This window comes from Williamsia herbipolensis (assembly GCF_036153515.1).
Taxonomy (GTDB): Bacteria; Actinomycetota; Actinomycetes; order Mycobacteriales; family Mycobacteriaceae; genus Williamsia_A; species Williamsia_A herbipolensis.
Genome location: NZ_CP108021.1, coordinates 3215732 through 3271818 on the forward strand (window position 1 = coordinate 3215732; position 56087 = coordinate 3271818).

Sequence of the window (56087 nt, forward strand, 5' to 3'; positions counted from 1 at the left end):
ACCTGCTCATCCAGGTCGTCGCACGCCACGTCGAGGACCTGTACCGGATCGCGGGGGAGATCCTCGCGATCGACGGGGTGGAGCGCACCACGACAGGACTGGTGATGCGGGAGATGGTGGACTTCCGGGTCTCGCCCCTGCTGGAGGAGTTGGCCGGCGAGACGTCATAGTGGCGGCCCCGGGAGGAGTGCGACAGGGACGCGACAGAGCGCGACAGTCCCACGACAGCGGCGGTTCATAACGTCTGGTCTCGACACCGACCTCGCACGTCAGGAGACCCGCGTGACCACTTCCCCTGCCCCGACCGCCGCACCGCCGGTCTCGTCGGCGCGCACCTACACCTCGCTCGCCGCGGCCTGGATCCCCCTCGCCGCGCTGTGCCTCGCGTTCTTCGTCGAGATGGTCGACAACACGCTGTTGTCGATCGCGCTGCCGACGATCGGACGCGACCTGGGCAGCAGCACCACCGCCCTGCAATGGATCACCGGCGCCTACTCGTTGACCTTCGGCGGGCTGCTGCTGACCGCCGGATCGATCGCCGACCGGTTCGGCCGACGCCGGGTCCTGATGATCGGCCTCGCGGCCTTCGGCACCCTGAGCCTGCTGGTGGTCGCGGTCACCAGCACGGGCGAACTCGTGGCCTTGCGTGCCGCGCTCGGCGTCGCGGCCGCCGCGATGGCACCGATCACCAACTCGCTGGTGTTCCGGTTGTTCGACGACAAGGCGCTGCGCATGCGCGCCATGACCGTGATGATCGTCGTCGGCATGGCCGGCTTCGTTCTCGGACCGGTGCTGGGTGGCACCGCGCTCGCGCACGTCCGGTGGGAATGGCTGCTGCTCGTCAACGCCCCCATCGCGCTGATCGCAGGCATCGGCGTGTGGCGCGGAGTGGCCCCCGATCGTCGTGACGGCCTCACCCACGACCGGCTCGACCTCCCGGGCGCGGTCCTGAGCATCGCCACCATCGGGTTGGCCTGCTGGTCGTTGACCAGCGGGGTCCAGCACGGCTGGTCGTCGCTGCCCACCCTCGCCGCCATCGCCGGTGCCGTCGCCGCGGGCGCGGCGTTCATCGTCCACGAACGTCGCACCGCCGCACCGATGCTCGACCTCGGACTGTTCGCGAACGGCACCGTCCGAGGCGCCGCGATCGCGCAGATCGGTACCGCGATCGCGATGGCCGCGGTCATGTTCGGCCTGATCCTGCACTTCCAGTACGCCTATGGGTGGAGCCCGGTCCGCGCCGGCCTGGCGAACCTGCCGATCATCATCACCATGGTCGCAGCGACACCGCTGTCGGAATGGCTCGCAACGCGTTTCGGGCACAGGATGGCGTGCCTCATCGGCGCTGCGTGTCTCGGTGGGTCACTCGCCGGGCTGGCGTGGGGCGTCGACCACGGTTACGTCGCGATCGCGGCCTGCATGGTCCTCATGACCATCGGCCTGCGGACGGTCATGACGATCTGCGCGGTCGCCCTGGTCGACGCCATGCCGGCCAACCGCACGTCCATCGGCACCGCCCTCAACGACACCGCGCAGGAGGTGGGCACCAGCGTCGGTACCGCCGTGGTGGGCACCCTCATCGCCGTCCTGGTGACGACGCGACTCCCCGCGGGCACGTGGAGCAGCGACCTGGTCGCCTCGTTTTTCCACGGCGAGCGCATCACCTACGGCATCCTCGCCGTCGTCGTCGGGCTCGTCGCGGCGATCGGAGCGCTCACGCTCAACGACTCGCGCGCGGTCGAGGACCAGTAGCGTCACCGCCGCCTACGCGATCGCCGCCGTCGCGATCCGGTCAGCGGCCCCACGCAGGGCTCGGGAGACCGCATACATCGCCGGTGTGTACTGCCGACGGGCCAGCGACGCAACGTAGATGACACGGGTGGGCACACTGTCGGCCGGGGCGAACCGGGCCGTCCGCACGTCGGACCGATGGTGCACGACGGCCAGACGCGGGACCATGGCGATGCCGACGCCCGCGGCCACCATGGCCTCGATCTCCTGGTAGTCGTGAGCCTCGTACACCACCTCGGGTTCGAAACCTGCTGCACGACAACTTCGATAGAGAACTTCGGCCGCAGGATGGTCGTCGTTGCGGATGATCCACCGCCCGCTGGAGAGGTCCGATACCCGAACCTCTCCGCCGGCGCGCTCATCGTCGATCGGTATGAGCAGAAGTGTCTCGTCCTCCATCAGGGGCTCGAGAGACAGCGAGCGCTCAGCCTCGTCGGTCCAGGAGTAGCTCCACAGCAGCGCCAGATCGACTTCACTCGAGTTCAGCATCTCGAGCAACCGCGGACGTACCGCCGATTGCACGCGCACGTCGACCCCCGGCCATCGGGCGTGGTACTCCTTCAAGGCGTCTGACAACAGCGACGCACTGACCGTCGGAAACGAACCCAGCCGCACCGTCCCTCTTTCCAGCCCGCGGATGGCCTCGAGATCGCCGCTGGCGGCGCGCATCTCCCGTCGAAACAGTCGGGCACGGCTGGTGAGGATCTCGCCGGCCTCGGTGAGCTGGACGCCGCGAGGGAGCCGGGTCAACACCGGCTGCTTGATCGCATGCTCGAGCTTGGAAATCCGTTGCGATGCAGCCGACGGCGTCATGCTCGCACGCTCGGCGCCGGCGGTGAGCGATCCCGCTTCGGCGATGTCGAGCAGCAGGAACAGGGTCACGACGTCGAACGGTTGCTGCACGCACCTCTCCGTTCAGTTGAGCTAAAGGAAATCGTAGTAGAACGATATTGTCCTGAATAAGGCTGGTCAATAATGTGATGCGCACAACGTTGTAGCGGTGATTGTGATCCGCGCCCCAACCGCCGTCCTGCGACACGAAAGACAGATCATGACCGCCACGGAAATACTCCCGCTGCTCGCCCTTGTGGTGATGTTCGTCATCGCCACCCGCTTCCCGATCAACATCGGGATCCTGGGTTTCATCGGCGCGTTCGCCGTCGGCTACTTCGCCCTCGGCTTCGACGACAAAGAGATCCTCGGCGAGTTCCCCACCTCGATTGTCCTGACCATCGTGGGTGTCACCTACTTCTTCGGAATGGCCAAGCGCAACGGCACCATCGACCTGATGGTCAACTCCTGCATCCGGGCCGTGCACGGGAGAGTGACCGTGGTTCCCTGGGTGTTCTTCTTCTCCGCGTCGGTCCTCACCGCGCTGGGCACGTTCAGTCCGGCAGCGGTCGCGCTGATCGCGCCCGCCGCCATGGCGTTCGCCGCGCGCACCAAGATGAGCCCGCTGGTGATGGGCATCATGACCATCAACGGCGCTCACGCCGGCGCGTTCTCTCCCATCTCGGTCTCGGGTGTGTTGGTCCGCGAGATCGTCGAGAAGAACGGGCTCTCGATTGCGCCCTGGACACTGTTCTTCGCCAGCTACGGCATCAACCTGCTGCTGTCCGTGCTCACGGTGGTGGCGTGGGCGGCCCTCGCAAAGACCCGCGGGTTCGAGTTCTCGGCGACCGGTGGCGGTCAGAAGTCCGTGATCGACGGTCCGGTCGGAACACCGGCCGACTCCGGACCGACCGGCGGTGTCGGTGGTGGCGGTACGTCCACCGGGCTCCTCACCCGCCCCGCACCGACACCTCTCGTCGATGTCGCGGTCCCGGTGACACTGGTTCAGAAGCTCACGTTGCTGCTCATCGGGACACTGCTGGTCCTCGTCCTCGTACTGCACCTGCCGATCAGCTTCGTCGCCATCGCCGCCGGCGCGATCCTCGCGTTCACAGATCTCAAGGGACAGAACCAGGCCATCGCCGACATCAGCTGGTCGACAGTTCTGCTCGTGGCGGGAATGGTGACCTACATCTCGATCCTGCAAGAGGCCGGCACCATCGATGACCTCGCCGGTATGGCCGTCACCATCGGCGCACCTCTGATCGTGGCCATCGTGCTCTGCTACGTCATCGGCGTGACGTCGGCGTTCGCGTCCTCCACCGCTCTGCTCGCCGCGATCATCCCGCTGGCGATGCCCCTGCTGGAGATGGGCACCCTGCCGGTCGTCGGAGTGGTGGCCGCGCTGGCCATCTCGGCAACCGTGGTCGACGTGTCGCCGTTCTCGACGAACGGGGCACTGGTCCTGGCCAGCGCCCAAGGCATCGACCGCCCTCGCTTCTATCGGCAGATGATGGTCAACGCGGGCATCGTGGTCGCCATCGCGCCGGCCATCTGCTGGTTGGTGCTGGTCATGCTGCCCACATCGCTGTGACTTAAGAACTGCTACAGCACATCGTCGAACTCCAACATTGTGCTTGACCCCCTTGGGTCGCACGCTGGACTCAACGGACTTCAACCGAAAGGCCACCACAGTGTTCACACTTCGTGGGACATGGATGCGAGGCGGTACCAGTAAGTGCTGGCTCTTCAACGCCGTCGACATCGACCCGTACATCGACGACGCCGGCGGCCTCGACGCCATCCTCACGGCGGCCTTCGGTTCTGGTGATCCGCGTCAGCTCGATGGCGTGGGCGGGGGCACCTCGACGACGTCGAAGGCGGCCATCGTGCGCCGCTCTGCTCGACCCGACATCGACGTGGAGTACCTGTTCGCGCAGGTGGCGATCGACAACCGGTCGGTCGAGTGGGGTAGCAACTGCGGGAACTGTGCGACGGCGATCGGACTCTTCGCCCTGCAGACCGGTCTGGTGCCCATCGACCCTGCCGTCACCACCGTACGCATGCGCAACGAGAACACCGGTGCGGTTCTCACCGCCGAAATCCTCACCCCCGGTGGGCGTGTACCCGCCGAGGGGGATGCCGCGGTGCCGGGGACGACAGCGCTGGGGGTGCCGGTCGCCCTCACCTTCGGTGGTCTCGCAGCCGACCGCACCTCTGTGCTGCCCACCGGGAACGCGACCGACGTGGTCTCGCTCGGCTCACGTGCGTTCCACGCGACGATGGTGACCGCCGGGGCGCCGGCAGCGCTGTTCGACGTCGCCGACTTCACCTCGAACGCGCGCGGCGACACCGCGATCGACGCCGACCGCCTGGACACCCTCGTCGCGTTGCGGCGGGAGGCCGCTCTGCGGATGGGACTGTGCCACCCGGGCGATCCGATCACCCACGCGATCCCCAAGGTCGGGATCGTGGGGTCGCCGGTCGACTATCGCACCACCAGTGGTCGCGCGGTCACCGCCGACGAGTACGACATCGCAGTGCGCATGGTGTCGATGATGGCGCCGCACCCGGCGATCGGCCTGACATCGGCGGTCGCCGTGGCAGCGGCCGCCTCCATCGTGGGCGGGGTGGTGGCCCGGCGGTCCGCGGTGGGCGGTCCAGGGTCGCTCAGGATCGGGACGGCCGCGGGCGTCATCGGCATCGACACCTCGTCAACCGATGACGGGATCCTGGAGTCGGTCACCCTTCATCGCGCCGTCCGGCGGATTGCGACCGCCGACCTTTTCGTGGCTGTACCCGCGCCGGTTCTGCTGAGCGTCGCGTCCTGACCGTTCGCGACACCATCCGGCACCCGCGAGGAGGTGATCAGGCCGCGTCGACTCGTCCGGACAGGGCATGACGCAGGAGGCCCACGATCTCCTGACGGATGGACGTGTCGACGCGGGCACTGGTGGCGACGAAGAGGCTGATGTCGGGGATCGGCGGGAGTCCGCGGACGACCCGTAGCCCGTCGTGTGCCGGCCCGATGCGCGGCAGGGGGGTCATCCCGACACCGGCGCGCGCCGCGCCGACAACCGATGTGAGGTCGACACATTCGGCCGCCACCCGGTGCGGACGCCGTCCCAGGGAGGCCAGCGCCTCGTGGCGCACCGCGCAGGGGTTGGCGAACAGCACGAGGTCCTCGCTGGGGCGGGCGTCGTGGGCGAACCACTGCAGCGGGACCGGCGCCACGCGAACGCTTCCTCTCGCGGGGCGGGTCAACATCAGGGCGACGTCGGCGCGATCGTCGTCGACGAGGTCGCGGACGTGGGCGCTGCGCGTGAGGCGCAGCCGCACCGGCCGCTCCGGATGCCGGGCGTGGACGAGCGACATCACGGTGGGGACGAGGAACTCGGCGGCGTGTTCGGTGGCGGCGACCAGGATCCCGTTGTCGTCGTGCGGGGTCAGCGTCCGCACGGCGTCGTCGTGGTGGGCGATGATGTCGCGGGCTCGGACCGCGAGTTCGTCGCCGTCGCTGGTGAGTGCGATCCCGCGCCCGTCGGGGATCACCAGGCGACATCCGAGTTCGCGCTCGAGCTTCCGGATATGTCCGGTCACCGCAGCCGGCGACAGGTGCAACGCGTCGGCGGCGCGACGCACGCCGGAGAACGCGACCACCGCGGCGAAACTCCGCAGCGGCGTGATGTCGAGGGTGGCCATGACCGACAGTATGCGCCGATCGTTCACGATCTGCGAACGGTCTTGAAGCCACCCGGCTGACCGGCGCACCGTGGACGCATGCCCAACCGCCCGCTCTCACCTCGTCTGGCCGCCCCCACCGTGCTGCTCTACGCGGCCGGTTACCCGATCGGCGCCGCCACCGTCGCCGTGATGTCCCCGTTCCTCGTGATCGCGCTCCGGTTCACCCTGTCGGCGGCGCTGCTGTGGGTCATCGTCGCGATCCGGCGACCGGCGCGACCGACGCGACGCCAGATGGGACACGCCATGGTGGCGGGCCTCATGACCCAGGGCGTCCAGTTCATCGGGCTGTACTGGGCACTCGATCACGGTGTCCCGTCGGGGCTCGCGGCCCTCGTGATCGCCCTGAACCCGGTGGTGACGGCCGGGCTGATGATCGTCTTTCTCGGACAACGCGAGTCGCGGCGCGGCGCGCTCGCACTCGGTCTCGCGGCGGCGGCGGTCGTACTGGCCTGCGCCCCGAAGATCGTCGCCGACCACGGGATCGGGCTCGGGATCGTCGCGGTGATCGTGGCCATGGTCGGTCTGTCGGCCGGTGGGATCTACCAGGGACGGTTCTGTGCCGACATGGACGTGTGGATGGTGAGCGCCCTGGGCCTCACGGCGTCGACGCCCGTCGCCGCGGTGTTCGCCGTCACCTCGCCCGAACACACGACCGACCTGCCGAGGGCGCTGATCCTGTTGGCCACCATGATCGTGTTCAGTTCGGTGGGTGCCACCACGCTCTACTCCGCGTGCATCAAGTCCGCGGGCGCGCGGTCGGCGTCGATCGTGTTCGCGGTGATCCCCGCCGCCGCCTCGGTCATGGCCTGGATCGCGTTGGGGGAGAGCCTGTCCCCGCTCACGATCGGCGGTCTGGCCCTTGGCGCAGCGGCCTGCGTGGTGCAGGCACGCAGTGCGCCCGCCGACGCGACACCGCCGTCCGAGGACACCGCCGTCACCGCGCCACCCGAGCACGCCGTCGAGAAACCATGTCTGCGCTGAGGATCTCTGACGGAATCGTGGCGGGGCCGCTACGGTACTGGCCATGGCACCCAGCGCGTACACCGTCACCCGGTCGATCGACGTCGCCGCTCCCGCCGATGTGGTCTACGCGCTCATCGCCGATTTCCACCACTGGACCGCGTGGTCACCGTGGGAGCAGACCGATCCGAACGTCGAACGGTCATACTCGGGACCCGATTCCGGCGTCGGCGCGACCTATGCCTGGAAGGGTAACCGGAAGGCCGGCGCCGGGAGCATGGCCATCACCGACGTCGAACCCCGCCGTCACATCACCATCGCGCTCGAGTTCCTGAAGCCGTTCAAGTCGACCAGCACGGTCGTGTTCACGATCGTCGAGCAGATCAACGGCACCACCGGCGTCGAGTGGACGATGACCGGCGACCGCTCCGGTGTCGCGAAGCTGATGACGAAGGTCGTGCCCATGGACAAGCTCATCGGCGGCGACTTCGCCCGGGGCCTCGAACAACTCAAGGCGCGCGCCGAATCCGCTGTGTGACACCGTGCGGTGCAGCGCGCGACCTGAGCGATCCGCGAGCCCCGGGCGGGGCGTCACCTAGAATCGGTGAGCGCGTTCGATGACGGCGCGAAGCCCGAGCGACGAGAGGCGGTGGCTGCCGGTGCCGCCTCCGCATCCTCGGGGTCCCGGCGCGGCGCGCATCCGCGACAAGACCACGATCGAACTCCTGCGGTGGTGGTGGGAGCAGCCGTTCGAGTACGAGTGGGTCTACGCGTTCGCGGAGTCGCGTGCGTGGTTGCGCGTGGACCGGATCCTGGTCGCCTCCGGGTACGCGATGCTCGCCGCGATGGGGATCGCTCTCATCGCCTCCGGTCGTCCGGGACCAGCCGTCACCGTCTGCGCCGGGATCGCGGTGGCGGCGTTCAGCTTCTGCGCGTGGTGGTGGTGGTCTGACCGTCCGTGGCCCTCCGAGAGGGTGTCGCTGGCATTCCTGGCCGTCACCGAGCTGTCCGTTCTCGCCCTCGCCGGGGCGGCGCCGTCGTCCACGGCGGCACTCGCGTTGCTGTCGCTGTACGTGCTCCTGGGCATCTATGTCATCTTCATCCACAGCCCTGCCGTTCTCGTCGCGCACTGCGTGTGGGTGACGGCGGTGATCGTCGGGACCGGCGCCTACGCACTGGTCGTCGCCGACCTCGACATCGTGACCGGTGTCGTCATCGTGGTGGCGCAACTGGCGGCCTGCAACGCCGGACTGATCGCCGGTCAGATCGCGCTGACCTTCCTGCGCAACGACGCCCGCAACTCGTTCACCGATCCGCTGACCGGTCTGCTGAACCGGCGCGGATTCGAGGAGGCGCTGTCGCACTCGAACACGCGGGTCCCGGCCGGGGGTCCCGTGAGCGTTCTCATGGCCGACATCGACAAGTTCAAGACGATCAACGACGCGAATGGTCACGGCCACGGTGACGCACTCCTCGTGGCCGTCGCGACGGCCCTCACATCGGTCTGCGACGGTCATGCCGATGCGATCGCCCGGATCGGTGGTGACGAGTTCGTCGCGGTCCTGCACGTCGATTCGGAGTCCGCGTCGATGCTGGCGCACCGGGTCCGGGCGTCGATGGCCGATCGGTCACGGTCGGCGCCGGTCACGATGAGCATCGGCATCCACACGACGCGGCCCATGACCTGGCCACCACCCGACCGCGAAGTCGGTGCGATGCTGGCCCGAGCGGACGCGGTTCTGTACTCGACCAAGCGCAGTGGTGGCGATGCGGTGACCGCGGTGCACGACTCCGAGCGTTGACCCCGCGCTAGCTGTCGTAGGAGATGCCGACGATGTCGGTGACCGGTGTCGACTGGCACGCCAGACGGGCACCACGGCGTAGGTCGAAGTCGTCGAGGGTGTCGTTGACCCTCATCTCCACTTCACCCTCGGTGAGGATGAACTCGCACCCACCGCAGTTCCCCTCGCGGCACACGTACGGCGCCTCGATCCCGTTGTCCAGCAGGACGTCGAGAAGGATCGCGTCGCGCGGCCACGCCACCTCGTGGGTCTCGCCCTCGATCTCGACGGTGACCCGCGTTCCGGTCTCCGCGGGCTGTCCCGGCGACACCGGCGCCGCGGGCGTGGTCGTCGCAGCGGCCGAGAACGGGTTCGTGGTCAACGAATAGAACAGTTCGCGATGGATGCGTGCCACGGGCAGGCCGGCGGCCTCGAGCGCCTCGTGCGCGACGTCCATGAACGGCGTCGGGCCGCACAGGTACGCCGCCGCTCCGTCGTCGATCCCGGCGATCAACGATCCGATCCCCACTGCGGTCGGCAGCCCGCGTTCGGACTCCAGCCAGTGCTGCACCACGAGTCTGTCGGGGTAGGTCTCCTGCAGGGCCGCGATGGTGTCGGCGAAGATCACCGACTCCTGATCGCGGTTGGCGTAGATCAACGTGACGGCGTTGTGGTGTGTCATCAACGCGGTCTTGATGATCGACATCGCCGGCGTGATGCCACTGCCCGCGGCGACGACCACGAAGTCGTGGGTCCACTCGCGCGGGGTGAATCCTCCGGTCGGAGAGATGATGTCGACACTCATGCCCGGGGCGACGTTGTCGATCAACCAGTTCGACACCTGCCCGCCGACGACCCGCTTCACGGTGATGGCCGGGTGGGGATCATGATCGGGTGCGGTCGACAGGGAGTAGCACCGCGGTGCCAGACCCTCCGGGAGTTGCGCACCGACGGTGATGAACTGACCTGGGCGGTAGGTGAATCCGTCGTGTGGCGACTCGAACACCACCGACGCGGCATCGGCGGTCTCACGGATCACCTCTCGGACCCGGAGCTGCAGCCGCCCGGACGTGTACGAGGGCGCGTCGTCGGGAGAACCCACCGTCAGGCGGTCGGCTCGTAGGTGAGTTCCTTCGACCAGGTGGGGCTCGAGTTGAGCGTGCGCGTCGGATAGTGCTTGGTGATCTTCACCAGGCGGTCGGCGAGAAGATGGTAGGGGTGGCTGCGGTCGATCACCATGTCGCCGTGCCACTGGATGAAGCGGTACATGGGAACCCGCAGTGCCGCGGGATTACGCTGCCCGACCTTCTTGAAACGCTTCATCGCGCTGTAGAGCCGTTCCTCGTCGACACCCATGGTGACGATGTTGTCGCGCATCTTGTTCAGCAGCGGGATGTAACGCAGGGTCCCGATGATGAGTGACGGGTTCATCCACGCGCCCACGGTGTCGACGAGCAGTTTGCGCATGGTCGAGTTGCCGAGCAGTTCGATGACCGCGAAATCGACGGCGAGATGGCGCGATTCGTCGGCGTTGATGTGCTTGAACGCCTCCTGGCAGATGGGGTCATGGATTTCGTCCATGATGAATTTGACCAGCGCGCCGTCGAGGGCGACCTCGAGCATCGGTATGACGGTGCCCAACACGCTCAGGCTCAGTCCGTCGGCATGCTTGTCGAGCCAGTCGATGATCAGCTTGACGTTGACGTTGGGCTCCGGCATCTCGTCACCGTCGAGCATCCCCCACCGACGCATGAGCGCGAGTTCGGCGTTGGCGTGCTTCTGTTCCTCGGCGTGGAAGTACGTGTAGATCTCGCGCAGCGTGTCGGTCGGGGCCTTCTTCGCCATCGCGGCGAACCCGCGAGCACCGACGTTCTCGATCCACATGAGGTCCGACATGAACGGCTTGAGCCGTGCGTGCAGTTCGGGGTCGATCAACTCGGCGCCGGGCGCTTCCCAGTCGATGTCGGCCAGCGACCACTGCTTGTCCTTGATCTTGGCCAGCATCGCGTCGAAGTCGAACGTGGTCGTCGGTGCAGTCATCTGAGGTCTCCTGTTCGAAACGCGCGGAGCGCGAAGCAGTGCGGCCGTCGAACGTGGGGTGGCCGCGAGCGAGTGTTCCTCGATAGTGTCACCAGAGATTGTCACAGTTGTCAATGGCGCACCTGGCGATCGGACGGGGCGAGGCACCGCCTGTGCAGGACCGCGCACCCGGCGGTGACGACCAGAGCCTCGAACCCGCCCGAGGTCCCGGTGGCCAGGAGGTAGAGGGCCACGAGTGATGTGGTGACGACGCACGCAACCACAACTCCGACGGCCACGGATCCGTCGCGGAGGACCGCGACCGCGGCCTGGAACTGCAGGCCGAGGTGCGCGATCGTGAGTATCCCTGCCGAGCAGATGAGAGCCACCATCGCGCCCGGGCCGGCCCCGTGGGCACTGACCGCGGTGAGGATGGTCGCCACCACCGTGGCACTGCCCAGCGCTGCGCCGCAGAGGCGTGACGTGATGCGTCCGAAGTCGTCAAGGGGTTCATCGCCGCGTCGAGCGCACTGCTCGACGAGGTCGTGTCTGTTCGTTGCGGTCATGGGTTCTGTCTAGAGCAGTACCGCTCTGACGCGGTAGTACGCACAATTTCGTCCATATGGACGGCATTGTCCCCGTGAGGGCAATGCCTCGGGAGCCGCGACATGACAGACCAGAACCATCCGACGCTGCGTGAGACGGTGCGGCGCGCGTACGAGGTGTGCCCGGTGGAGGTCAGCGTGGCGGTGCTCGGCGGGGCCTGGAAGATGACCATCGTCAAGCACCTGCTCGACGCCCCGATGCGATACGGGGCGCTCGGGCGTGCGGTGGGTCCCGTGACCCCGAGGGTCCTCACCCGGCAGCTGCGGGAACTGGAATCCGACGGGATCGTCGAACGCGCCGTGTTCCCCGAGGTGCCACCGAAGGTGGTCTATTCGCTCACCGAGCAGGGAAAAGCGCTGGTGCCCTTCGTCGAAGCTCTCAACGACTGGGGTAAGAACTATGCCGAACAGATGATCGTGCCGCGGTTGCCGCGCAGTGCCGGCGACTCCGAACCGGTGGACGAGCCCGCCGATGCCGGGTCGCGCCGATGACGTCGTCGCCGTGCTGACGGTTCGCGCGGTGGTGATGACGGTGGCGACGGCCGCGGTGGTGACATCCGTTGCCGGATGCGAACTGTTCTCGGACGGGACCGAGTCGTATCGGCCTCCCGCTGCACCGATCTTGTCCGAGGCGTCCTGCACTGCACCCGACATCGTCGGGGGGTTCGGCGTGGAGGGCGGCGCGACCGGTGAGAACGTGGGTGAGGGGTCGGTGCCCGACGTTTCCGGGCGAGGACGGTGGTCAGCTGCCGGACCTCGGATGGTCCCGGCGGCACCACGGTGATCGATGCGGTGGAACTCGGCGGCGACGTCGATGCGTTCGTGCGTGCCATCGACCGCCCGTCGGAACGCACCGATCGCAACACGTCGGTGAGCTGTGCCGTCAACGTCGTGGCGCCCGTCGCCACCTGGCTGGTGTCGGAAGCCGGTGCGATCCGGGTGGCGTGGCCCCGCGTCGTATGTGGCTACCGGGACGAGCCACTCGCCGCACTGCAAACGATGAGGGAGATCGGACGTACCCCGGTCCGCGATCTCGGAGTTCTCCCCGCGGCGATCTGCCGCGGCGGCTCGGCGGGGTTCGCGCGGACGAACGGTGACCGCGACTCGGACACGGTTCCCGAAGGCGCGCTGCGGTTCCCGACGCGGGCGGTCGCGGGGGCGACGGTCTGTGCCTACCGGACGTCGCGGTCGTCGACGGGCGATCTGCAGATGTCCGGGGCGGTGGCGCGACGCCTGACGGCGGCCGCCGCAAGTCGTATCGTGCACGAGTCCATCTCGGCCCCGAGTGCACCCGCGTGCGACACCGACGCCACCGAGGTCGCCGTGATGTCCCTATATCGGCCGGACGGATCCGGCGGCGCGACGCTGTCGGTCGAGACCGACGGTTGCCGTCGCGTGGCGGTGGACCACGGCCTCGGCTATCGCACGGCGTCGGGGGATGTCACCGCCCTGCTGCGTGGCGACCGATGACAGACCGCACAGTGACAACGGGGTGCAGAGGGGGTTCCGGCGGTACGCGTGTGCAATCGGGCCAGGGTTCATCGCCCCGACCCGTTCGCTCAGAGAATGCGTTCAGATTCTCAGGTTCTGAACAGGTAGTTCAGGAGCGGGCGGCGGTATTCTGACGTGACGATGTGGCCCAGATCACACCGTAGGAGGTTAGCGCCATGGCCGTCACCATGAGTTTCTCGTCGCCCCACCTGCGTCACGCGCCGCCGATGAGCGCGGCACGGCAACGCCGGGCACGCCTACGACGCGCAGCGGTCTGGGGCCAGGTCGGATGGGCGGCGTTCATGTTCGGATCCGCAGCGTTCGCACTGGGTCTGGCGGGTGTCGCCACAGGCCTCACCGTCGCCGGCATCGCCGCACTCATCGTCTGGGTCGTCCTTTACGGTCTGACGATCTATTCCATCCGCTCCCGCGCCATGGCACGTGGTGATCGCACCCTGCAGGAGCACATCGCACGCGTGAAGCGTTCGCGGTACCGCCGCGCCTACCCCGGCACGGGAGGGTCACCGGCGACGAACTACGTCGAGCCGTACCGTCCGCCTGCGGCGTTTCTCGCGCCCGGGGCCGACTGAGCCCGACACGTTCGACGACGAACGACGCTCATCCGACGGGATCGTGCGCGGGGATCCGACGAGCCAACAACGTCGCCGCGCCGAGTGCGATCTCGCGATCCTCGGTGAGCACTCGTTCGTACCGTGGTGAGCCATCGGCCGCCTGACCGGCCTCGAGCGCGACCGACGACGCGGTGAACGTGGGCGACACCACGATGACGGATCGCTCACGCGCCAGCGGCTCCTCGGTGCCGATGACCACGGCGCGGAAGCCGGTGTCGTCGTCGACTCGTGTGGTGTGAAAGACGGCCGTCAACGCCGTGCGCGATGCGACATCGCGCAGCAGGGCGTGGCGATCAGGCGAGACATCGCTCGACGCCGGGATCGTGACGAAGACCATCGCGGACGGACCGAGCTGCGCCGCACGCGCGAGCAGCCGCTCCTCCGACGCGGCGAGGTCGTTCCCGTCGATGCCGTGGCGCCCCGCGACGGATCGGCACACACCCCAGGGCGTGACCGCGGCCGGGTCGCGGACGGTCACCGCGGGCAGCGGCGCCCGATCGATCCCCTCTGCCAGATCGCCCGACGGACCGAAGGTCGGAAGCGGACCGGGGCGACCGTAGAAATAGCCCTGCCCGTGGTGGGCGCCGAGATCGATCGCGCGCTGCTCGTGGCGCTCGTTCTCGATCCCCTCGGCGACGATCACCGCCCCGGTCCGATCGGCCTCGGTCCGGACCGCGGTGACAATGGTGTCGGCAGAATCGGGCGCGAGACGCTCCTGGACCAGGCTCATGTCGAGCTTGATGACGTCGGGTCGCAGCAGCTCGAGCATCGCGAGGCTCGAGGAGTCCGCGCCCACGTCGTCGAGCGCGATCCGCCATCCCAGACGCCGCGCATGTTCGACGGCCCGCAGCAGTCCGGCCGGATCGCGCATGAGGTGTCGCTCGGTGATCTCCACCGTCACCGACAGCCCGCGCGCCGCCGCGAGCACCGGGTGGGCGTCCGCCGGAGGCGTGGCGTCGAGCGCCGCCGGTTCGGCGTTGAGGAACAGGGTCAAGCCGCTCGGGAAGCCGCCGGCGAGCGCACCGCGCAGCGAGGTGACACGACACCGCCAGTCGAACTCCACGGTCAGGTTCTGTCGTTCCGCGGCGTGGAACAGCGCACCCGCAGACGACCAGACGCCGGACGCCGCGCGGGTGAGGGCCTCGAATCCGACCACCGCACGGGTCTCGACCTCGACAACGGGCTGATAGACGGTCTCGATGTCGACCGTCATCGGTGACGGCTCGGCCGCATCGGTCGATGGGCGCACGCGTGGATCCTTCCTCGGTCCCCGGTCCTCCACCCCCAGAGCATTGTGCCAACACGCTCGGTCCGGGCCGCGAGTCGGCGGCGATAGGCTCCACCGACAGGCAGCGTCTCGCGGTAGGAGCATCGATGACGACAGTGGCGGGCGGTGTGCCGGCCGACGCGCGGGTGATCGCCGGACGCTACCGTCTCGGCCGCGCGCTCGGACGAGGCGCCATGGCCGACGTGTACGGAGCCACCGATGAGCTCCTCGGCCGTCCGGTCGCCGTCAAGCTCTTTCGCGTCCACCCCCGTTCGGTGGACGATCGACGCCGTGTCGAAGCCGAGATGCGCACGCTGGCGTCGCTGTCGCACCCGGGCCTGATCAGCCTCTTCGACGCGGGGACCACGCAGGACCTCGACGGCGTCGATGTCCCGTACCTGATCATGGAACTCGTCGACGGTCCGACGCTCGGTACCCATCGGGGGGATCGCGCGCTGCCGCCGGCGGCCGTCGCGCAGATCGGTCGGGAGCTGGCCGAAGCCCTCGCCTACATCCACGCTGCGGGGGTGGTGCACCGGGACATCAAGCCCGCCAACATCCTGATGCCGAGCCCGCCCGTCGGCGGCCGCGAGCAGTCGTCGAAACTCGCCGATTTCGGTATCTCTCGCGTGATCGACGCCGAGCACCTCACCGAGCACGGGACCACGGTCGGGACCGTGCACTACATGAGTCCCGAGCAGGCGACCGGGAGCAGCGCGACGGGACCACCCGGCGATGTCTACGCACTCGGCCTACTGCTCATCGAATGTCTCACCGGGCGAATGGTGTTCGAGGGGACCGCGGTCGCGTCGGCGATGGCACGGTTACATCGCGATCCCGCCGTACCGAGCGAGTTCGGGTCGGCCTGGGCGTCGCTCCTGACCGACATGACCGCGCGTGCACCTGCCGATCGACCCACCGCGGTGTCGGTGGCCGCACGCCTGCGCGACATCGAGCATGGGGCGCCCGTCGCACCCACGGCGGTGCTCACGGCCGCGCAGCCCGAGCCGGTGTTCGCCGGGGCGCAGGTGTCGGCCCGCACGGCCGCTCGACTCCCGTGGTGGTCGTGGGTCATGGGACTCGTGGTGGTAACCGTGGGGATCGGTGCAGTCCTGTGGATCGCGTCAGGCCCGGATTCTGCGCCGGCCGGCGTGCAACCCTCACCGGCACTCTCCTCCGCCGCGCCGGTGTCGCGGGGGGCCGCGCCGTCATCGACCGCGGTCGCGACGTCCGCGGTCGCCACGCCGCCGACCGCAGGCGCTCCGCCGACCGCAGCCGCTCCGACGCCCCCTTACACCGCGGTCGTGCCCGCGGCGCCGCCCGGTGGGCGAGGAAGCGGCAACGGCAACAGCAATGGGAACGGCAACGAAAACGGGAACGGGAACGGGAAAGACAAGGGCGACAAGAAGTAGTCGCTTCGTCTCTCAGCGATTCTTCAGCGGCGCTGTGGTCTCCTACTGACGCGTGGGCAGGTCCGTCCTTCGCGGTCGAGTCGGAGGAGACGTCGGAGTGAACATCATCCAGGCCATCGTGCTCGGGATCGTGGAGGGACTGACGGAGTTCCTGCCGGTCTCGTCGACAGGTCACCTGACCATCGCCGAGAAGCTGATGGGGTTGCGGATCGACGACGCGTCGGTGACGGCGTTCACCGCGATCATCCAGGTCGGGGCGATCGCGGCGGTGATCATCTACTTCTTCTCCGACATCGTCGGCTTGATCGTCGCCTGGGTACGGGGTCTGCGGTCGGCATCCGACCGTGACAACCCCGATTACCGGATGGCGTGGACGGTGATCATCGGATCGATCCCGATCGGGATCGTGGGGTTCCTCGCCAAAGACGTCGTCTCGGGACCGCTGCGCAGTCTGTGGGTGGTCGCCGCGGCGCTGATCGTCTGGAGCGTCGTGATGTATCTGGCCGAGCGTGTCGCGACGCAGCGACGGACGGGTCGCGATGTGACGGTCATCGACGGTGTGGTCGTCGGAGTGCTGCAGTGCGTGGCACTCATCCCGGGTGTGTCGCGATCGGGCGCCACGATCTCGGCGGGACTTTTCCGGGGGCTCGACCGCGTGGCCGCGACCCGCCTGTCGTTCTATCTGTCCATTCCCGCGCTGCTGGCCGCGGGCGGCTACGAGGCCGCGACGTCGGCCAAGGACATCTCCCACGGGGTGGGCTGGGCGGCGACCGCGGTGGCCACGCTCGTCAGCCTCGTCGTCGCCTACGCCAGCATCGCCTGGCTCCTGCGGTTCGTGGGGCGACACCCGATCACCTATTTCGTCGGCTACCGCGTGGCGCTGGGCCTGGTCCTGATCGCACTTCTCGGGTCCGGGGTGTTGACTGCGACATGACGGGTGTCCGACGCCGGAGCACGGTTCAGGCCATCGCGAGCGGAGGTCGATGATGCGGGTCCTGGTGGTCGAGGACGATCGGAACGGCGCTGAGACGTTGCGGCGCACGCTGGTCGCCGAGGGCTGGGTCGTCGAGCTGGCGCACAACGGCGAAGACGGCCTCCACCTCGCCTCGACCACCACCTACGAGGTCATCGTTCTCGACATCATGATGCCGAGGCTCAACGGGTACGAGGTGGTCCGGACGTTGCGGCAACGCTCGGTCTGGACACCGGTGTTGATGTTGACCGCGAAAGACGGCGACCACGATCAGGTGGACGCCTTCGAGTTCGGGGCCGATGACTATCTGATCAAACCCTTCTCGGTCGCCGTCCTCATCGCACGAGTGCGCGCGCTCGTCCGCCGCGGCGCTCCCGAGCGTCCCGTCACGTTGACCGCGGGATCGCTGTCGCTGGACCCCTCCGCGCACCGCGTCCAGCGCGGGGATGTCGAGATCACCCTCACGCCACGCGAATTCGGTCTCCTCGAGTTCTTGATGCGACACAAGGGGCAGGTTCTGACCAAGAACGAGATCCTGCAGGGGGTGTGGGACGTGAACTACGAAGGCGACGAGAACATCGTCGAGGTCTACATCGGCTACCTGCGCCGACGTGTCGACCGACCGTTCGGTGTCACCAGCCTGCAGACGATCCGCGGCGTCGGGTACCGGCTCGACGAGTGAGTCGGGGATCGACGGCGACTCTCACTCCGCCGATGCGCTCGTCGGGACGCTGATGGTGATCGCGGCACCCCCGCCGGGCGCCTCGCCTGCGCGCACCGTCCCCGCATGCGCGCGCACGATCTCGCTCACGATGGCGAGGCCCAGGCCGGACCCTCCGGCGGAACGTTCCCGGTCTGCGTCGAGACGCACGAACCGGTCGAAGATCCGCTCTCGCTCTGCGGCCGGGATCCCGGGACCGTCGTCGCTCACGACGATCTGTCCCATGCCGTCCCCGGTCGTCGCCATGGTCATGGTCACCGCCGAATGCGCATGGCGCACAGCGTTGTCGACAACATTACGTACTGCACGCGAGAGCTTCTCGCGGTCACCGCTGACCCGGATCGGTGTCACCCGTGCACGGATGGTGATGGGGCTGAGGGTGTCGGTGCGATGTGCCGCCTCGGCCACGATGTCGTCGAGATCCACGTCTCCCATGACGAGGGGGATCCCGCGTTCGTCGGCCTTGGCGAGGAGCAACAGATCGTCGACCATCGCCTGCAGCCGAGACACCTCGGGCAGCATGATCGAGTCGATTGTCGCGAGATCGAGTGGTCGGCCGGTGGTGCGGGCGAGATCGAGCAGACCGTAGATGCTCATCAGCGGGCTGCGCAGCTCGTGGGACGCGTCGCCGACGAACCGCAGTTGCTGTTCGCGCGCGAGCTGGAGGCGGTCGAGCATCGCGTTCATGGTTCTCGCGAGCGTCGAGATCTCGTCGCCGGCCCCTGACTCGGGTACCCGGGCGCTCAGATCCTTGCTCGACATCTCCGCGACCTGGGCGCGGATGCCCTCGACGGGCCGGAGCACGCGGCCGACGAAAAGATATGAGGCGAAGGCCAACACCAACAGGATGATCGGGAACACCGCGCAGAACAGGATCGCGACGGTGATCACGACGTCGTTGATGGGTCCTTCGGCGGCACCGACGGCGATGGTCAATGGTCCCGCCGGCGAGTCGACCCCGACCACCGTGGTCCGGAATTCATCGCCCCGGCCTTCGATCTGAGCGCCGTCGATGGTCTCGTGCGCGCCGACCGCGACCGGATCGACCACCTGACCACCGCGGCCCGAGGGACTCGAGGCCCGCACGCGCCCGGCCGCATCGAGGACCTGGATGATGTCGAGATCCTTCGATGGCGCCACGGTCTCGGAGTCGATGCCCTGTAGCGATTCCGTGCGCACGGTCGCCGCGATCTGGGTGGCCCTCGCCGCCGCCGCCGCGTCGGCGGAGTTCAGCAGAGAATTGTGCAGTACCGACAGCATGATCGCGGCCGCGCAGGCGAGAGCGACCGCCAGGAGAACGGTCGCCACCACCGTCAGGCGGACACGCACCCCCGCCAGGTGATGGCCCACTGCGCGCACAGCGGACCGCATTCGCGAGCTCATCGCTGCAGAGTAGGCGGATCCTCGCGCATCACGGTGGTCCCCGGAACGAACGGGTTCACGACCGGTGCCCGGGCACCCTCGTCATCACATCGGGCTTCGTGGCCCGGTCGAGGTCCGCCGGCTCCCGTGCGCTCCCGGCCTCGGCGGGCTCGGTGTTCGTCGACCGCCGCTGTCCGACGGCCACGATCGCCACGAGAACGACGATCGCAGCGAGCCACGCCGACGTGACGGGTCCTGTGCCCCAACCCACACCGCTCTTCGACGTCGGATCGGCCATCCAGTCGGCCGCCGAAGCACCGAGCGGCCGCGTCACCACATACGCGGCCCAGAACGTCAGGACGGGGCTGGCACCGCGTCGCCAGGCGATCAGTGGGATCACGATGACCACCGCGAAGAGAATGGTGCTGGCGAGGTAGCCGAGATGGAGCGAACTGGCGGTGAGGTCACCGAGCGCGGTTCCGAGTGCGAAGGTGGCCATGACCGTTGCCCAGTAATACAACTCGGGAGCGCGTGCGGTGATGGTGTGCACGTCCAGCGAGCCGGTGTTGCGATGCCAGAGCGCCAGGATCACCGCGACGGCCACGGCGAAGAAGACGCTCGTGGCGATGTAGGGGATCCCGACGACGGCGTGAGCGACGTCGGCGACCACGGTGCCCAGGACGCTCACCATGGCGACGCAGGCCCAGTAGACGGCCGGGATGTAGCGACGGACGCGGAACTGGACCGCGAACACGGCGCCGAACACCAGGAGGATGGCGGCGGCGTTGAGGATGTCGCTGCCATGGGTCCCGAGGAAGTCCGACAGGGTCTCGCCCATGCCGGTCGTCAGGATCTTGATGGCCCAGAACAGCGCGGTGATCTCAGGGACTCGCAAACGGCCGGGATCCACGGCATGACCGGCGTTGTCGGGTGTCGATTTTCGCAAGGTGGGCACGAAGCACTCCAGGGTCGTCGGGAACGAGTCCTCAGTGTGGACAGCGTCCGCTGAGAGGGGCCTGTGGAACGGTAAAGGGAGCGTCAACACTGCGATGATGCGCCGGCTGGGTCCGCGGTCGCTGCTCGGCGAACCGGATCCATCACCATGACGGCGCCCGCTGCAACCGCGCTTGCGCAGAGCCGCACCCACAGTGCGATGACGTGACGCGGCGGGTCACGATGTGGCCGCCTCGCGGATCGTGCGCGTCGACGCATCACCCTGTTCGAGTCGGTCGACCTTCGTGGCGGTGAGATAGGCGACGAGAGCGATGATGACGACGAAGAAGGCGATGTTGACCCCCGTGGTGCCCAGTCCGAGGCCGCCGGCATCGGTGGGTTGGGTCAGGAGGTCGCCCAACGATGCCCCCAGAGGCCGGGTGATGATGTAGGCAGCCCAGAACGCGACGACGGCGTTGAGCCGTACGCCATAGTGGCTCAACGTGATCGCTCCGATCACCGCCGCGAACAACACGAGCGACCACGTGTAGCCGAGCGCGAACTTCTCTGCGATGAGGTCGCCGGCGGCGGTCCCCAGCGCGAAGGTGAACAGGATGGCGAGCCAGTAGAACGCTTCACGTCGTGGCGTCCGGATCGAGTGGATCGACAGCGTCCCCTCGACCACGTACCAGGCGGTGAAGACCGCGATGAGGACGGCGGCGAAGGCGATCGTGGTCGCGATCAACGGGACGCCGAGGTTGTCGGTCAGATTGTCGGTGATGAGCGTGCCGGTGACGCTGATGACGACGACGATCCACCAGTAGAGGACCGGGATGTAGCGGCGGACCGCGAATTGACCGGCGAGGCTGACGACGAGGATGGCGACGGTGACGATGGTGGTGTTCGTCAGTCCGAACCCCAACGTCATGTTGAGGTAGTCGGCGGCCGTCTCGCCGACCGTGGTCGCCAGGATCTTGATCACCCAGAAGAAGATCGTGACCTCGGGGACCTTGCTCAGCGCCAGTCCCGCGGTGCTGGGTGACGGTGAGTCGACCGGACTCTGGTGCATGGCTGAGGGCCTTTCGTATGGAGTGACGACATGACGTCGGGCGCAGCGCTTCTGCTGTGGCCTCACTGTGACAGTCCGATCCTGTGACGACGCTGTACGCACCTGAGAGCACGGTGAACCGTGCGAACGGCGTACCAAGGGATCGGCGGCACTGCACCTGGGTCAGCACGCGTCACCGACCCGTCGACACGGCGTCGACATGAGATCTCAGCGACCTCTCAGCCGCTCTCGTCCACAGTGGTGGTTTCGCGCACGAGTCGACGTTCGGGAGGTGGCGATGACGGAGACCACGAACCGCGATGCCCTCCAAGCGGCGTACTTCGTGCGGGAACTCGAGCTTGCCGCCGACACCCTCGTCGGCCAGATCGCGAAGCTGGATCTGTTGAAAGGTGCGCAGCGCGAGGCGCAGCGTCGTCGTCGAGAGCTCTACGACGTACGGCGACAGATCGAGGCCATTCGACGGCGCTTCCCGTCGCCATCGAGTCCCCGACCGTCCCACCGCCGGGGTTGATCGGTGGAGCACTGGTTTCGGTTGGCCGTCGGTGGGACCGTGCTCGTCGCCATCGCGGTGGCCGTCCTGGGCTGGTACGGGGTTCGCCAGCGGGGGCCGGCGGTCCGAGCCGCTCTGCGCGCGGTGCTGCAGCTCGCGGTGGTCGCTCTCGTCCTGCGCGGTGCGATCACCAACTGGAGCCTGGCCGCCGTGGTCGTCGCGATCATGTTCACCGTCGCTGTCGTCACCGCAGCTCGGAGGCTACGGACCTTCCGACATGCGGTGCCGGCAACGCTCGTGGCGTGCGGGTGCGGCGCGACGGTCGCCGTCGGAGTGATCGTCGGCGTCCCGATCCTCGACAGGGATCCGAAGGATCTGATCGCGGTGTCCGGCATCATCATCGGCGGATGCATGACCGCTGCCACCCTCACCGGCCGGAACCTGCTCACCGCGATCGCGGCCCGTGACAACGAGGTCGAGGCGTGGTTGTCGATCGGTGCCACCCGTCGGCAGGCCCTCATCGACCTGTGCCGAACCGCGGTGTTCGAGGCACTCGTTCCCGGGTTGGATCAGACCCGGACGGTCGGACTCGTCACCCTTCCTGGAGCATTCGTCGGGGCGATCCTGGCCGGAGCCGGTGCCGAACAGGCCGCCCGCTTCCAACTCGCCGTGCTCACCGGATTGATCTGCGCACAATCGATCACGGCCGTGACCCTGGCGTCCATCGTGGGCGGCAACCGCTCGAGTCTTCGTCCTGAGACGGGAAATACGCGTGCCACGTTCGGCGCACGGTCTCGGTGAGGAGCGGTCGTCCGACCTCGGCTTTGCCTGCGCCCCGCCAGACGATGTGACCGTCGGCCCTGACGACCACAGCGCCCGCGGTGCCCACCTCGAAGAGCTCGACCGCCGGTGACGGGGAGGCGGCCTCGGTCAGGTCGACGACACGGGTGGTCAAGGGCGCCAATGCCTCAGTGGCCGCGTCGAGGGCTCGGGACCATTCCACGGGTGCGAACGTGAACACGGTCAGACAGGTCGGCGTCGTGTCGACCATCTCCAACGTCGACCGCGGGCCGTCGGGGGTGGAGACGACGGCGTGCGGTAGCCGGCCACCGGGCGTGGTCGTCGGGACGTACTCGACGACGTCTCGGGGCGACGTGTCGCCGCCTGGACTCTCCGAGGCGATGAGTGGGCCGGTGTACCGGTACCCGTACTCCAGGCCGGTCGAGACGAAATGCGGGAGTTGGCCAGGGATGTTGCTCGCCGTGAGGTCGCGGGCGCGGCCGGCCCGCCACCCGGTGCCGTCGAGGATCGCGGTGCGTGCCAGTCCCGCGCGGGTGATCCCATCGGCCAGCGGCGCCGCGATACGGCCCGGCAGCAGGTTCAGTGGACGGCGGGACATCGCCGCGGTGGCCCGCGCCAGTGCACGGTTGGTGACCCCAAAGTGCCGTGTCGCGGTGTCGAGGTGGAAGTGGTTGGTGACGCTGTGGTGTGCGAACAAGTCGATGACAGGGCGGCGTTCCACCTCGTAGGTGTCCAGCAGGTCGTCGCCGGCCAGGCCGCGGAGGACGGCGTCGATCTTCCAGGCGATGTTATGGGCGTCCTGCACGCCACTGTTCAGGCCGTAGCCACCGGTGTGGGGGAAGCGGTGGGCGGCGTCACCGGCGAGGACGAGACGGCCACTCCGGAAGACGTCGGCGGTCTGCGAGGTCATCGTCCACGTCCCGGTGGAGACGATGTCGACATCGACGTCGGATCCGAGTACCTCGGGCAGCGTTGTCGCCCAATACGTCTGCTGATCCGACGACACCGCCTGGTCGGCGTGGAGGTAGGTGTTCATCAGGACGTAGTGGTCATCGGCGTGAGCGATCAACACTCCGGCGAACCGCGGCTGGTAGATCCAACTCAGCAGCGGTCGCGCCTCGGCGGGGTAGAGGTCAGGGGACCGGAAGAAGGCACTCCCCATCTTGGCCAACACTGGGCCCTGCATCTCGATCCCGGCGGACTCCCTGATCGCGCTGTTCGCGCCGTCGGCGCCGATCACGAATTCCGCGGTGATGCTCTCACCGCGACTCGTGACCACGGTCGTCGAACCGGCCTGGTGGCGAACCGATCCGACGCTCGTTCCCCTGCGGAAGTCGATCAGGGGTTCGCGGTCGAGCGCCGACCACAGGATCGGCATCAGCTGGTGTTGCCCGATGTGGGAGATGAGGAATTCGCTGTGTGATCGCACGCGCGCCAGCTGTTCCGGCCGGGACGCCAGATCGATCTCCCCGAGTGGCATCGCGTCGAGCCGAGAACACCAGCGGATGAGGTTCACGGATTCGATGGGCGGCGCCATGTCGGCGATCTGTTCGGCCAGAGCGGGGCTCGCCTCGCGCCAGATCTCCAGCGAGCGCCCGTGGATCACGTGTGCGGCCGGGTGGGTGAGCTCGGAACGGCGGCGGTCGAGGACGATCGACGGGATACCGCGGCGCGCGAGCAGAAGAGCCGCGGTCGCGCCGGTGGATCCGGCGCCGACGATCACCACGGGCACCGATTCGCCTGAGGTCACAGTGTTCGGAAGGTGATGGCGCGCCGGTTCACCCGTGGTGTGGTGCCGGGCCGTACCCCGGCGTCGCGTCGTAGCAACGAGGCGATCGGCGCCCCGTCGCGGAGTCGCTCGAGCAGATACGACGGGTCGATGGTGACGCCGATGGGATTGGCCTCGAACTCGGGGCTCGAGAAAAACGCCGCGGTCTCCTCCGGCGTCGCGAAGTTCTCGGTCTGGAACTCCAGCCGGATGCCGTCGGGGTCCTCGTAATACAGGGATGTGGTCGGCCCGTGATTGATCGACCACACCGGGAGGACGCCCTGCGCGGCGAGCCGCTCGTAGTTCAGCAGCAGTGGCTCGAGCGAGTGGTAGGTGAACGCCAGGTGGTCGACCCCGTAGACCTTGCGCTTGAGCTTGGCCAGCGGGAACAGATACCGCACCAGCGATGGGACCTTCACCAATGCCAGGCGGTGACTCTCGTCGTCCCAGGTGAGGAACGCGATCTGGCTGTCTTCATGGACGACGTGCGCGCCGAGCACGGTCGAGTACCACGCGATCATCTCCGTCGGCCGTGCTGTCTTGACGACGAAGTGCGCCAACAGATTCGGGGCGAGAGGTGTGTCCACCGGCGCAGGCGACGGATTCGACGTGGTCATGGTCGTGTCCCTTCTGGTCAGCGCGCGGCGACGATGGGTGTGCGCTGCTCTCCGAGATCGAGCAGGCCGTCGGAGGATCGGATCGTCGCCGTGACGGTGTCGCCCGGTCGCAGGAACGGGCCGTCGAGGTTGCGACGGATGAACAGCTTCCACAGGACGTGTTCGGGCAGCAGTGCGGTGGCCAGCCGTCGCACGATCGCCGGTGGGGACGCGGCTGCGGTCCCGTGCGGGGTGCCGGTCAACACCACGTCGCCGACGGACAGGTTCGCGAATTCGCTGAGCTCGGTCAGTGTCTCGGCGGGGCGGTAGACGAAATTGGCGGTGGTGTCGATCTGGCGCAGGTCCCCGTTGACGTACAGCTGCAACTCGAGATCGTCGAGGCGGGGGTAGTCGGAGTCGTCGAGGACGGCCAGCACCGGACCGAGCGGGCAGAAACCTCGATAGCTCTTGCCTTTCAGGTACTGACCCTGGGGGAGCTGGACGTCGCGCGCGGAGAGGTCGTCGGCGATGGTGACGGCGACGACGTAATCGCGCAACGTGTCGTCGGTGATGGTCACCGGCCCGTCGATCCGCCTGCCGATCACGAGAGCCAGTTCGATCTCGTGGTCGAGCAATCGCACATGGGCCGGGCGCACCACCGGCGAGTGCGGCCCGGTGACCGAGGCGTCGGTCTTGTCGAAGAAGAGGTTGAAGGCCCGATTGTCGGGGTCCATGCCCGAGTCGATGGCGTGCTGTCGGAAGTTCGCTCCCTGGCACAGCACGCGACACGGTGTCGTGATCGGCGACAACACATCCACCGCGTCGCGCTGGTGGGTGGGCGGCCGCCGGCTCGCCGCGATCCAGTCGTCGCGACCGTTCTGCAGCAGGTCCGCGGTGGTCGCGTACTGCCCGTCGAGTGCGGTGACGCCGTCGGGCGACACCACGCCCCACCGCACGTCGTCCGCCGTGGTGAAGCGGATCAGGGGGACCGCCATCGTGTGAGGCTCCGTTCCGTCGAGGTCGCGGAACCGAGGGTAACCCTTTGATTGAACGGCAGTCAACGAACGAGGATCAACCGCTCAGGTGTCAGGCCCCGACCCGAGAGCGGCGATGCGCAGTGTCGCGATGGCGGCATCGACGTCGGGACAGCCGTCGAGGGATCGGGCACCCTCCAGCGCACCGATCGCGAGCTCGAGCAGTGACGTGACGAGCGCGTCGACGGGGAAGGGGGCGGGATGGTGGAGCCACCAGTGTGTGGCCTCGTCGAACGCGGCGACGAGAGTGGCGCCGACGAACTGGATCACCGGGTTGTCCGTGTCGACATCCACGAGCGCGGCCAAGGCGGACAGGGCACGTCCACGACTGCGATCGGACACCTCCGCTGCCGTGGGATCGGCGTGACGACGCCCGACGATGAGCTTCAACGCGACGCCGCGATGTGTCGCCAGATAGCTCAGGTGGGTGGTGAGCGCAGCGCGGATGATGGACGGTGCGTCGCCGTCGGCCGGAGCGGTGAACGCCGAGTCCATTTCTGCGACAACTGCATCGAGGACCGCGCGGTACAGGCCCTCTTTGTTCGAGAAGTGGTGGAACAGCAATCCGTGGGCCACACCGGCGTGGGCGGCGAGATCGGCGATGGTGACGTCGCCGTAGTCGCGTTCGGCGAACAGTTCGCCGGCGGCCGTGACCAGACGGGCGCGCGTGGCCGCCTTCTGTTCGGCGCGCGACATCCCCGAGCGCCGCGTCGCGTCATCGGCCATCGCACGCACCTCCTCCGGTCACCCGGGGATCCTATGTCGGTCGCCGGTGTACAACGGCTTCATGGCAACCGATCGCGTGAGTGACTACCGGATCGTCGCGCTCGAGGAGCACCTCCTGACCGCCGAGATCGCGCAGGCCTGGGCAGCAGACGCCGGCCCGGACACCGCGCGCGGCATGGCGATCCCCGGGGCGCAACCGGAGAAGTTGTTCGACCTCGGCCGCGCACGGATCGCCGACATGGACGATCAGGGCGTCGACGTACAGGTCTTGTCGGTCACCACGCCCGGGGTGCAGAACCTCGACGCGGCCATGGCCGTGCCGCTGGCCGCAGCCGCCAACGACACCGTCGCCGAGGTGGTCGCCGAACACCCGGATCGATTCGACGGGTTGGCCACCCTGCCCACCCCGGACCCACGGGCGGCAGCCGACGAACTGCGCCGGGCGGTGTCGGAGAAGGGTCATCTCGGAGCGATGATCTATGGGCGGACCGGGGCGATGCACCTCGGCGACCCGGCGATGGAACCCATCTGGTCGGCCGCCGCGCAGCTACGCGCACCCGTGGTACTGCATCCGCAGACGCCGACCGCCGCTGTCCGCGACGCCTACTACAGCGGGATCGGACCGGACGTCGATCCACTGTTCTCCGGGCCGCTGATCGGGTGGCACTACGAGACCGGGATCGAACTGCTGCACATGATCTTCGGCGGCGTCTTCGACCGCCACCCGGAACTTCAGGTCGTCGTGGGTCACTGGGGCGAGGCGGTGCTGTTCTACGCCGACCGGATCGGGAGCGTGGGGGCGCTGACCGGGGCGACCCGGCATCCGTTCGAGCACTACCTCACGCACAACGTTCTCGTGATGGGATCGGGGATCTTCTCCCAGAGGGCGTTTCGGTGGACGCGCGAGGTCGTCGGGATCGACCGCATCGTCTACGCCACGGACTATCCCTACGTCGATGCATCCGCAGGCGCGGCCCGCCGATTCCTCGACGACGCCGACCTGACGCCCGACGAGCGCGTGCAGGTGGCCTCCGGCAACTGGGATCGCATCACGCGTCACCTGCGCTGATTCCCACGTCCCGCTCCGCATGTGTCCACGTGCACGTAAACTCTTGCGTCGGGGAGAGGGACGACCATGACCGACGTGACCGGAATCCAGGCACAGCTCGACCTCGCGGCGATTCCGCCCACGACGCGAGACCGTCCGGTTCCGACGACAGTGGCTGCGATGCTGACTGCTTCCGCGACCGACGTGCCCGAGGCCGACGCCGTCGTAGGCCGCGACGGACGGATCACCCACGCGGATCTGTTCGAACAGGCATCGGCGGCGGCGGCGATCCTGGCCGGCGCCGGGAGCGGGCCCGTGGCGATCCACCTCGACGATCGCATCGAGCCGGTGGTGATGGCGTTCGGCGCGCTGCTGGCGGGACGGGCGCTTGTTCCGCTGGACCCGCAGCTGACAGCGGACCGCGTATCCCGGATCCTCGCACTGGCCGAGGCCGAGCTCTGGGATGCGGACCGGATGCGGGCGGCCGATGCGGTCACGCCGGGCGAGCGACGGGCGCGGCTCGATGATGCCGCGACGATCGTGTTCACCTCGGGCTCGACAGGCAAACCGAAAGGGGTTGTCTTCGATCACGAGAACGCCGTCGGCAAGGCCTACGAGGCGGCCGTGGGCCAGCGTCTGACGCACGGTGACCGGATCGCCGACGTGATGCCGCTCGGCTTCAGCGCCGGACTCACCACTCTGTTCTCCGGCCTTCTCGCCGGTGCCACCGTGCTGCTCGCCGATTCGCGTCGGATGGGTGTCGAGACGTTGATGGAGTGGCTGCACGACCAGCGCCCGACGGTGGTGAACTCCTCGGTCAGTCTCGTGCGTCGTCTGGCGGCGGACGCCCGCGACGGTGTGCTTCGGCCCTTGTCGACCGTCCGTCAGATCACGTTCTACGGCGAACCCTCGACCCGTGAGGATGTCCTGCTCGCGCGCCATCTCTCCGAACCCGCACCGCGGGTGGTGAACTGGTACGGGTCGACCGAGGTCGGGCTCGTCGGGCACACCGTCTTCGATCCCGACGACGAGGTCCCACCCGGCCGCGTGGCCGCAGGAAAGGGTCTGCCCGGCCCGCGGCAGGTGACGATCGTCGATGACGAGGGGAGCATCCTGGCCGCGGGTCGAACCGGCGAGGTGATCGTCGTCGGCGGGACCATCGCGGTGGGTTACGCGGGCCGCTCGTCGGACCGGTTCCTCCCGGACTCGGGTTCGGGTCGTGGGTATCGCACGGGCGATCGGGGTTTCCTCGATCCCGATGGGACGCTTCATGTTCTGGGCCGGGCGGACGACGCGGTGAAGATCCGCGGATACCTGGTGGAGCCGGCCGAGATCGAGGTCGCGATCGTCGCGATGCCGAGCGTCGACGAGGTATTCGTGCGCGGGATCGACCACGACGGGGGCACCGAACTGGTCGCCTACGTGGCAAGCGCATCGGAGTCGGCCACCGCACTCGAGCGACGGGTTCGTGCGCATGTGTCCGCCACGCTCGCACCGTGGATGGTCCCGAGGTTCGTGGTCGGTATGGGCGCTCTGCCACGCACCGATCGCGGCAAGGTGGATCGCGCCGCGCTGCCGTCGCCGGTGACGACCCCGGAACCGCGTCGCCGCCGCCGGTCGCCCGACGTGGTCGAATCCGCGGTCCGCCTGGCCCTCACGCGGGCATCGGTCGACGCCGAACTCGACGCCGATCAGGACCTCGTGGCGGCGGGCGTGGATTCACTCGCTCTGGCCCGGATCGCGACGACCGTCCGACAGATGCTGCATGTGGAGGTGGATCTGGCGGCATTCGCCGCCGCACCGACCATCGACACCCTGACCCGTGGTGTGCGCGAGGCGAATCGCTCCGGCGGGACACGTGACCGCGGAGGTGTCCTGGTGCCACTGCGAGCCGAGGGTGACGACACCCCGTTGGTTCTGGTGGCCGGTGCGGGCGCCCCGGCGTCCGCCTTCGTCCCGCTGGTGCGCTCCCTCACTCCCGGCCGCAAGGTCTACGGGTTACAGGCGCGCGGTCTCGAACAGCCGGGGCGTCCCGACCGCAGCATCGTGGCCATGGCGCGCAGGAACATCGAGCAGCTCCGCAGCGCACAACCCCACGGGCCGTATCATCTGGCCGGCCATTCGATGGGTGGGATGGTTGCCCTCGAGATGGCGGCCCAGTTGGCAGATGATGGCGAATCGGTACGCCACGTCGTCCTCATCGACTCCTCGCTCACCGAGGCGTCCGTCGCCGAACTCGATGTTGCGGCGGGGCTCCCGGATGACGACGTGCATTTCGACGCAGGCGCTCCGGTGCAGGCCGAGATGACGATGACCCATCGACAACTCGTGGGTCTGTTCCTCAGGTTGCCGGTGGCCGGACGCAAGGTGTTCGATCCCGTCACCCAGTGGATCGTGTTCTACCACCGCGGTGTTCGGATGGTCCGTCGGCATCGCGTTCGCCACATCGACGCCCCGGTCACCGTGCTGTGCGCGCAGGGCAGTACGCATCGGCGGTCCCGGTGGGAGTCGGTGACATCGGGACGAGTCGATCTCGTCGCCGTACCCGGAGGTCACGTCAATGTCCTCCACGCACCCCACGTCGCCGCGGTGGCCCACGCCATTGATGCCGCATTGCACACCTGACCAGCCGGAACGCACGTATACCGATCGCGGGCAATGGATTCGAGAGCGCAAAGCGCGAGTTAGCGACCCTACAGAGCGTGGTCAGGGTCTCGAAATCGACAACGGATGTGAGACTTGCTAGTTACTATTTCGATGTCCGAATGCAGTATCTGACATTTGCCGGGTGACCGGAACGGTTGCGCGGTGACCACATCGAAGGAGAATCACATGTTGCTCGGAGCAGTCGGGGCGCTCGTCGGAGGCCTGTTGGGAAGTCTCGGTGTCGGCAACCTGCTTTTGGGACTCGGTGCGGGACTGTTCGGTTCGAGCTAGAGCCGGCACCGATCCGATCGGTCTCGGCTGACGTCGAGGCCGGTCGGATCGGTGTCGTCGTCAGTGTGAGGAAGGTCCTGCGGCGATCACCGTGTGGTCAGTCGCCTGTCCCGATCTGATCCAGCTCGGCCAGTACGTCTGCACTGAGGTCGAGTCCTGCTCCGGTTGCGTTCTCGCGCAGGTGTTCTGCCGACGACGTGCCGGGGATGAGAAGTATGTTCGGGGAGCGGTGCAGCAACCACGCCAGTGCCACCGAGAGTGGAGTGCTGTCCAGGCTGGTGGCGATGCGCGACAACGCGTTCGACTGCAGAGGTGAGAATCCGCCCAGGGGGAAGAACGGGACGAAGGCGATTCCCTGCGCCGCCGTGTCCTCGACGAGTGCATCGTCGGCGCGATCGGCGAGGTTGTACCGATTCTGCACACAGACCACCGGCGCGATCTCCTGCGCCTCCGCGAGCTGGGCAGCCGTGACGTTGCTGACGCCGATGTGCCTGATGTCGCCCGCACGCTGTAGCTCCGCCAGTGCGCCGATCTGTTCGGCGATCGGTCCGGGCGTGGGGCCGTCGGTGGCGCCCATCCGCATGTTCACGACATCGAGTGCGTCGAGACCGAGATGGCGAAGGTTCTCGTGCACCTGGGTCGTCAGCTCCTCGGGACTCCGATGGAACGGCCAGTTGCCGTCGTCGTCGCGACGGGCTCCCACCTTGGTGACGATGTGGAGATCGTCGCGGTACGGGTGCAGGGCCTCCTTGATGATCTCGTTGGTCACGAAGGGCCCGTAGAAGTCCGCGGTGTCGATGTGGGTGATGCCCAGGTCGACGGCCTCGCGGAGCACCGCGACGGCGGCCTCCCGATCGGCAGGCGGCCCGAAGACGCCGGGACCAGCGAGTTGCATTGCGCCGTAACCGAATCGTGAGACCGTCAGGTCGCCCATGCGAAATGTGCCGCCGGGCAGGGTGATGTCGGACATGATCGCTCCTCTGTGGGTTCGTATCGGCGGATCTCGCCGTCCCCATCGACGCTAGGAGCGCATCGACCGTGGTGAGGAGTCCCCGCTCATCCTGGGACCGTCAGGACCACCCACGGTGCGATCGGTCCTCCTACCATCGAATCCATGAGCGATCGTCCCAACTCCCTGGGTGAGTACCTGCGCGCTCGCCGCGAGCTGATGAGTCCTGAGCGTGCGGGTTTCGCCGCGGGTGGTGTCCGTCGGACGCCCGGCCTGCGCCGCGAGGAGATCGCCCTGCTCGCGGGCATCAGTGCGGACTACTACCTGCGGCTCGAGCAGGGTCGCGACCGGAACCCCTCCACGCAGGTGGTCGACGCCCTCGCCGGAGTCCTCGAACTGGATACCGCGGCCACGGCGCATCTGCATGCGTTGGCGGGCGCGAGCCCCCGCCCGCCCCGAGGCCGTAAGCGGGTCGGCGTACCGACGGGAATCCTGTCGCTCCTCGAGGTGATCGACCTGCCGGCTTTCGTGGAGAGCCGCTCCTTCGACGTACTGGCCGCGAATCCATTGGCGACCGCGGTCTCTCCCGCGATCAGTGTCGGCACCAACCGTCTCCGGGCGTTTCTGCTCGATCCCGCCGAGAAGGAACTGTGGGACGACTGGGCCCAGCGCGCCCGCGGGATGGTGGCGGGCTTCCGTGCGTCGGTCGGCACCGAGGTCGACGACCCGGCGACGACCCAGCTCGTCGGCGAGTTGTCCCTGCGCAGCGAGGAGTTCCGCTCGCTGTGGGCTCGGCACGACGTAGCCGTGCTCGCCGGCGGCTCCATGCGCCTGAACCACCCGATGGTGGGTGCGATGGAGCTTCGCCGGGAGAAGCTCCCCCTGGCGGGTACCGACGGTCAGATCCTCGCGATCTATCACGCTGAGGCCGGTTCGGACTCGGCGATGAAGCTCGCGACGCTGAGGGATCAGGTGTCGGTCGGCGGCGGGTCGTCGGCTGCCGGCGCGGCTGCGGCGTCCGGCCCGCAGTGACGACCCGCCCTCGCGGGTGTGCTCAGGGTTTGAGGATGATCTTCACCGCGCCGTCGGTCTTCTTCTGGAAGATGTCGTACGCATGAGGCGCCTGCTCGAGCGGGAGTTCATGCGTGGCGAACGAATCCACGCCCAGGGGGTCGTCGTCCCCGAGCAGCGGCAGGATGTCGGGAACCCACTTCTTGACGTTCGCCTGGCCCATGCGCAGCTGAATCTGCTTGTCGAACATGGTGAGCAGGGGAAGTGGGTCGGCCATGCCGCCGTAGACGCCGATGAGTGAGATCGTCCCGCCGCGTCGAACGATGTCGATCGCCGCATAGAGCGCCGCGAGACGATCGACCCCGGCCTTCTGCATCATCGGTGCCGCCAGCGCGTCGGGGAGCAGGCCGGTCACCTGCTGGACCAGCTTCGTCACCGGTGATCCGTGAGCTTCCATGCCCACCGCGTCGATCACCGAATCGGTTCCGCGTCCATTGGTGGCCGCGCGGATCTCCTCACCGATGTCGTCGACGGCGTCGAGGTCGATCACCTCGATACCGCGAACCCGTGCGCGATCGAGGCGTTCGGGGACGCGGTCGACGGCGATCACACGGTGGCCTCGGTGTGCGGCGATGCGTGCGGCCATGTCGCCGATCGGCCCCAGGCCCAGGACGGTGACCGATCCACCCTCGGGTATCGCTGCGTACTCGACCGACTGCCACGCGGTCGGCAAGACATCGGAGAGGTAGACGAAGCGCGAATCCGCGGGCCCCTCGGGCACTTTGATGTGGGTGAACTGTGCCTGCGGGACCCGGAGGTATTCGGCCTGGCCACCGGGCACCGCGCCGTAGAGCGACGAGAAGCCGAAGAGCGCCGCGCCCATGCCCTGATCGCGGACCTGTGTGGTCTCGCACTGGGTGTAGAGGGATGAGTCGCACATGTAGCAGGATCCGCAGGAGATCTGGAAGGGGATCACCACGCGGTCGCCCACGGCGAGATCGCCTGTCTGCGAGCCGACTTCCTCGACCACGCCCATGGGTTCGTGGCCCAGGATGTCCCCGGGGGTCATGAAGGCTCCCAGCACCTCGTAGAGGTGCAGGTCGGAGCCGCAGATGTTCGTCGAGGTGACCTTGATGATCGCGTCGGTCGGCTGCTCGATCGTCGGATCGGGTACCTCGTCGACACTGACCTTCCGCTTACCCTGCCACGTGACTGCGCGCATGATGATGCCTCTCGTGATGCGCGATCTGTTGTCAGGTGTGCCGGCTCGAGCGGATCATCAACGGAAGCAACATCGTTCGCAGTTGACGTCAAGGATCGGGAGTCGATGCTCACCTCGCCAGACATCGACATCACCAGCAGAACCACGACATTCGATCGCGGATTGACCGTAGCTGGGAAACTCAACGTGGCCGTCTGTACCCCTCCACTGTCTCACGGATCGGCGCGCCACCGCGACGGTTCCCGCTCTACACTGGTCTTGTCTGAACGGGTAGAGCCCTCGCCGGATCCGACCAACGCGACGAAGGGTTCCTCCATGGACATCGCACACCAGACCTCTGCGCTCTACATGCGAACGCATCTCATCGGCGCCAGCGGTGGTCTGCAACTCGCGCGTCTGGTCGCCCGTGATCCCTGGACGGTGAACGCGATCGACCATCTACCGGGCGAGCTGGAGGACGAGATGGCGTTCGTGCGCGCCCGCGTCGAGGAACTGAGCGGCCACCGCGAGTCCTGGCTGAGCGCGGTGGCCGGAATCGGGACCGGGGTGCGCGGCGTGGCCGGCGTCGTCGGGCTCACGCGCGGACGCTTTCGTCGCGTAGCCGCATTAGAGGCCATGCGGTCGCTGCTACTCGCCAAGAAGGCGATGTGGGAGCTCGGGATGGAGCGCCGTGTCGATTTCGGGCCGGGGACCGCCCGGTGCGCCGAACTCGACCGGCAGGCCGCCCGACAGGCCGAAGAGGTGCAGGCGTTGCATCAACGCGCAGCCGACGAGGCCTTCACGCGCGGCGGCTGACGGCTCGCCACTCGCCTGTGCCGGCGTCGATGCCACCCAAAGCGGTGGTCACGACAAGCTCATCGCGCCCGTGCTTCGTCGAGCTGCTGGTGGGTGGCCTCGCCCACCTCTCGCCACGCGAGCGCGAATTTCTCGATGCCGTCGTTCTCGAGGGTGAGGAAGACGTCGGTGAGATCGATGCCCAGCGCGGAGATCGCGTCGAACACCTCCTGCGACTCGGGTCCCCGGCCGACGAGCGATTCGGTGTCGACGGTGCCGTGGTCGGCGAAGGCGTCCATCGTCTTCTCCGGCATCGTGTTCACGGTGTTGGGGGCGACGAGATCGCTGACGTAGAGCGTGTCGGGGTAGTCGGGGTTCTTGACCCCGGTCGAGGCCCACAGCGGACGCTGGGGACGCGCACCGTCGGACAGCAGCCCCTGGAACCGGGACTCGGTCTCGAACACCTGCTGGTAGGCGACGTAGGCCAGACGCGCGTTGGCCAGAGCCGCCTTGCCCTTGAGCTCGGTCGCCTCCGGGGTACCGATCGCGTCGAGGCGGGAGTCGATCTCGGTGTCGACGCGCGAGACGAAGAACGACGCGACCGAGTGGATCGTGGAGATGTCGTGTCCGGCGGCCTTGGCGGCCTCGATGCCCTCGAGGTAGGCGTCCATCACCGCGCGGTAGCGCTCGACGGAGAAGATCAGGGTCACGTTGACGCTGATGCCCTCGGCGAGGGTCCTGCTGATCGCGGGGATCCCGGCCTCGGTGGCGGGGATCTTGATCAGCAGGTTGGGTCGGTCGACGATCTTCCACAACTCGATCGCCTGGGCGGCGGTGTTGTCGGTGTCGTGGGCCAGACGTGGGTCGACCTCGATCGACACCCGCCCGTCGACACCGTTGGTCGACTCATAGACCGGCGCGAAGATGTCACAGGCGTTGCGGACGTCGTCGGTGGTGACGGTGCGGATGGTGGCGTCGACGTCGGCGCCGCGGGCGGCGAGTTCGTTGATCTGCTCGTCGTAGCTGTCCCCGGCCGACAACGCGGCCTGGAAGATCGACGGGTTGGTGGTGACACCCACGACCGACTTCGTCTCGATCAACTCGGCGAGGTTGCCCGAGGAGATCCGTTCACGCGACAGGTCGTCGAGCCACACCGACACCCCGGCCTCGGACAGGTTCTTCAGGTTCTGGTTCTGATCTCCGGTGCGTCGAGTCGATTCCTGATGGGTCGAGTTCACTGAGTTCATGGGACATCTCCGATACGAGTGGGGTGATCGAGGCTGCGACTGACCGGCAGGTCTGTGATCTACAGCTGAGTCAGGGCTCGATCCCGGCGCGACTCCTCCGGATGGCGGTCGCAGACACGGGCGCCAACGGACTCGTGGCGGCACCTGACCTCGACACTACGCCCACATCGCACCGGACTCGGATCATCGCCGGCGTCTGCGACGGCAGTTTCATCAAAGAGCGTTGCGCCGGTGGATGAGTCACGAGATAATCGACGGCGAAGTTGTGGCGTCGTTGATTGGGGTGACCATGTCGGTCTTGGATTCGTTGTCGCGCAGCAAGAGCGTGCAGTTCTCGGTGGTGTTCGTCGCGATCTACGTGGTGTTCGCCATATTCGGGTACTCGCGAGCGATCGCCGAGGAGCGCTCCTACAAGTAGGCGGCGGGCCGGAGGGTCATTCGGCGGCCGACAGTCGCTCCTCGGGTGTCCGCAGAACGTCGATCGCCATCGTGAGGAAATCGCGGATCCGGTGTTCCCGTCGCCCGCGCGCGACCGCGATGCAGGTGTCGACCGGCGGAAGATCCGTGACGACCAGACTCACGAGATCAGGGCGGGAGTACGACGTCGCGACGCCGGCGGGCACCAACGCGATGCCGTGACCGGCCGCGATGAGCTCGAACTTCTCCTCCACCGACGACGTCCGCCGGGAGTGTGCGTCGAGGATCGTCTCGCCGTCGAGGTCTGACATCGCGATCCGGTGTCGCCGAGCCAGCGGGTGCGTCGCCGGCACGCAGGCCACCCTCCGCTCGGTCCCGACCGCGACCACCCGGAGTGCGCTCTCGTCGAACGGCCGACGTAGGTAGGCCACGTCGACCCGCCCGTCGTACAACGGAGCCGCCTTCTCCCACCATCTGATGGGCACGAGGTCGATCTCGACATCGGGGCGCGCGGATGAGAACTGTCGAACAGCTTCGCCCACAGGTAGTCCCGGGGCGAAACCGACGACGAGGCGTTCCACCCCGCGATCGGTCTCCAACACCCGCCGGACCGTGTTGTCGACGGTGGTGAACACGCTCTGCGCGTCCTGCAGCAACTGCACGCCCGCCGGCGTCAGCTCGACATTGCGCGTCGTGCGGACGAGCAGCGTGGCGCCCAACTCCTTCTCCAGCGCGCGGATCTGTCGGCTCAGCACAGGCTGCGCGATGTACAGCGACTCCGCGGCGCGGCCGAAGTGTCCGTGCTCGGCCACCGCGACGAAATACCGCAGTTTGCGGAGATCGAGATCCATGCCGCAAGGGTATCAATGGGTCGAGGAAGGTATTGGACCGTTCGAGGGGATCCGCGCAGGCTGGACCACATGATCGTGATCACGACGCCCACGGGCGACATCGGCAGCCAGGTCCTCGACTGCCTTCTCCAGACCGCCCCATCGCACGGTGAGGTGATCCGCGTCATCGCGCGGGACCGTTCGCGACTACCGGAGGCCGTGCGGGCCCGTGTGGACGTCGTGACCGGCTCGCACGGTGACGCCGACGTGCTCGCCGCGGCCTTCGACGGTGCGGACGCCGTCTTCTGGGTTGTCCCGCCGAACCCGATGACTCCCACTCTGCAGGCGGCGTTCTCCGACTTCACGCGTCCTGCGGCACGAGCGTTCGCCGAGCATGGTGTCGAACGTGTTGTCGGCGTCTCCGCACTGGGCCGTGGTACGGCGATGGCAGATCGGGCGGGACTCGTCACGGCCTCCCTGGAGATGGACGACCTGATAGCTGCTTCCGGCATCGGCTACCGCGCACTCGCCAACCCGTCGTTCATGGACAACGTTCTGCGACAGGTCGACTCGATCCGCACCGCGGGCGTGTTCGCCGACACCGTCGCACCCGATCGCGCCGCCCCTGCCGTGGCGACCCGCGACATCGCCGCCGTGGCTGCCCGGCTCCTGCTGGATCGGTCGTGGACCGGTGTCGACAGCGTGCCGGTGCTGGGCCCGGAGGACCTCTCGGCACACGACATGGCGCGCATCATGTCCGAGGTCCTCGGTACGCAGATCCGCTACGAACGTCGGTCGTACGACGACCTGCGGACACAGATGATCGGACGCGGTCTGGGGAGTGCCTTCGTCGACGGCATGGTCGACATGATGCAGGCGAAGGACAACGGTCTCGACGCCGGCGTCGCTCGCACCCCGGAGGCCGGCACTCCGACGACCTTTCGGCAGTGGTGTGCCGACGTCCTGCTCCCGGCGGTGGAGACCGCGGCGGCCGACTGACCGGGTCGCGGGCACGAGAGCCGGTCGCGCTGTCATCGGGCCACGCGCAGGAATGCTTTCAACTCCGCAAGGAATTCCGCGGGCTTCTCGATGTGCGGCCAGTGTCCCGTTCCCGGGATCTCGACGGCCGACGCGGTCGAGACCGCCGCGAGAAACCTGTCGACGTCTGCCGGCGGCGACAGCGGGTCCCCGGGCCCGCGGATGATGTGGGTCGGGCAGGAGATCCGGTGCAGATCGGTCGCCGGGTCGCTGCGGATCGTCGAGAGCAGGGCCGGAAAGGACCCGGGAGCGCCGAGCGCGGACATGACCTGCGTCATGAGGTCGGCGTCGAGCCGCTCGGGATGAGCCAGAAACGGTCCGAGGGCCAGAGTCAACAGCTTCGGTGACGATGCCAGGACGGAGGTCACCCGCGCGGGTAGCGGAACGCCGATGGTCGTCAACTCGGCCAGCAGGGTGATGACCGCTCGTGGCTGGGCCCGCACGGTCTGCAGCGGGTTCCGTGCCAGGCCGGTCAGCGACAGGATGGGTCCACCGGTGATCACGAGCTTCCCGACCAGATCCGGCCGATCGATGGCGAGTCGGGTGGCGACGAGGGAACCCATCGAATGACCCACGACCGTCACCCGCCGCACCGACAGCTCCGCGCACACCCCGGCAACCGATTCCGCCAATGCCGTGAACGACGTGGTCTTCCAGGCGAATTCGGAGTCGCCGAACCCGGGCAGATCGATCGCGATGACCCGGTGGGTCCGGGCCATCTCAGGGAGTATCTCGATGAACCAGCGCCAGCTCGCCGAGATGCCGTGCAGGAACACGATCACGTCGCTGTCGGCCCCCGCCACGTAGACATCGACGAGATGGACCTGAGCGCCGTCGATGTCGACATCACGTGCCACCTCGTCCCAGGCGACGTCTCGCCAATCAGGGGTGGACACGGTCGCCCCTGTGGTCGGTCGACATGGTCGGGTGCATCACCCGATCCAGGATGGGAAGAAGGATGCGGCGAGGTGCCAGGCCGGCCAGATGGGCTGCGACGGCATTCCTGCGCCCGGAGACGACATGTGGTGGCGTCCATCGACGGTCGAGCGCACGCAGCCCGGTGGCGACCACCTGCCCGGGTGTCTGGAACGAACCGACGACGGTCGCGCTGTCACCGATCACGTCGAAGAACTCGGTTCTCGTGGGTCCCGGGGCGAGCGTGAAAGCGGTGACCCCGTGTTGTCGCGCCTCGTACCAGAGTGATTGGCCGAAGCTGAGTACGAAAGCCTTCGATGCCGAGTACACCGCCATCGACGGCACCGGTTGGAACGCCGTGGTGCTCGAGACGTTGATGACGCCGCCGTGACCGCGCGCGATCATCGCCGGCAGGAAGGCGCGGGAGAGCTCGACGACCGCGAGGACGTCGACCGCGATCTCGCGCCGATACTCCTGCGGATCGGTGTTCACGAACGGACCCTGCGTGGCGAACCCTGCGTTGTTGATCAGCAGATCGATGTCCCCATCGACCAGGCTGCGCAGTTCCTCACCCAGGTTCTGGGTGGTCAGATCGAAAGGCACCACGGCGCAATCGACTCCGTGTGATGCGGTCAGCTCGTCGGCGATCTCCCGGAGTCGGTCAGCACGACGCGCGACGAGCACGAGGTCCGACCCGCGCGCCGCAAGCGCGCGTGCGAATCCCTCGCCGATACCGGCGCTCGCGCCGGTGATCAACGCACGTGGCGGCGGAAGGGGACTCCGTCTCATCGAGGGAAAGGGGCGGGGCATCAGCGTCATCGCGACGAGTCTACATTTCGTTGACCGTCAGTCAACCAATGTGTACAGTCTGTCCTCACGAGGCGATCTCTCACGAAATCTCCTGTGGCCCAACCGGGCGCGTCCTCGACCGAAGGAGCAGTGGATGATCTTGGTGACCGGAGCCGGTGGCGGCATGGGTCGAGCCCTGGTGCGGGACCTGCACGGGCGCGGCGTCGACGTCCGCGCGTTCGTGAAGAACGAGCATCAGGCCACGACGGCGCGCAGGGATGGAGCAACCGACGCTGTGATCGGCGACATCAGATCGTCAGGCGACCTCACCGCAGCGGTGGCCGGGGTCGAGCGGATCTTCCATGCCAATCCGACGAGTGTCGTTCGCGAGGTGACTATTGCCGAGGCGCTGGTGGCCGCCGCGCAGGAGAACGGCGTCGGGCACATCGTCTATCACTCGGTCATCCACCCCGATATCGCCGAGATGTTCCACCACCAGGAGAAGGGGCGCGTCGAAGACGTTCTCCGCGAGTCGGCGGTACCCACGACCGTCCTGCGGCCGTCCCATTTCATGCAGAACTACCTGGACTTCTGGGAGTTCCTGCGTGGTGGGACGCTGCCGTATCCCACGTCACCGGATTCGGTGATGGGTGTCGTCGACTCCGAAGACGTCAGCGAGGTGGGCGGCCGCATCCTGACCTCGCCGGTCGCCGAGCACGCGGGCCGGACCTACGACCTCTCCACGCAAGAGCTCACTCGTCACGAGATGGCGACGATCTGGGGTGATGTCCTGGGACATGGGGTGTCGGCCGTTCGGTTACCGCCCGACGTGGTGAAGAACCCGCTCCGAGGTGTTGGCACCGCGGGTGTCGTCCTCGTGAAGTCGTTGCGAGCGAACGCCGTTCACGCCCCGGTTCAGGTTCTCCGGGGTCTCGTCCAGTCGTCCAACGCCAAGGGTGTTCGGAGTTGGCCGGAGGAGTCTCGGGACTGTTACGTCGCGATGATGAACTACTACGACAGGAACGGACTCCCGGCCGGCGACATGACCGTGCTGCCCGCTCTTCTCGGACGACCCGCGACCAGCTACCGGGAGTTCGCCGTGCGGGAAGCGACGCGGCGTGGTTCACCGGTGACGTCGAGTTCGCGGTAGTCGCCCGAGTTTCCAGGTCGTTTGGCGTGACCCGCGCCGGCGGTCATCGCACGGGTGTCGAGCCCGGGCCTCAGCTCTGCCTGTTGGTGAGGCCGAGCGTCGACTTCAGATCGTGGAGCGCCGCATCGAGGCGGTCGTCGACCGGGTGGCGCAGGGCTGCGCGCTCCGCGTCGGCGAGTTCCTCGATGGCGTCGGCGGCCGGACCGCCGAATATGGGGATGACGTCATCGGGTGGGTTGTGGCTGGTCATGATCGTCCCCATCCCGGGCAGGGCCCGTCGAGATCATCACCGCGTCGATGACTGACATGCTCTAGTCTGCCCCGGTGTCGGCGGGGGGCGACGCGTCGGTCAGCTTCGTCGCGACGGCAACCAGAGGGGTGTTGGTGTCCTGCGAGAGTCGGGCGAGGAGGGCGAACGCCGCATCAGCGGATATGTCGTAGCGCTCCATGATCATTCCCTTGGCCTGCCCGATGACATCGCGTGACTGGAGAGCCGCGTCGAACTGGGTCCGCGTTGCGGCTGCACCCAGGGCGAGCGCCAACAGGTCGCTGACCGCTGTTGCCCGCCCGTGGATGTCACCGGGCATCACTTCGTCTCGTTCGGACCAGAAGGTCGCAACGGCGAAGACCGACGAGTGGGTCGGCTCGAGGAGTGGGATCGCGAGCACCGAGCGAACGGTGTGGGGTGCCGGCATGCCCAACAGATACCGCGAGGCGCTGTCACCTGTGGTCTCGCTGCAGGCGACTGTGCATCGATCTGTGGTGGCGCGATGAATCGGCCCGTCGTCGGACCCGATCTCCATCAGCGAGAGCTTCTCGGCCAGGGTGCTGCTCGCCCCCTCGAGGGAGAGGGACGGCACGCGTCTGCGTGCTCGCGAGACGGTGACCACGGCGACGTGGTCGACTCCCGCGATGGCGGCCGCGGACCGGCTGAGGTTGTTCATGATCGCCTCATCGCGCGTGGGCGCGTGAACCATGTGGCGCAACAACGCCATGAACGGTCGATCGATGGGCACGCGGACGTCCGGATGGCTGTCGGTCTGTGCGAGTTGCGTGTCAGGAATGGCCACTGCGATGTGTCTCCCCGTCTGATGCACCGGGGCGGCATGCCCTGCGTGCGGCTGTATGACAACGGGCGCATCACACCCACAGAGGGTGCGGTGTGCCGTTGAGCCGACGAAGGCAACTGGTTCGGCCTCATGGCTGTGACGATGAACAGGCGGTTCACGAAAATAATGAACAGCAAGTCCAGTACTGTTCTACCAGTTCGAGGCCGTGTGCGCCAGACATCGCCAGGTGTTGCTGCGGGGCGTGCGGACAACAATGCGCGCCGGGCCTATCGGAGTGCAGCGATCGAGTGGTGGGGATCAGGACGACATGATCGTCCACCCGCCTCAACGAAAGATGTCGTTGACGATGTCGTCGCCGATGCCGAATCCCGCGCCTGTCATGATCGCCCGCCCGAATCCGCCTCCCACGAAGCGCTGGAGCATCCCGCCGGACTGTTGCGGCACGGAGTTCTGCACGGGTGCCTGCTGATAGACGATCGGTTGCTGGTACTGCGCCGGCTGGTACTGCGGTTGGGTCTGCTGAAGATGGCTGTCGACGAGTTGGTGGATGGCCTGCAGAAGAGCGCCCACCTGGTTCTGCTCCTGCTGCACCGCGAGCGCGATCTCGCGCAGATCGAGCTGCCACTCCCGCGCGGTCTGGTCGCCACTGTCCACGGCGCTCTGCAGTTTGGCGCCCAGGGTCTGCAGCGCCGCCGCGGTGGTCTGCGTCTGCTGCTGCAGGGCGGCGAACTGGCTGTCGACGGTCTGCGTGTCCATGTCGGTCACCGTTCCTTCTCGTGCGTGTGCGGTGTGATCGTGGCGGCAAGCGGACCTTGCCCGCAGACCATCAGTACCACCGGGTCGCAAGGTGTTCGATTGGTCAGCCGCAGGTAAACCGAAGGGAAAGTCGGGATCGCCGGGCGGCCGCTCACCGTCGGCTGCCGGTGTCGCCGGAATTGCCCGAGCAGGCCCAATCCTGGCCTCAGGGAGCTCTTTACGTGATCCATACGGTGGGTTGCCAAGGAAACGGTCGGGGTGTTTACTTGCGACCGCAAGGTGCCATCGTTCGCTGAGGCTCCTTCACGGAAACACGCCAGCGACCCCAAACGTCCAGAGACGCCACGGGTCAGGACAGGCCTTCCCGGCTTAAGGGTTGGCCCCGATTGGCTCCTCGGCTCACGCCGAGGTCGACGCCGTGGAGTGCCAAAGGTCTTACGAGGAAGGCGTTAACCGCCGGCTCGGCACTTCCCGCACGTCAGAGGGTGGTTTGTCATGTCCGTGATCGAGATGATCCTACGGTTGGCCTGCGGTGTCGGACTCGGCACCATCATCGGCTTCGAGCGCCAGTATCGCGCTCGGATGGCCGGTCTGCGTACCAATGCACTGGTCGCGGCAGGCTCCACACTGTTCGTCCTGCTCTCGGCCCACGGCTTCAGCGGCGGAACGGCGGATCCCACACGCGTTGCCGCGCAGATAGTTTCGGGTATCGGGTTCCTCGGTGCCGGTGTCATCCTCCGAGACGGACTCAATGTTCGAGGTCTCAACACCGCTGCCACGCTGTGGTGTTCGGCCGCGGTCGGGGCGCTCTCCGGGGCGGGCCTGTACTCGGTCGCCCTCGCGGGGACGGTGGCCGTCGTCACCGTGAACGTGGTGCTGCGGTGGATCGGCCGGACCGTCGACCGGCATCCGGACTCCGGTGACGAGCAACCGACGTCGTACGCGATGACCGTCGCCACCGAGCGCGCGAACGCGGTCGGTCTTCGGGCCGCACTGGTGGGCGAATTGAGTTCCACCGATGCCCAATTGCGCTCGGTGACCACCACGGACATGGCCGGATCCCCGTCGAGAGTCGAGATCCGCGCGGTCGTCGATTACGCCCACCGCGGCGATCGACACATGGTGTCCGCGCTGCACCGGATGAGTGGCGACGAGTCGGTGTCGGATGTGCGGTGGGACTGCCTGACCGACGAGGCCGGGGCGGGGGTTCGTCGATGACCCTCACCTCGCCCCGCCCGGCCCTGCGTGCCACCGATCGCCGGACCGGGTACGCCGACACCATCGTGATCCTGGGTGCGGTCGTCCTGCTCTGGCTGATCGTCCGCCTCGCCTGGGGGGCGACGGTACCCTTCGATCCGCGCAACGCGCCGACGACGATCTCCACCGATCCGGCCGACCTGCCGTACTACGCCGCTCGCTCGTTGCTGCGGATGTTCATCGCGCTCGGCGCCTCGGTGCTGTTCACGTTCGTGTTCGCTGCTGCCGCAGCCCGTTTGCCGCGTGCCCGACGTGTGCTGTTGCCCGCGCTCGACATCCTGCAGTCCGTGCCGATCCTCGGTTTCCTCTCGATCACGATCACGGGTTTCATCGCGCTGTTCCCCGGGTCGGAATGGGGACTCGAATCAGCGTCGATTTTCGCGATCTTCACCTCCCAGGCGTGGAACATGGCGTTCGCGTTCTATTACAGCCTGGTGTCGCAGCCCCGTGACCTCGACGAGGTCTCGCGCAACCTCAGACTGTCGCGCTGGCAACGGTTCTGGCGCGTCGATGTTCCCAGCGGGATGATCCCCCTGGTGTGGAACGGGATGATGAGTTTCGGTGGCGGGTGGTTCTTCCTGGTCGCGTCGGAGGCGCTCAGCGTGAACAACCACGACTACATTCTCCCGGGGATCGGCGCCTACGTCGCCACCGCCACCGCCCAGAGCGATCTCGGTCGGGTGGCGCTCGCGATCGTCGCGATGATCATCATGGTCGTCGGCGTGAACATCGTGTTCTGGCGGCCGTTGACCGCGTGGGCGGAGAAGTTCCGGACCGAGGACACCGCGGCGGTCACACCTGTCCGGAGCTCGGTGCTCACCGCGTTGCGCCGATCGCGGATCCCGGGGTGGGTGGGGGGTCGCTTGCGACCGGTGTTCGACGGCGCCGACCGTGTCATGTCGGTGTTCGGCCTGGCCGAGTACTCGTTGATCCGCAGGCCCGGACGGCACCGCGCCGAGAACGTGGTCCTGGTGGTGATCGGTACGGTGGCCGTCGCCTACGGCGCGATGCGCGTCGGTCTCTTCATCGACCACACCGCGGGGTGGGGTCAGGTGGTGCACTGCATCGCCCTCGGCGGGCTCACCTTCGGTCGCGTCGTCGTGCTCCTCATCGTCTCCACAGTGGTCTGGGTCCCGATCGGTGTGTGGATCGGGTTGAACCCGAGGATCTCCCGGCTGGCCGCACCGGTGATCCAGGTCTTGGCGAGCTTCCCGGCGAACTTCCTGTTCCCGATCGCGACCGCGGTGCTGGTGGCCACCGGGATCACCCTGAACTCGGGCGGAATCGTGCTGATGGCACTGGGCGCGCAGTGGTACATCCTGTTCAACGTCATCGCCGGAGCGAGCGCGATTCCCACCGATCTGCTGGAGGCGTCGCGCAACCTCGGTCTGGGCCGGTGGTTGCGGTGGCGCCGCGTGATCCTCCCGGGGATCTTCCCGAGCTATGTCACCGGCGGCATCACGGCCGCGGGGGGAGCGTGGAACGCCTCCATCGTCGCCGAGGTGGTCAGCTACGGGTCGATCACCCTGACCGCATCAGGTCTCGGCGCTTACATCAAGCAGGCCACCGGTGACGGCGACGGCGCACGGATCCTCATCGGCGTGCTCGTGATGAGTGCCTATGTCGTCGGCGTCAACCGGATCTTCTGGCGCCCTCTCTACTCCCTCGCGCAGCGCCGCTACTCGCCGGCATGAGCGCGGATTCATTCGAAAGGACAGACATGACAACACCATTGATCGAGATCGACGCGGTCGGGATGAGCTTCAGTGGCTCATCCGGAGACGAACTGCACGTGCTCGACTCCATCGATCTCGATCTCGCCGACGGGGAGATCGTCGCGATCCTCGGTCGGTCGGGCTCGGGCAAGTCGACGCTGTTGCGGACGATCGCCGGGCTCATCGCGCCCACATCGGGAACGGTGCGATACCGCGGGGAGCCACTTGTCGGCGCCAACGCCGGCACCGCCATGGTCTTCCAGTCCTTCGCGCTCATGCCCTGGCTGACGGTCATCGACAACGTCGAGCTCGGACTGGTGGCCCGCGGCGTCCCGCGCATCGAGCGTCGTCGACGCGCGATGGAGATGATCGACGTCATCGGCCTCGACGGATTCGAATCGGCGTACCCGAAGGAGTTGTCGGGCGGGATGCGGCAACGGGTGGGCTTCGCACGCGCTCTCGTCCTCGAGCCCGATGTCCTGTTGATGGACGAGCCGTTCTCGGCGCTCGACGTGCTGACGGCGGAGAACCTGCGGACCGAGCTGGTCGACCTCTGGGAGAACGTGCGGTTCCCGACCCGCTCGATGTGCATCGTGACCCACAACATCGAGGAGGCGGTACTGCTGGCCGATCGTGTCGTGGTCCTGGGCGCCCATCCCGGTCGCATCATCGGTGACATCGACGTCACTTCACCCCGCCCACGCGATCGCACGGCGGTGGACTTCACCACCCATGTCGATCGGATCTACCGTCTGCTCACCGGAACGCCCGAAAGCAAGACTGCCGCAGCGGTGTCGGCGACGCCGACGTCACGTCCTCTTCCCGCGGCGACGGTCGGAGGCATCGCCGGTCTCGTGGAACTGGTGCATTCGACCGGGCCCACGGCCACCTCGAACCTGGCCTCGATCCTCACCTTCGACATCGACGACCTGTTCCCGGTGATCGACGCAGCGCAGATGTTGGGTCTGCTCGATGTGCAGTCGGGGGTGGTCGAGACGACCAAGCTGGGCGCGATGTTCACCTCGGTCGGCATCCAGGACAAGAAGGTGATCTTCGCCCGTCAGATCCGGTCGTTCGCGCCGTTGGTCACATCGGTCGTCGCGGCGCTCGAGGCCACCGACGACGGCGAGCTGAGTTCACAACTCTTCGCCGACCTCCTTCGCCGCGGTTTCGGACCCGAGGCGGCACGCTCTCAACTCGAGACCGCGATCGACTGGGGGCGATACGGAGAACTGTTCGACTACGACGCGGACTCCGAGACGATCTCACTGGCCTGACCGGCGGAGCGGACCCGCTACCGCCTCCATGGCCGCTCGACGCCCCGCCCATGCACGGTCGAGACAGGTGTTCACAGGCCTCGCCGCAGTGTCGGCCACGAGTCGCGACGTGCCTGTCCTGGGCGCCGCTGCTGTATACGCGACCGCCACGCTCGAAACCGTTGGAGTATCGGCCCCTCTGATACGCCACCTGATGCCGCACGGGTATCACAGGCGACCGATCAAGTATTGGACGCCGACGGTGCGTAGCGGCACGGTGGAGTGGAACCAGTTGCGACGGAAAGGTATTGACATGATGATCTTCATCACCGGCGGGTCCGGGTACATCGGGCAATCGATCATCACCGAACTCGTCCGGCAGGGCCACACGGTGAAGGCTCTCGCCCGCAGTGACCGCGCCGACGTCGCCGTGAGAGCGCTCGGCGCCACACCCGTTCGTGGTGGGCTCGGTGACCTGGACGTCCTGAACCAGGCCGCCGCCCGAGCCGAAGCCGTCATACACCTGGCCCAGGCGTCCAGTGGGGACGAAGATCGCGCTGCCGCGACCGCCATGCTCGACGGGATCGGTGGAGGTGTCTACATCCACACCGGTGGTAGTTGGGTCTATGGAGACACCGACGGTGTGGTCGACGAGACCGCGCCGTGGAACCCGCCGGAGCTGGTCGCGTGGCGGCGCGCGGTGGAGGACGCTGTCCTCGCGCGCGCTGCAGTCGGTGGGCGGCCTGTCGTCATCCAACCCGGACTGCTCTACGGCGGCGACAACCGCCTCATCGAGGAGTTCTTCATCCAGCCGGGCAGGGTCGATGGCGCCCTGCCTTACATCGGGGATGGTGGGAACCGCTGGGCGTTGATCCACGTCGACGACCTGGCGCGGCTGTACGTGGCGGCACTGTCGGCCGCAGCGGGTTCGGTGTACATCGGAGTCGGCGACATCGCCCCCACCGCGAAGGAGGCCATCGAGGCCTGCGCGCACGGTGTGGGTCTGGCCGGCAAGACCACCTCGATCACTCTCGACCAGGCCCGCATCGACATGGGACCGGTCGCCGACGCCTTTGTTCTCGACCAACAGCTCACATCTGCCAAGGCCCAGCGGGATCTCGACTGGATGCCCACTCACGGCGATCCACTGGGAGAGTTCGCGCGCACGGGGGACAATGGCGTCTGATGAACGGTGTGAGGTGAGCGATGGACGTGGATCTGCGTAAGCTTCGCTACTTCGTCGCGGTTGCCGACGAGCTCCATTTCGGTCGCGCGGCCGAACGTCTGCACATCGCTCAACCGGTGCTGTCCCGCCAGATCCGTGCGCTCGAGGACGAGTTGCGCGTGGTGCTGTTCGACCGGGATCGTCGCGGGACCACCCTCACGACGGCAGGCAGGCAACTGCTCGACGATGCACGGCCGCTCCTGATGTCGGCGGACGCCCTCACACGCCGGGTGCGCGCCGCCGCCGAAGACGACGTCACCTTCACCATCGGATTCATGCCCGGCATCACGCTGACATCGGTGGTCCAGGCGATACGCGCCGCACACCCGGGCCTGACCGTTCGTCTGCTTCGGACCGGATGGGACAACCAGGTGCAGGTCGTGCACGACGGGCGTGCCGACGTGAGCATCGTGCGTCTACCCATCGACCGGACAGGCCTCGAGCTCCGGCCACTCTTCTCGGAGCCGAGGGTCGCGATGGTGGCGACGAATCACCCTCTGGCGAAACGAGAATCTGCGCGCATCGGCGAGTTGGCCGGCGATCACCTCCTGCAGGACCCCGACGCCGTCCCCGAGTGGCGTGATGTGGCAGAAGAGATCCGATCCGGTTCGCGACCAGCGGTCCCGGCCATCCACAGCGTGGAGGAGAAACTCGAACTGGTCGCCGACGGAACGGGGATCGCGATCCTGCCCGCCTCGACCGCGGGGTTCTACACCCGGCGGGGCGTGGTCGCGCTCGCGGTCGACGACCTCGGGGCGAACCACGTGGCTCTCGCCTGGCCGACCGGACGGCGCACCGCACTCGTGAACGAGTTCGCCGACATCGCAGCAGCATTCCTACCCGAGTGACGTCGTGATCGTCGGAGTCCCGGCGCCGGCGACCGAGAGGATGGTCGCCCCAGCGTGGTGGTGAGCTCGCGGTAGGTAGGGGGCTCCGTACTTCTGTGGCGCCGGTCAGTGGAGGCGACGCGAAGGGACGACGATCCACCGACCCGGCCGTCACACCCCGCACCACCCCCGCCTTGGAAAAAGTGAGCCAAGCGTGTTTCACTATCGGACGTGGCACGAGTCACACGGACGGACGACCGGGAATGGGGCTGATGTGTTCAGAAAGCGGGTTCGAGGGGTCGCTCTGATCGGGGCCGTGACGATGGTTGTCGGTGCGGCGGCCGTGGTGGGCAGCGGGAGTGCCGTCGCGGCGGATTCGTTCTACAGCTACACCGGGTCTCGTCCGTTGGCTCAGTTCGAGCCGGGTGCAGTGCTCAAGCAGCGGACCGTGCCGTTCCACCTCAGCGGGATACCGGTTCCGTTGCAGGCCACGCAGATCGTGTACCGATCGACCGATGCGCTGGGCAAGCCGGTCGCCAATGTCACGTCGTATCTGAAGCCGCCCAACGGCAAACCTCGTGGGGTGATCTCCTACCAATCCGCGTATGACTCGCTCAACCCCGCTGATGGGCCGTCGCGCGCGGTCGCCGGCGATTTCCAGATCTTGAACCTCACGCCGAAGGGGCGGAACATCGCCATCGGCAACACCCTGCCCAACGGCGAGAACCAGGCGCTGTTGACCGCTCTCGCCTTGGGGTACGCGGCGAACATTCCTGACACCGAGGGACGGAACGCCGACTTCGCCGCCGGACCGGAATACGGCATGCTCACCCTGGATTCGTTGAGGGCGATCTCCGCGGTCCCCACGACGCAGGTCTCGGACACGATGAAAATCGGCCTCCTGGGCTACTCCGGTGGGGCCATCGCGTCGAACTGGGCCGCGATCCTCGCGCCCGGCTACGCACCGGAGATCAACAAGCGGTTGCTCGGCGTCGCGCAGGGCGGAGTACTGGTCAACCCGGCGCGCGTGCTGAGCTACGCCTCGGGAAGTGTCGGATGGGGCGGCGTGGTGGGGATGGCGATCGTCGGCATCGCCCGGGGCTATGGCGTCGATTTCGGCCCGTACATCAGTTCCTATGGCAGGCAGGTCATCCGCCAGCTGTCCGACGCATCGATCGGGAACGCCTTCTACCCCGGACTCACCTGGCAGAAGTTGGTGAAGCCCGAGTACGCGAACCCCAACTCGGTGCCCGAACTGGTCGATGTGGCGAACAAGATCAACATGGGAACCGCGCCGGTACCGACGGTGCCCATGCTGATCGTCCAGGGAGCCAACGGTGTCCTCGAGGGCACTCGACCCGGACCACCCGGCGTCGGGCGCGGCGACGGCGTGATGGTCGCCGGTGACGTCCGGGCGCTGGCACAGCGTTACTGCGATGCGGGGCTGCGTATCCAGTACCGGCAATACGATCTGCTGAGCCACATCCCGGCCGCGGTCGCGTGGTTGCCCGAATCCATTCTCTGGCTGCTCGATCGGTTCGCCGACCGGCCGGCACCGTCGAGTTGCGGGCACATCGCCGCCGGCAACCCGCGTGGCCTGTCGCCGCAGACACATGTCGCACCGGCGGGGCGCTGACGATCAGGTCTGCTGGTGGTCGGCGAAACCGGCGATGATCGCGCGCAAGACATCGATGAGGTCGGTCAGGGGCGGTCGAGGCGTCACGAGCGACCATTCGTGGGCCATCGAGTTGATGGCGCCGATGACGGCGGTGGCGGCCATGCCAGGCGCCCCCGGTAGGCACACGTTGTCGCCGTGCACGCCTCGGATGATCTCCTCGATCAGCGGGACCCACCGGGCGCGGCGTTCGCGGCGGTGGTTCTCCACCCGGTCGCTGACGCCGATGATCTCCACGTAGGAGACGCGCGCGCGAGCGGGGCTGGACGTGACGGAATCGAGGTAGCTCGTGAAGAGGTCGGCGGCGATCTCGTCGGGTGTCCTCCCAGGCGTCAGTTCGTCGACGCGTTGCCGGACCGCACTCTCGGCAGTGTCCTGGATGGCGTCGTAGGCGGCGAGCAGCAGGTCTTCGCGGTTCTTGAACTCCTCGTAGAACTGCCGTCGCGACAAGCCGGCTGCCGCCGACACCGCGTCCACCGAGCTGTCGCCGTAGCCGACGCTGCCGAAGACGTCGATGGCGGCGTCGATGAAACGCCGGCGTCGATCCGCTCGGCGCGAGGCAACGCTCACGCCCCCGTATGTTCGCCCGTCCTCGGTCACCGTTCCAGTGTCCTCGACATCGGGCCCGACAGGGCATGAGCTTCACGATCACCGTGAACGGTCACGATCGGACGACTCGAGGTCGCCGGCTCAGACCAGGCTTCCCGAGAGCCCCCGCCGCCGACGCCATGGGTCGACGGGTCACCACCTACTGCAGCCCAAATCGAGAGCACTGCTCTTGCTTTTCGGGATGATCGGGTGCAGGATGCTAAACGAGAGCACTGCTCTCGTTTAAACACGAAGGAGGTCCTCCCATGCCCATGACGCCGAACATCCTGATCGCCGGAGCAACCGGCGCGACCGGATCCGCGACCATCGCGGCGCTCGCCTCGAGCGGCCACGAGTACACCGCGCTGCTGCGACGCCGATCCGATGTCACTCGCCTTGCCGCGGTGCCGACCACGATCGCCGAGGGCGATCTCGACGACGAGACCACGATGGCCGCCGCACTACGCGGCATCGACGCCGCGTACCTGGTGACCCCATCCAGCGAACGAGCCGAACAGCAGCAGATCCGATTCGTCGAACTCGCTGCCGAAGCCGGCGTGTCCCGGATCGTGCTCCTCTCGCAGCTGGGGGCGGCGATCGACTCGCCCGTGCGATTCCTGCGATACCACGCCGTGGTCGAGGCGCGTCTCGCAGAACTCGGGATCCCGACGACCATCATTCGGCCGAACCTGTTCTTTCAGGGACTGCTGGCCATGCGCGAGATGATCACTCACACGGGCACATTGGTCGCACCGATCGGCGATGCACGCGTCAGCGCCGTCGACGTCCGCGACATCGGAGAGGTCGCGGCGACGGCGCTGCTCGACTCGTCGGACGCCTCGTACTGCCACACCCTCACCGGTCCCGACGCGATCACCCATCGGGAGATGGCCGAGAGTCTGGCCGAATCAACGGGCAGCACCATCGGATTCCAGGATGTCGACCCGTCAGCGTTCGCCGATGCGCTGCAAGGTGTGCTGCCCACCTGGCAGATCGACGGCCTCCTGGAGGACTACGCGCACTACCGGCGCGGGGAGGCGGCCTACGTCACCGACACGGTCGCCGCCGTCACCGGCCACCCGGCGCGCGGCTTCACCGAGTTCGCCGCCGACCACGCGCACCTCTTTCGCCGCGGGGGTTCCGACACCGTGCCGGCGTAGCGGTTGTTCCTGCCACGGCGGGAGGGACCTCGTCGGCGGACTCCGGCGCCATGGACCGATCTACTCCCCGTCCGCCAGGACGATGTCGAATTCCACACGCGCCCAGGCAGAGCCGTCGAGATCGCGACCGTCGGGTGCGGGTGCGTCGGCAGATTGTTCGGCGAAATCCATGATGAGTGAGTCCTTGACCCCGAACACCGAATCGGAATCGAGCAGTTCGTCGCCTCGGACGAAGATGTGGGTGACCAGGCGACGCATCCCGGGTGCGGTCACCATGAAGTGGAGGTGGGACGCCCGCATGGGTGAGCGTCCCACCGCCGCCAGCAGCGACCCCACCGGTCCGTCGTGTGGGATGGGGTAGGGCGTGGGAGTCAGCGCCCAGAACGCGTACCGACCGTCGGCATCGCTGAACAGGTGAGCGCGGGCGCTTGTCCGCTCCTCGTCGTATTGCACGTCGTACATCCCGTTGTCGTCGGCCTCCCACACCTCGATGCGGGCGCCGGCCAGCGGTCGCCCGTCCGCGGTGCGGACGGTCCCCTCGACCCAGCAGGGCTGACCAGTCGCACCGCCGGCGATGTCGCCACCGATCGGCACCTCGGGGGAGTCCTCGACGAAGAACGGCCCGAACACCGTGGCCTCGGTGGCCTCGCCGCGAGCCTCGTTGTTCACCGTCACGGTCTGCATCGACGCCCCGAGGACATCCGACAGGAGGATGAACTCCTGGCGCCGATCGTCGGTGATGTGTCCTGTGGCGGTGAGGAACTCGATCCCCCGCTCCCATTCACCCTCGGTGAGGCGGACCTCGCGGATGAACGCGTGGAGGTGACGCTCCTCGGTGTCGGGGATCCACATGCCGGGATCGACGGATTCGCCGGCGGCCGCGGCGGTGCGGCTGTCACCGACGCTCTCGATCATGGCGATCGCGGAACGTTTCGATGAGGTGTCACCTTGGCGGAAGGCTCGGCCGACGTTCACGGGCACAACGGTTCCCACGGCCTTCATGCGATGGTCGGTCATCGCGGCCGTGACTGCGTATCCACCGCCGGCGCAGATGCCGAGGGCGCCGATCCTGCTGTTGTCCACGTAATCGAGGGTCGTCAGGTGGTCGACGGCGCATCGAATGTCGTCGACGCGTGCGGCGGGGTTCTCGAGGTCACGCGGCTGTCCTCCGCTCTGCCCTTGAAAGCCGGGGTCGAATGCGAGGACGGCGTAACCGCGGTCGGCCAGGGTGCGACCGTAGTTCGCCCCGATCTGCTCCTTGACACTGCTCCCGGGGGTCGAGATGACGATGGCCGGATACGTCGACCCCTCGTCGAAATCCTCGGGAACGTGTAACTGCCCCGCGAGGTCGAAGAAGGCGTTGGAGAACGTGACGATCTGTGTTCTCGACATGAGATGTGGATCCTTTCCAGGGGTCAGCCCTGGAAAACATGTTCCGTACTTGATCTTGTTCGAAACACTGATTGTTCATTTCTAAACTAGTACGAAACTGTAGCACCTGTCAGGAGGTTCTGTGTCCGCGTCGAACGCCGCCCGAATCTGGTCGCTCAATCATCAGGTCCTCACCCGCGTCATGAACGAGTGCGCACCCGATATCGAGGCCGTGGGGTTGGAAGCGAAGGAGTTCTTCGTCCTCGGCGAAATCGACGACTGTCGGTATCCGGCCGAGCTGGCGCTTCGGCTCGCCCTGCCCAAGCCGAGCGTGACGGTCTACCTCAGGAACCTCGAGGCAAAGGGGTTTGTCCGCCGCGAGATCGACCCGGGCGATCTTCGTCGGCATCGGTTGGTCGTGACGCCGTCCGGCATCGACACCCTGGAGAAAGCGCTGAATATCCTTTCAGCGAGATTTGACGAGTGGCTTGTACGTCTCGACACGAGTGAACAGGTGGAGCTTCAGAGACTTCTGGCGAAGCTGCTCAACTGATTCGACGCAGCTCGACCGTTCCGCTCGGCGGTATCCGGACGCGGTTGCCGGCGTCAACGCAGATCGCGGCCGAGTGGCACGCTCCTCGGGGGCTGTTGGGTGGTGCCGAGCAGTTCCTCGATGACGACCGCGAGGCTGTCGGCCAGCCGTAGGGAATCCAGGCGGGCTGCCTCTGGCCCGTCGCCACGGGCGACTGCGGAAGCGATCTCCATGCGCTGAGTCACGCTGCGGTGCAGACGATCCTGGTTACCGCGAGCCAGATTCCGTAGACGTGCGGTGTGGACCGAGAGCTCCTTCAGCAGTCGACTGAGGTAGGCGTTGTTGCACGCTGCTCGAACCGTGGAATCGAACTCGCCGGAGAGGGCGTAGACATCCTCGTCGGCGATCTCGGTGTCCTCTGCGAGCCGGCGATACCGGTCCACGTACTCCGAGAACACGGCGTGGTCTTTCGTCTGGGCGACGAGCATGAGGGCGTACGACTCGAGGGCTTCACGTGCCTGGTAGAGCTCGACGGCGGTCTCTGCCGACACCGCGGAGACCGCCGCCGACTGACCTGCGGACTGCGTGACCAGTCCGTCGCGGCGAAGCCGGGCAAGTGCTTCGCGGATCGGCGTGCGTGACACCGACAGCTGATCAGCCAGCTCGATTTCGCTCAGCACTGCGCCAGGTGGGAGATCCCAACTGACGATGCGTTCGAGAAGCGTGTCGTAGACGCCGCGTGCTCGGTCGGTGGGTGGCATGACTTCGCCGACGATTACGTGCTTCTCTGCCGCGCGGCCGACGAGATGTACTCGTCGGCGGCATCGTTGACCGATTCCACGCTGTCTGCGCTTCTCACCACCTTCGGTGACGTCGTCACCCGTAAATACATAGCGACGATCGCGTGGTTCAGTCTGCTCAGCCTGTTTCTCAACTCCACGCGAGTTCCGCTGGAGACAACGGACAAGATCGGCGACAGGACCTCGCCACTCGGGTGACGCACGAGCAGCGCGCTGGAAACTTAGGGCATCGGCGAACAATATGGTTCCCAAAGGAGCGTCGGGGAACCCCATCGAGGACGACGCCGTTGCGCAGGCCGCGCTCGACTCGAGCATCGCTGACTCACGATAGAGGTCCGCGAACAGGCGCACTCGGTCGCCGACAGGTCGCCCTAGCTACTCGGCCCGAGGAGAGTCGTGCGCACGTGCCGTAGATGTTCGTGCATGGCCGCCCCCGCAGCCTGGGGATCGCGATCTTCGAGAGCAGCAACGATGTTCTCGTGTTCGGTGCAGTAGCAGTTCTTGAGTTCGGGATTAAAGCTG

At 67.3% G+C, this 56087-nt stretch carries 56 protein-coding genes, 1 pseudogene and 1 riboswitch (2 of these 58 running past the window's edge); of the genes and pseudogenes, 30 read left to right on the top strand and 27 right to left on the bottom strand.

Translation table 11 applies throughout. The features are described from left to right. Together OG579_RS14730 and OG579_RS14735 are read left to right on the top strand one after the other, a co-directional pair. Positions 1–170 carry the end of an Lrp/AsnC family transcriptional regulator gene (locus OG579_RS14730; protein ID WP_328856543.1) on the top strand. It extends 316 nt beyond the left edge of the window, so the window shows 170 of its 486 coding nt (coding positions 317–486); its start codon lies beyond the left edge, outside the window; its stop codon occupies positions 168–170. Positions 171–282: 112 nt separating this feature from the next. Continuing rightward, complete coding sequence (locus tag OG579_RS14735) at positions 283–1752, top strand: MFS transporter (protein WP_328856544.1); 1470 nt, start codon at positions 283–285, stop codon at positions 1750–1752. A 12-nt stretch (positions 1753–1764) separates the two neighbouring features. Here the strand turns inward: OG579_RS14735 and OG579_RS14740 are convergent, their stop codons facing one another. Next, positions 1765–2694: a LysR family transcriptional regulator gene (locus OG579_RS14740; protein WP_328856545.1), complete on the bottom strand. Its 930-nt coding sequence runs from the start codon at positions 2692–2694 to the stop codon at positions 1765–1767. Positions 2695–2842: 148 nt separating this feature from the next. On the opposite strand from OG579_RS14740, the gene OG579_RS14745 reads away from it, so the two are divergent. Beyond that, positions 2843–4216 carry an SLC13 family permease gene (locus OG579_RS14745; RefSeq protein WP_328856546.1) on the top strand — a complete coding sequence of 458 codons (1374 nt, stop codon included), beginning with the start codon at positions 2843–2845 and terminating at the stop codon, positions 4214–4216. A 124-nt stretch (positions 4217–4340) separates the two neighbouring features. Continuing rightward, the gene (locus OG579_RS14750; protein ID WP_328856547.1) at positions 4341–5453 is read left to right on the top strand and encodes a PrpF domain-containing protein; all 1113 of its coding nucleotides are present in this window, start codon (positions 4341–4343) and stop codon (positions 5451–5453) included. Positions 5454–5490: 37 nt separating this feature from the next. On the opposite strand, the gene OG579_RS14755 is transcribed toward OG579_RS14750, so the two are convergent. Further along, positions 5491–6324, bottom strand: coding sequence for a LysR family transcriptional regulator (locus OG579_RS14755; RefSeq protein WP_328856548.1), 834 nt, complete (start codon positions 6322–6324; stop codon positions 5491–5493). A gap of 78 nt (positions 6325–6402) precedes the next feature. Here OG579_RS14755 and OG579_RS14760 point away from each other — a divergent pair, with 78 nt between their 5' ends. The 3 genes from OG579_RS14760 (at position 6403) to OG579_RS14770 (ending at position 9128) form a co-directional block, all read left to right on the top strand. Next, a complete protein-coding gene (locus OG579_RS14760; RefSeq protein WP_328856549.1) occupies positions 6403–7347 on the top strand; it encodes a DMT family transporter in 945 nt (314 codons plus the stop codon). Positions 7348–7390: 43 nt separating this feature from the next. Continuing rightward, the gene (locus OG579_RS14765) at positions 7391–7864 is read left to right on the top strand and encodes an SRPBCC family protein (protein WP_328856550.1); all 474 of its coding nucleotides are present in this window, start codon (positions 7391–7393) and stop codon (positions 7862–7864) included. 79 nt (positions 7865–7943) lie between these two features. Continuing rightward, positions 7944–9128, top strand: coding sequence for a GGDEF domain-containing protein (locus tag OG579_RS14770; protein WP_328856551.1), 1185 nt, complete (start codon positions 7944–7946; stop codon positions 9126–9128). A gap of 7 nt (positions 9129–9135) precedes the next feature. On the opposite strand, the gene OG579_RS14775 is transcribed toward OG579_RS14770, so the two are convergent. The 3 genes from OG579_RS14775 to OG579_RS14785 form a co-directional block, all read right to left on the bottom strand. Then, positions 9136–10209, bottom strand: coding sequence for a ferredoxin--NADP reductase (locus OG579_RS14775; protein ID WP_328856552.1), 1074 nt, complete (start codon positions 10207–10209; stop codon positions 9136–9138). 2 nt (positions 10210–10211) lie between these two features. Further along, positions 10212–11147: a hypothetical protein gene (locus tag OG579_RS14780; RefSeq protein ID WP_045824625.1), complete on the bottom strand. Its 936-nt coding sequence runs from the start codon at positions 11145–11147 to the stop codon at positions 10212–10214. 110 nt (positions 11148–11257) lie between these two features. Continuing rightward, positions 11258–11692 (bottom strand): hypothetical protein, encoded by a 435-nt coding sequence (locus OG579_RS14785; protein ID WP_328856553.1) that lies wholly within the window; start codon positions 11690–11692, stop codon positions 11258–11260. A 102-nt stretch (positions 11693–11794) separates the two neighbouring features. On the opposite strand from OG579_RS14785, the gene OG579_RS14790 reads away from it, so the two are divergent. The 3 genes from OG579_RS14790 (at position 11795) to OG579_RS14800 (ending at position 13812) form a co-directional block, all read left to right on the top strand. Beyond that, positions 11795–12223 carry a winged helix-turn-helix transcriptional regulator gene (locus tag OG579_RS14790; protein WP_328856554.1) on the top strand — a complete coding sequence of 143 codons (429 nt, stop codon included), beginning with the start codon at positions 11795–11797 and terminating at the stop codon, positions 12221–12223. A gap of 246 nt (positions 12224–12469) precedes the next feature. Further along, positions 12470–13201: a hypothetical protein gene (locus OG579_RS14795; RefSeq protein ID WP_328856555.1), complete on the top strand. Its 732-nt coding sequence runs from the start codon at positions 12470–12472 to the stop codon at positions 13199–13201. A 197-nt stretch (positions 13202–13398) separates the two neighbouring features. Then, on the top strand, positions 13399–13812 hold the full coding sequence (locus OG579_RS14800) for a hypothetical protein (protein ID WP_328856556.1): 414 nt from the start codon (positions 13399–13401) through the stop codon (positions 13810–13812). Positions 13813–13840: 28 nt separating this feature from the next. On the opposite strand, the gene OG579_RS14805 is transcribed toward OG579_RS14800, so the two are convergent. Then, positions 13841–15103, bottom strand: coding sequence for an EAL domain-containing protein (locus OG579_RS14805; protein WP_328856557.1), 1263 nt, complete (start codon positions 15101–15103; stop codon positions 13841–13843). A 125-nt stretch (positions 15104–15228) separates the two neighbouring features. Between OG579_RS14805 and OG579_RS14810 the strand changes: the two genes are divergently transcribed. The 3 genes from OG579_RS14810 to OG579_RS14820 all read left to right on the top strand — a co-directional run bounded on the left by OG579_RS14810 (position 15229) and on the right by OG579_RS14820 (position 18188). After that, positions 15229–16533 carry a serine/threonine-protein kinase gene (locus OG579_RS14810; RefSeq protein WP_328856558.1) on the top strand — a complete coding sequence of 435 codons (1305 nt, stop codon included), beginning with the start codon at positions 15229–15231 and terminating at the stop codon, positions 16531–16533. 97 nt (positions 16534–16630) lie between these two features. Further along, the gene (locus OG579_RS14815; protein WP_328856559.1) at positions 16631–17467 is read left to right on the top strand and encodes an undecaprenyl-diphosphate phosphatase; all 837 of its coding nucleotides are present in this window, start codon (positions 16631–16633) and stop codon (positions 17465–17467) included. A gap of 52 nt (positions 17468–17519) precedes the next feature. Continuing rightward, complete coding sequence (locus OG579_RS14820) at positions 17520–18188, top strand: response regulator transcription factor (RefSeq protein ID WP_328859251.1); 669 nt, start codon at positions 17520–17522, stop codon at positions 18186–18188. A gap of 21 nt (positions 18189–18209) precedes the next feature. Here the strand turns inward: OG579_RS14820 and OG579_RS14825 are convergent, their stop codons facing one another. From OG579_RS14825 to OG579_RS14835, 3 genes are all read right to left on the bottom strand, one after another. Next, on the bottom strand, positions 18210–19610 hold the full coding sequence (locus OG579_RS14825; protein ID WP_328856560.1) for a sensor histidine kinase: 1401 nt from the start codon (positions 19608–19610) through the stop codon (positions 18210–18212). 55 nt (positions 19611–19665) lie between these two features. Continuing rightward, complete coding sequence (locus OG579_RS14830; RefSeq protein WP_328856561.1) at positions 19666–20484, bottom strand: COG4705 family protein; 819 nt, start codon at positions 20482–20484, stop codon at positions 19666–19668. Positions 20485–20760: 276 nt separating this feature from the next. Continuing rightward, positions 20761–21591: a COG4705 family protein gene (locus tag OG579_RS14835; protein WP_328856562.1), complete on the bottom strand. Its 831-nt coding sequence runs from the start codon at positions 21589–21591 to the stop codon at positions 20761–20763. A 277-nt stretch (positions 21592–21868) separates the two neighbouring features. Here OG579_RS14835 and OG579_RS14840 point away from each other — a divergent pair, with 277 nt between their 5' ends. Together OG579_RS14840 and OG579_RS14845 are read left to right on the top strand one after the other, a co-directional pair. After that, positions 21869–22102: a hypothetical protein gene (locus OG579_RS14840; RefSeq protein WP_328856563.1), complete on the top strand. Its 234-nt coding sequence runs from the start codon at positions 21869–21871 to the stop codon at positions 22100–22102. Between the two features lie 3 nt (positions 22103–22105). Beyond that, on the top strand, positions 22106–22882 hold the full coding sequence (locus tag OG579_RS14845; RefSeq protein ID WP_328856564.1) for an ABC transporter permease: 777 nt from the start codon (positions 22106–22108) through the stop codon (positions 22880–22882). Here OG579_RS14845 and OG579_RS14850 read toward each other — a convergent pair. The 4 genes from OG579_RS14850 to OG579_RS14865 all read right to left on the bottom strand — a co-directional run bounded on the left by OG579_RS14850 (position 22782) and on the right by OG579_RS14865 (position 27006). After that, positions 22782–24632 carry an FAD-dependent oxidoreductase gene (locus tag OG579_RS14850; protein ID WP_328856565.1) on the bottom strand — a complete coding sequence of 617 codons (1851 nt, stop codon included), beginning with the start codon at positions 24630–24632 and terminating at the stop codon, positions 22782–22784. The two genes, OG579_RS14845 and OG579_RS14850, sit on opposite strands and share 101 nt — an antisense overlap. Further along, positions 24629–25267, bottom strand: a complete 639-nt coding sequence (locus OG579_RS14855) for a VOC family protein (protein ID WP_328856566.1) — start codon at positions 25265–25267, stop codon at positions 24629–24631. Before OG579_RS14855 ends, OG579_RS14850 begins: the two co-directional genes overlap by 4 nt. Positions 25268–25284: 17 nt before the next feature. Next, positions 25285–26241, bottom strand: coding sequence for a fumarylacetoacetate hydrolase family protein (locus tag OG579_RS14860; RefSeq protein ID WP_328856567.1), 957 nt, complete (start codon positions 26239–26241; stop codon positions 25285–25287). An 84-nt stretch (positions 26242–26325) separates the two neighbouring features. Beyond that, complete coding sequence (locus tag OG579_RS14865) at positions 26326–27006, bottom strand: TetR/AcrR family transcriptional regulator (protein ID WP_328856568.1); 681 nt, start codon at positions 27004–27006, stop codon at positions 26326–26328. Positions 27007–27067: 61 nt separating this feature from the next. Between OG579_RS14865 and OG579_RS14870 the strand changes: the two genes are divergently transcribed. Both OG579_RS14870 and OG579_RS14875 read left to right on the top strand, forming a co-directional pair. Next, complete coding sequence (locus OG579_RS14870; protein WP_328856569.1) at positions 27068–28075, top strand: amidohydrolase family protein; 1008 nt, start codon at positions 27068–27070, stop codon at positions 28073–28075. A 159-nt stretch (positions 28076–28234) separates the two neighbouring features. Further along, positions 28235–30679 (top strand): alpha/beta fold hydrolase, encoded by a 2445-nt coding sequence (locus OG579_RS14875; RefSeq protein ID WP_328856570.1) that lies wholly within the window; start codon positions 28235–28237, stop codon positions 30677–30679. Between the two features lie 409 nt (positions 30680–31088). Here OG579_RS14875 and OG579_RS14880 read toward each other — a convergent pair whose 3' ends face one another. After that, positions 31089–31961, bottom strand: a complete 873-nt coding sequence (locus tag OG579_RS14880) for an aldo/keto reductase family oxidoreductase (protein WP_328856571.1) — start codon at positions 31959–31961, stop codon at positions 31089–31091. 144 nt (positions 31962–32105) lie between these two features. Between OG579_RS14880 and OG579_RS14885 the strand changes: the two genes are divergently transcribed. Continuing rightward, on the top strand, positions 32106–32972 hold the full coding sequence (locus OG579_RS14885; protein ID WP_328856572.1) for a helix-turn-helix domain-containing protein: 867 nt from the start codon (positions 32106–32108) through the stop codon (positions 32970–32972). A gap of 22 nt (positions 32973–32994) precedes the next feature. On the opposite strand, the gene OG579_RS14890 is transcribed toward OG579_RS14885, so the two are convergent. Next, positions 32995–34173 (bottom strand): zinc-dependent alcohol dehydrogenase, encoded by a 1179-nt coding sequence (locus OG579_RS14890; RefSeq protein WP_328856573.1) that lies wholly within the window; start codon positions 34171–34173, stop codon positions 32995–32997. Positions 34174–34488: 315 nt separating this feature from the next. On the opposite strand from OG579_RS14890, the gene OG579_RS14895 reads away from it, so the two are divergent. Beyond that, entirely contained in the window at positions 34489–34968 is a 480-nt protein-coding gene (locus OG579_RS14895; RefSeq protein WP_328856574.1) for a hypothetical protein, read from the top strand. Between the two features lie 59 nt (positions 34969–35027). On the opposite strand, the gene tal is transcribed toward OG579_RS14895, so the two are convergent. Continuing rightward, positions 35028–36194, bottom strand: coding sequence for a transaldolase (tal, locus tag OG579_RS14900; protein WP_328856575.1), 1167 nt, complete (start codon positions 36192–36194; stop codon positions 35028–35030). A 289-nt stretch (positions 36195–36483) separates the two neighbouring features. On the opposite strand from tal, the gene OG579_RS14905 reads away from it, so the two are divergent. Then, positions 36484–36612: a hypothetical protein gene (locus OG579_RS14905; RefSeq protein ID WP_275041765.1), complete on the top strand. Its 129-nt coding sequence runs from the start codon at positions 36484–36486 to the stop codon at positions 36610–36612. 16 nt (positions 36613–36628) lie between these two features. On the opposite strand, the gene OG579_RS14910 is transcribed toward OG579_RS14905, so the two are convergent. Beyond that, positions 36629–37462: a LysR family transcriptional regulator gene (locus OG579_RS14910; protein WP_328856576.1), complete on the bottom strand. Its 834-nt coding sequence runs from the start codon at positions 37460–37462 to the stop codon at positions 36629–36631. Between the two features lie 69 nt (positions 37463–37531). On the opposite strand from OG579_RS14910, the gene OG579_RS14915 reads away from it, so the two are divergent. After that, on the top strand, positions 37532–38440 hold the full coding sequence (locus OG579_RS14915) for an NAD(P)H-binding protein (protein ID WP_328856577.1): 909 nt from the start codon (positions 37532–37534) through the stop codon (positions 38438–38440). 32 nt (positions 38441–38472) lie between these two features. On the opposite strand, the gene OG579_RS14920 is transcribed toward OG579_RS14915, so the two are convergent. Both OG579_RS14920 and OG579_RS14925 read right to left on the bottom strand, forming a co-directional pair. Continuing rightward, a complete protein-coding gene (locus tag OG579_RS14920) occupies positions 38473–39375 on the bottom strand; it encodes an alpha/beta fold hydrolase (protein WP_328856578.1) in 903 nt (300 codons plus the stop codon). Next, positions 39362–40213, bottom strand: a complete 852-nt coding sequence (locus OG579_RS14925; protein ID WP_328856579.1) for an SDR family NAD(P)-dependent oxidoreductase — start codon at positions 40211–40213, stop codon at positions 39362–39364. Before OG579_RS14925 ends, OG579_RS14920 begins: the two co-directional genes overlap by 14 nt. Before the next feature lie 124 nt (positions 40214–40337). Here OG579_RS14925 and OG579_RS14930 point away from each other — a divergent pair, with 124 nt between their 5' ends. Further along, on the top strand, positions 40338–41333 hold the full coding sequence (locus OG579_RS14930) for an SDR family oxidoreductase (RefSeq protein WP_328856580.1): 996 nt from the start codon (positions 40338–40340) through the stop codon (positions 41331–41333). A 70-nt stretch (positions 41334–41403) separates the two neighbouring features. On the opposite strand, the gene OG579_RS14935 is transcribed toward OG579_RS14930, so the two are convergent. The 3 genes from OG579_RS14935 to OG579_RS14945 all read right to left on the bottom strand — a co-directional run bounded on the left by OG579_RS14935 (position 41404) and on the right by OG579_RS14945 (position 43159). Then, positions 41404–41583: a hypothetical protein gene (locus OG579_RS14935; protein WP_328856581.1), complete on the bottom strand. Its 180-nt coding sequence runs from the start codon at positions 41581–41583 to the stop codon at positions 41404–41406. Positions 41584–41644: 61 nt separating this feature from the next. Further along, positions 41645–42403, bottom strand: a complete 759-nt coding sequence (locus tag OG579_RS14940; protein ID WP_328856582.1) for an ANTAR domain-containing protein — start codon at positions 42401–42403, stop codon at positions 41645–41647. A gap of 324 nt (positions 42404–42727) precedes the next feature. Beyond that, positions 42728–43159 (bottom strand): hypothetical protein, encoded by a 432-nt coding sequence (locus OG579_RS14945; RefSeq protein ID WP_328856583.1) that lies wholly within the window; start codon positions 43157–43159, stop codon positions 42728–42730. 277 nt (positions 43160–43436) lie between these two features. Further along, positions 43437–43611: riboswitch (M-box (ykoK) riboswitch) on the top strand. A gap of 43 nt (positions 43612–43654) precedes the next feature. Here OG579_RS14945 and OG579_RS14950 point away from each other — a divergent pair. The 6 genes from OG579_RS14950 (at position 43655) to OG579_RS14975 (ending at position 51075) form a co-directional block, all read left to right on the top strand. Beyond that, positions 43655–44377 (top strand): MgtC/SapB family protein, encoded by a 723-nt coding sequence (locus tag OG579_RS14950; RefSeq protein WP_328856584.1) that lies wholly within the window; start codon positions 43655–43657, stop codon positions 44375–44377. After that, positions 44374–46110 (top strand): ABC transporter permease, encoded by a 1737-nt coding sequence (locus OG579_RS14955; protein WP_328856585.1) that lies wholly within the window; start codon positions 44374–44376, stop codon positions 46108–46110. The genes OG579_RS14950 and OG579_RS14955 overlap by 4 nt, the downstream gene beginning before the upstream one ends. Positions 46111–46136: 26 nt before the next feature. Then, positions 46137–47408, top strand: a complete 1272-nt coding sequence (locus tag OG579_RS14960; protein ID WP_328856586.1) for an ABC transporter ATP-binding protein — start codon at positions 46137–46139, stop codon at positions 47406–47408. A gap of 292 nt (positions 47409–47700) precedes the next feature. Then, on the top strand, positions 47701–48573 hold the full coding sequence (locus OG579_RS14965) for an NAD-dependent epimerase/dehydratase family protein (RefSeq protein ID WP_328856587.1): 873 nt from the start codon (positions 47701–47703) through the stop codon (positions 48571–48573). 20 nt (positions 48574–48593) lie between these two features. Next, positions 48594–49460: a LysR family transcriptional regulator gene (locus OG579_RS14970; RefSeq protein WP_328856588.1), complete on the top strand. Its 867-nt coding sequence runs from the start codon at positions 48594–48596 to the stop codon at positions 49458–49460. 301 nt (positions 49461–49761) lie between these two features. Continuing rightward, on the top strand, positions 49762–51075 hold the full coding sequence (locus OG579_RS14975; RefSeq protein ID WP_328859252.1) for a lipase family protein: 1314 nt from the start codon (positions 49762–49764) through the stop codon (positions 51073–51075). A gap of 3 nt (positions 51076–51078) precedes the next feature. On the opposite strand, the gene OG579_RS14980 is transcribed toward OG579_RS14975, so the two are convergent. Further along, positions 51079–51714, bottom strand: a complete 636-nt coding sequence (locus OG579_RS14980; RefSeq protein ID WP_328856589.1) for a TetR/AcrR family transcriptional regulator — start codon at positions 51712–51714, stop codon at positions 51079–51081. A 254-nt stretch (positions 51715–51968) separates the two neighbouring features. Between OG579_RS14980 and OG579_RS14985 the strand changes: the two genes are divergently transcribed. Beyond that, entirely contained in the window at positions 51969–52862 is an 894-nt protein-coding gene (locus tag OG579_RS14985; RefSeq protein ID WP_328856590.1) for an SDR family oxidoreductase, read from the top strand. Positions 52863–52922: 60 nt separating this feature from the next. Here the strand turns inward: OG579_RS14985 and OG579_RS14990 are convergent, their stop codons facing one another. Both OG579_RS14990 and OG579_RS14995 read right to left on the bottom strand, forming a co-directional pair. Further along, a complete protein-coding gene (locus OG579_RS14990) occupies positions 52923–53783 on the bottom strand; it encodes a dioxygenase family protein (protein WP_408068824.1) in 861 nt (286 codons plus the stop codon). A 39-nt stretch (positions 53784–53822) separates the two neighbouring features. After that, positions 53823–54254: pseudogene (locus OG579_RS14995) on the bottom strand (alpha/beta hydrolase); the annotation flags it as partial. Between the two features lie 121 nt (positions 54255–54375). Between OG579_RS14995 and OG579_RS15000 the strand changes: the two are divergent. Next, complete coding sequence (locus OG579_RS15000; protein ID WP_328856591.1) at positions 54376–54786, top strand: MarR family winged helix-turn-helix transcriptional regulator; 411 nt, start codon at positions 54376–54378, stop codon at positions 54784–54786. A 53-nt stretch (positions 54787–54839) separates the two neighbouring features. Here the strand turns inward: OG579_RS15000 and OG579_RS15005 are convergent, their stop codons facing one another. Further along, entirely contained in the window at positions 54840–55880 is a 1041-nt protein-coding gene (locus OG579_RS15005) for a GntR family transcriptional regulator (RefSeq protein ID WP_328856592.1), read from the bottom strand. Positions 55881–55936: 56 nt separating this feature from the next. Further along, positions 55937–56087 carry the final stretch of a FadR/GntR family transcriptional regulator gene (locus OG579_RS15010; protein WP_328856593.1) on the bottom strand. It continues 521 nt past the right edge of the window, so only the last 151 of its 672 coding nucleotides appear in the window; its start codon lies beyond the right edge, outside the window; the stop codon is at positions 55937–55939.

Excerpts from the sequence above, each read along its gene's own strand:
- OG579_RS14745 (WP_328856546.1), top strand. The coding sequence starts at position 2,843 with ATGACCGCCACGGAAATACTCCCGCTGCTCGCCCTTGTGGTGATGTTC.
- OG579_RS14750 (WP_328856547.1), top strand. The coding sequence starts at position 4,341 with ATGCGAGGCGGTACCAGTAAGTGCTGGCTCTTCAACGCCGTCGACATC.
- OG579_RS14755 (WP_328856548.1), bottom strand. The coding sequence starts at position 6,324 with ATGGCCACCCTCGACATCACGCCGCTGCGGAGTTTCGCCGCGGTGGTC.
- OG579_RS14760 (WP_328856549.1), top strand. The coding sequence starts at position 6,403 with ATGCCCAACCGCCCGCTCTCACCTCGTCTGGCCGCCCCCACCGTGCTG.
- OG579_RS14765 (WP_328856550.1), top strand. The coding sequence starts at position 7,391 with ATGGCACCCAGCGCGTACACCGTCACCCGGTCGATCGACGTCGCCGCT.
- OG579_RS14770 (WP_328856551.1), top strand. The coding sequence starts at position 7,944 with ATGACGGCGCGAAGCCCGAGCGACGAGAGGCGGTGGCTGCCGGTGCCG.
- OG579_RS14780 (WP_045824625.1), bottom strand. The coding sequence starts at position 11,147 with ATGACTGCACCGACGACCACGTTCGACTTCGACGCGATGCTGGCCAAG.
- OG579_RS14785 (WP_328856553.1), bottom strand. The coding sequence starts at position 11,692 with ATGACCGCAACGAACAGACACGACCTCGTCGAGCAGTGCGCTCGACGC.
- OG579_RS14790 (WP_328856554.1), top strand. The coding sequence starts at position 11,795 with ATGACAGACCAGAACCATCCGACGCTGCGTGAGACGGTGCGGCGCGCG.
- OG579_RS14800 (WP_328856556.1), top strand. The coding sequence starts at position 13,399 with ATGGCCGTCACCATGAGTTTCTCGTCGCCCCACCTGCGTCACGCGCCG.
- OG579_RS14810 (WP_328856558.1), top strand. The coding sequence starts at position 15,229 with ATGACGACAGTGGCGGGCGGTGTGCCGGCCGACGCGCGGGTGATCGCC.
- OG579_RS14820 (WP_328859251.1), top strand. The coding sequence starts at position 17,520 with ATGCGGGTCCTGGTGGTCGAGGACGATCGGAACGGCGCTGAGACGTTG.
- OG579_RS14825 (WP_328856560.1), bottom strand. The coding sequence starts at position 19,610 with ATGAGCTCGCGAATGCGGTCCGCTGTGCGCGCAGTGGGCCATCACCTG.
- OG579_RS14835 (WP_328856562.1), bottom strand. The coding sequence starts at position 21,591 with ATGCACCAGAGTCCGGTCGACTCACCGTCACCCAGCACCGCGGGACTG.
- OG579_RS14840 (WP_328856563.1), top strand. The coding sequence starts at position 21,869 with ATGACGGAGACCACGAACCGCGATGCCCTCCAAGCGGCGTACTTCGTG.
- OG579_RS14855 (WP_328856566.1), bottom strand. The coding sequence starts at position 25,267 with ATGACCACGTCGAATCCGTCGCCTGCGCCGGTGGACACACCTCTCGCC.
- OG579_RS14860 (WP_328856567.1), bottom strand. The coding sequence starts at position 26,241 with ATGGCGGTCCCCCTGATCCGCTTCACCACGGCGGACGACGTGCGGTGG.
- OG579_RS14865 (WP_328856568.1), bottom strand. The coding sequence starts at position 27,006 with ATGGCCGATGACGCGACGCGGCGCTCGGGGATGTCGCGCGCCGAACAG.
- OG579_RS14870 (WP_328856569.1), top strand. The coding sequence starts at position 27,068 with ATGGCAACCGATCGCGTGAGTGACTACCGGATCGTCGCGCTCGAGGAG.
- OG579_RS14875 (WP_328856570.1), top strand. The coding sequence starts at position 28,235 with ATGCTGACTGCTTCCGCGACCGACGTGCCCGAGGCCGACGCCGTCGTA.
- OG579_RS14880 (WP_328856571.1), bottom strand. The coding sequence starts at position 31,961 with ATGTCCGACATCACCCTGCCCGGCGGCACATTTCGCATGGGCGACCTG.
- OG579_RS14885 (WP_328856572.1), top strand. The coding sequence starts at position 32,106 with ATGAGCGATCGTCCCAACTCCCTGGGTGAGTACCTGCGCGCTCGCCGC.
- OG579_RS14890 (WP_328856573.1), bottom strand. The coding sequence starts at position 34,173 with ATGCGCGCAGTCACGTGGCAGGGTAAGCGGAAGGTCAGTGTCGACGAG.
- OG579_RS14895 (WP_328856574.1), top strand. The coding sequence starts at position 34,489 with ATGGACATCGCACACCAGACCTCTGCGCTCTACATGCGAACGCATCTC.
- tal (WP_328856575.1), bottom strand. The coding sequence starts at position 36,194 with ATGAACTCAGTGAACTCGACCCATCAGGAATCGACTCGACGCACCGGA.
- OG579_RS14905 (WP_275041765.1), top strand. The coding sequence starts at position 36,484 with ATGTCGGTCTTGGATTCGTTGTCGCGCAGCAAGAGCGTGCAGTTCTCG.
- OG579_RS14910 (WP_328856576.1), bottom strand. The coding sequence starts at position 37,462 with ATGGATCTCGATCTCCGCAAACTGCGGTATTTCGTCGCGGTGGCCGAG.
- OG579_RS14915 (WP_328856577.1), top strand. The coding sequence starts at position 37,532 with ATGATCGTGATCACGACGCCCACGGGCGACATCGGCAGCCAGGTCCTC.
- OG579_RS14925 (WP_328856579.1), bottom strand. The coding sequence starts at position 40,213 with ATGACGCTGATGCCCCGCCCCTTTCCCTCGATGAGACGGAGTCCCCTT.
- OG579_RS14930 (WP_328856580.1), top strand. The coding sequence starts at position 40,338 with ATGATCTTGGTGACCGGAGCCGGTGGCGGCATGGGTCGAGCCCTGGTG.
- OG579_RS14935 (WP_328856581.1), bottom strand. The coding sequence starts at position 41,583 with ATGACCAGCCACAACCCACCCGATGACGTCATCCCCATATTCGGCGGT.
- OG579_RS14945 (WP_328856583.1), bottom strand. The coding sequence starts at position 43,159 with ATGGACACGCAGACCGTCGACAGCCAGTTCGCCGCCCTGCAGCAGCAG.
- OG579_RS14950 (WP_328856584.1), top strand. The coding sequence starts at position 43,655 with ATGTCCGTGATCGAGATGATCCTACGGTTGGCCTGCGGTGTCGGACTC.
- OG579_RS14955 (WP_328856585.1), top strand. The coding sequence starts at position 44,374 with ATGACCCTCACCTCGCCCCGCCCGGCCCTGCGTGCCACCGATCGCCGG.
- OG579_RS14960 (WP_328856586.1), top strand. The coding sequence starts at position 46,137 with ATGACAACACCATTGATCGAGATCGACGCGGTCGGGATGAGCTTCAGT.
- OG579_RS14965 (WP_328856587.1), top strand. The coding sequence starts at position 47,701 with ATGATGATCTTCATCACCGGCGGGTCCGGGTACATCGGGCAATCGATC.
- OG579_RS14970 (WP_328856588.1), top strand. The coding sequence starts at position 48,594 with ATGGACGTGGATCTGCGTAAGCTTCGCTACTTCGTCGCGGTTGCCGAC.
- OG579_RS14975 (WP_328859252.1), top strand. The coding sequence starts at position 49,762 with ATGGTTGTCGGTGCGGCGGCCGTGGTGGGCAGCGGGAGTGCCGTCGCG.
- OG579_RS14985 (WP_328856590.1), top strand. The coding sequence starts at position 51,969 with ATGCCCATGACGCCGAACATCCTGATCGCCGGAGCAACCGGCGCGACC.
- OG579_RS15005 (WP_328856592.1), bottom strand. The coding sequence starts at position 55,880 with ATGCTCGAGTCGAGCGCGGCCTGCGCAACGGCGTCGTCCTCGATGGGG.